Genomic DNA, 56444 nt, shown 5'->3' on the forward strand with positions numbered 1-56444 from the left:
GGGGGGGGGGGGGGGGGGGGGGGGCGTTGGGGGGGGGGGGGGGGGGGGGGGGGGGGGCCTTGGGGGGGGGGGGGGGGGGGGGGGGGGGGGCGGCCTCGGCTTCGCCTTCGGCCTTGTTGTTCCCACCCGCACCACCCGTGCTGCTTTCGTCGTCGGCTGCGGGTGGCCCCTGTGGGGCTTCCTCGCCGTCGGCGGCTGCGGCTGCGGGTACGGGGGCGGGGGCGGTGGGTGCGGGCTCGGGGGTGGCCTCGGCTGCCGCCTTCGGTTCGTCGACGTCCGTCGGCTCCGGCTTGGGCGCAGCTCCCGTGCTGGGCTTGGCTTCCGCCGTGGGTTCGGCTTCCCGTGTGGGTTCGGTCGCGGCCGCAGCTTCGGTCTCGACCGTCGGCTCCGGCTCGGCGGTAGCCGCCGTCTCGGATTCTGCTTCTGCCTTCGGCTCGGCCGACGTCGTGGGTTCGGCCTCGGCCTTCGGCGCGGCCACCGCCTTCGGCTCTGCCTCTGCCTCGGCCTCCGCCTCTGCCTCGGCCGTGGGCTCGGCTGCGGCCTCCGGCTCGGGCTCAGCCGTGGGCTTTACCTCTGCCTCGGCCTCTGCCTCTGCCTCTGCCTCGGCCTCCGCCTCTGCCTCGGCCGTGGGCTCGGCTGCGGCCTCTGCCTCGGCCTCTGCCTCCGCCTCGGCCTCTGCCTCCGCCTCGGCCTCGGCCTTCGCCTCCGCGGCGGGCTCTGCCTCTGCCTTGGCCTCCGTCGTGGGCTCGGCCTCCGCCGCAGGCTTTACCTCTGCCCCGGCCCCAACCCCGGCCTCTGCCCTGGCCTCCGTCGTCGCCTCGGCCTCCGCCGTAGGCTCCGCCTCCGCAGGCTCGGGCTCAGCCGTGGGCTTCGCCTCCGCATCCGCCTCCGTGGTCTCGCTCGGTGGAAGGGTTTGCTTGGGGACTGTGACGTTGTTGAAGGCTGCGGCGACCAGGTCGTGTTCGGAGGGGGTCGGGGGTTCCGCGGGGCGGGGGTCCGGGACCTGGGTCGAGGGGGTGGGGTCCGGGGAAGGGGACGGGACCGTGGGGTCCGGGGAAGGGGACGGGACCGTGGGGTCCGGTGTGGGCGAAGGGGTTTCCGTCGCACCCTCTGCTTCGGCCGTGCGCCCCTTTCGGGAGCGGCCGAACGCGTTCCGCAGGAGAGTGAGAATGCCCATGTGCGCAACCCTTCGCATGAGTTGTAGCCCGTCAATCCCTGGCCAGGACGGACACGTAAGGTTAGCCGCCCTGGTCGGTGATCTTGGGCAGGGGCGGGCATCGCGTGGCCCGCGGTGGCAACTGCCGTACATCCACCTTTGGTTCACCCGTCGTTCACCGCCAGGCCCCGCTCCCGCACATACGTGCTCCTAGCGTCCGATGCGCTGGATCCAAGGGGAAGCAAGGGGAAAGAACAAACATGCGCATTCCGCTGCCGCTGATCAGAACGTCGTCCGGGTCGCACGAGGGCGGCCGCTCCGCCCTCACCTGCCGGTTCCGCTGTGGTGACGCCTGTTTCCACGAGGTGCCCAACACCACCGCCAATCCTTACGTCGGCGATGTCATCGCCGGCGCCCTCAGCCGCCGTTCGATGATGCGGGCCGCCGCCGTCGTGACGGTCGCGACCGCTGCCGGTACGGCCGGTGCCGCGGCCGGGGCCCCGTCGGCGCAGGCCGCCGAGGCGGCGACGTACAAGCCGGGCAAGCCGGGCAATCCGGGCAAGCCGGGTGCCGGCAGTGGTGCGCGCGGTCTGCGCTTCCAGCCCGTCGCGCCCAACACCACCGACGCCGTGACCGTGCCCGAGGGCTACGGCCAGAACGTCGTCATCCGCTGGGGCGAGCCCATCCTGCGCGGCGCCCCCGCCTTCGACCCCGAGAACCAGACCGCGAAGGCGCAGGCCGGCCAGTTCGGCTACAACTGCGACTTCCTCGCGCTGCTCCCGTCCGGCGAGCGCGGCCGGCAGCTCCTCGTCGCGAACCACGAGTACACCGACGAGGTCCTGATGTTCCGCGACTACGACGCGGACAACCCCACCCGTGAGCAGGTCGAGATCGCCTGGGCCGCGCACGGCCTCGCTGTCGTCGTGGTCGAGGAGGACCGGAAGACCGGCAAGCTCACGGCCGTCAACCGGCACCACCTCAACCGTCGCATCACCGCCACCAGCGAGTTCCGGGTCACCGGCCCGGCCGCCGGTTCGGACCTGCTGAAGACCTCCGCCGACCCGTCCGGCACCAAGGTCCTCGGCACGCTGAACAACTGCTCCGGCGGCACCACCCCCTGGGGCACCACGCTGCACGGCGAGGAGAACTTCAACCAGTACTTCGCCAACGGCACCCGCGCCACCGACAAGCGCTACGGCCTGCCGGCCACCGGCTCCGAGCGCAAGTGGGAGCGTTTCGACAAGCGTTTCGACGTCGCCCAGGAGCCCAACGAGCCGCACCGCTTCGGCTACGTCGTCGAGCTCGACCCGCACGACCCGACCTCGACGCCGCGCAAGCACTCGCTGCTCGGCCGCTTCAAGCACGAGGGCGCGACCGTGCGGCTGACGGGCGACGGCCGCCCGGTCGTCTACTCCGGTGACGACGAGCGGTTCGACTACTTCTACAAGTTCGTCGGCAGCAAGCGGATGAAGAAGGGCTCCTCGCGCGCCGTCCGCGAGTACAACATGTCCCTCCTCGACGAGGGCACCCTCTACGTCGCCAAGCTCACCGGTGACTCCCCGGCGATCGAGATCGACGGCACCGGCAAGCTGCCCAGCGACGGCGAGTTCGACGGCAGTGGCGAGTGGGTTCCGCTGGTCACCGCCACCGCGAAGGGCGCCGTCTCGCACGTGGCCGGGATGACCGCCGAGGAGGTCTGCGTGTTCACGCGCCTCGCCGGTGACAAGGTCGGCGCGACCAAGATGGACCGGCCCGAGGACATCGAGCCCAACCCGCGCACCGGCAAGGTGTACGTCGCCCTCACCAACAACTCCCGTCGCGGTACGGCCGGCAACCCCGGTGTCGACGAGGCCAACCCGCGCATCGGCAACAAGCACGGGCAGATCCTGGAGCTCACCGAGCGCTGGAACCGGGCCGACGCGACGAAGTTCGCCTGGAGCCTGTTCCTGGTCGCCGGTGACCCGAACGACCCGGCGACCTACTTCGCGGGCTTCCCGAAGGACAAGGTCAGCCCGATCTCCTGCCCGGACAACGTGGCCTTCGACTCGTACGGCAACCTGTGGATCTCCACGGACGGCAACCAGCTCGGCTCGCACGACGGCCTGTTCGGTGTGGCTACCCGAGGGCCGCGGCGCGGTGAGCTGAAGCAGTTCCTCACGGTGCCGACCGGCGCGGAGACCTGTGGCCCGATCATCCAGGACCGCCGTGTGCTGGTCGCCGTGCAGCACCCGGGCGAGGTGGACGGCGCGGACGTCGCCAACCCCGCCAGCACCTGGCCCGACGGGCCGGGCACGTACGTCCGTCCGGCCGTCGTCTCCGTCTGGCGCAAGGACGGGTGCAACATCGGCGCCTGAGCGCTCCGCTGGAGTACGGCGACGGACCGTCAGCCGTCCGCGGCACCGCCGTGGCCGGTCGCGCAGTTCCCCGCACGCCCGCCCGGCCCGCTCAGGTTCCGTGCAGCGTGAGGTCCACCAGGAGCGCCCGGTGGTCGGTGCCGGCGAGGTCGAGGAAGCGGGCGGTCCGCGCGGAGAACTCCTCGGACACCAGCACGTGGTCGATCTGCGTGCCGAGCACCCGCGCGGTGCGGGCCGGCCAGGTCGGCGTGCGGGCGGCGCCGGTCAGCCGGGCCGCGTCGCGCAGACCCGCGTCGAGGACGCGGCGGAAGGCGGCGTGGTCCTGGGAGGCTCCCCCACTGCCTAAAGGGCGTGGGAGGTACCCCCAAGTCGCCGGCGAGGACGGTCGGCGTTCCCTCGTCGGCGGCGGCGAAGTCGCGCAGGGCGCCCAGCTCCCGGCGCCAGACGCCGACCTGACCGGGCAGCGGCGGCATGGGGTGCGCGAGCTGGAGCCGTACGGGGTGGCCGTCGACGTCGGCCACGGCGCCGGGCATGGCCGGCGTGCCGGGGACGCCGTCGGCGGGCCGGAGCGGGAAGCGGCTGAGGATCGCCGACCCCTCGGGGCCGCCCGCCGTCCGTGCCGCGCGGTGCGGGTAGTCGGCGCCGAGTTCCTTCCGCAGGCGGGCGGCGCAGACGTACTCGCACTCCGGTACGAACACCACGTGCGGTCTCTCGCGGCGGACGGCGGCGACGAGTTCGTCGGTGGCCTGGCCGAACTCGACGTTCGCGGTCAGCACCCGGAAGGAGGCGACGGCGGGCCCCTCGGGGGTGCCGGTGGTGCCGTACGGCTCGATGAACCAGGCCAGCAGCCCGAGCAATGCCACGCCCCACACCGTGCCGGACCACCACCGTGCGAACGCCGCGCACGCCAGCCCGAGACCGGCGGGCACCAGCAGCCACGGCAGGAACGCCAGCAACTGCGGTACGGGGGTGATCGCGTCGGTGTCGGCGACGCGGCAGCCGACGATCACGCTCACGCCCGCGAGGAGCAGCGCGGCGGACCAGCCGGACCAGCCGAGGAACCGCCGCCGGTCTGCTGCCGCCGTGTCCAACTCGTCGCTCCTCCTTCGCGCGCTTGCCCGTTCCTTCTTCGCGCGCCCTTGTCAAAGACGGGAGGGCGGTGGCGAAGGTTGCTGGTGGCGGTTGAGCAGCCAGGTGGTGAGGGCGACGGTCAGGCCGAGGGCGACCAGGGTCCAGGAGACCGTGCGCAGGGTGGTGGTGAGGGCGTCGTAGACGGCGCCCGCGGCGGGGCGGTGGATCTCCTCGGGCAGGTCGGTGAGGGTGAGGCGGCGGCCGACGGCGACGGCGAGGCCGAGGAAGGCGCCGCCGAGGGCCGTGCCCAGGGCGGTCGCCGTGACCGCGCGGCGGCGGCAGGTGGCCACGGCGATGCCGGTGACGCCGAGGACGGCGGCGGTGACGGGCAGCCAGAAACCGGCGACCTCCAGCAGGTGGAAGCCCGTGCGGAGCCCGGTGAGGTCGCCGGGCGGCAGGACGGCGACCTCGGCGTGCTCGACCGGGATGCGGTGGGCCAACGGCACGTTGTCGTACGCGAGTTGGGTCCTGACCTCGGCGGCGACGGGGGCGAGGTCGACCGTCACCGTGCTCGCGGAGTCGTCCCGTACCGCGCGCAGGACGGCGTCGTGGAGGGCCCGGTTGCCCGCGTCCCAGGCCGTGCGGAAGGCGTCGGTGCGGGTGAAGGAGCGCACGGCGTCGTGGACGAGGGGGCGGAGGGGCGGACCGATGTCCGCCTCGTGCACGATCCCGGCGCCGACCGTGTCCGCGACCGCGTCCCGTACGTCCGGGTCGGCGGCGAGCGGGGCCATCGCGGTGACGTACCGGCCGGTGTCGGCCAGCCCGTACGCCGCCCAGGCCGCCAGGGCGCCGAAGGGCAGCAGCAGGCAGGACAGGGCGATCAGGGCGGCCGAGACGGCGTTGCGCAGGCGGGAGGGCACGGTCACGGTTCCAGGCAAGTCGGCGGGGGCGGGGCCCGCCAGCGCTGCACGGCCGTATGGCCGTACGGGCGCGTCCCGGCACTCCTTGGCGGAACTGGGGATTCCGCTCTCCGGTGGAGGGTTCACCCGAACGGGTGTTTCCTGGTGCTGGGGAAAGGAGGCCGATCATGCGCACCACTCCGGCACTGCGGACCCTGGCCGTGGCCCTGCTCAGCTGCGGCTGTGTGGTCACCGCGGCAGCGGGTACAGCCGCGGCGGCCCCGCCCACGTACGCCGACGGAACCGGTGGCGGCGGTGGCGGCGGTGGCGGTCACGGCAGTCACGGCGGTCCGATCTGGGGGACTGTCGTCTCCCACACCAAGCTGAATCTCAGGCAGGCGCCCACCACGCACTCGCCCGTCGTGGGATGGCTGTCCCCGGGCAGCCAGGACCGGGTGGACTGCAAGGTCCGCGGGCAGAGCGTCAACGGCAATCCGTACTGGTACTGGCTCGTGGGCGCCGGGGCGTGGGCCAGCGCGGCGTTCGTGGACACCGGAGGGCACGGGCACGGGCACCGGGTGCCGACCTGCTCCGATCCGTGCCCGGAATGGAAGAACGGCTCCTGGAGCAACTGGGAGGACCCGTACTGGAACGACTCCTGGAGTGCCTCCGGGTCCGGTTCGTGGAGCGCGTCCGGTTCGTGGAGCTGGAGCGCGTCCGGATCGTCGTCCAGTGTCTGGAGCCTGCTGGGCGGCTGGTGAGGGGAAGGTGAGGGAGCGCGTGGGCCCCGGCGGGCGTTGTTGCCGGGGCCCACGCGTGTCGTCGGCCGACGGACGTCAGTGGGGCAGGGGGTGTCCCTCGGCGTCCTCGTGGGTGTAGTAGCGGTAGAACAGCACGGCGAAGACGCCCGCCGCGACCGCCAGGGACATCGCCGTCGAGCGCAGCACGCTCGGCCCCGCCTGGCTGTACAGGAAGCCGAACGCGCAGCCCGCGAAGGCCGCCCACAGAGTGGCGTGCAGTTCGCGCTTCAGGCGGGGGGCCAGGGTGCGTACGGCGACGTAGGCGACGGCGAAGGCCAGTGCCGTGACGAAGCCGAACAGGACGTTCCAGCCGGTGATGGCGTCGCCGTCGCGGCGGTTGGCTGCCGCCCAGTAGCCGTAGACGAGACCCAGGACGACCGGGGTCGCCATTGCCGCGGCGCGGTGGGTGCGTGCGCTGAAGACGTCGGGTGTGCGGGGTGCCCTGCGGCGGGCGCCGGGTGCGGGTGCCGCGTGAGCCATGGGACCACTCCTCTCTCCTCGCCCCCGGTTCCAGGGCACACCCGGGGAGGGCGGCTGGCAAGTCCGAGCGGGTTTTCGCCCCCGCCGCCCCTACCCGTCCCGTCCCTGGGGGCTCCGCCCCCAGACCCCCGGACCTTTGCCCACCCACCACCCGACTCGGTGGGTCGAGAGGGGGGCGGGTGGGGCGAGAAGAGGGTGGGTGGGTGAGGGGCGGTGGGGGGTGGGGGGCGGTGTGTGGGGTGTGGGTCAAGGAGTGGGGGAAGGTTCGGGGGTGGGGGGGGACCTTTTCACCCACTGGAAACGGGTGGTGGGTGGGCACAGGGCGGGGGTCCAGGGGGCGGAGCCCCCTGGGCGGGGGCGGAGTAGCGGCAACCTCTGTAGGCGGCGGCGAGAAGCACCCGCTGACGTGCGCGGCAGCGCCCCGCGTGGTTCGCTGAGGCGCATGAGGGCCGGGAACGGTGCTGGTGGCGGACGGGGCCATGACGTCACCCGCCGGCACCAGCTGCTCCGCGTCCACGGCCGCAGCGTCGCCTGGGTCCCCCCGCTGCTGCTCCTCGCCGGCATCGCCGTGGCCGACTTCAACACCACCGGCGAGTTCCGCATCGTCTCCTGGATCGTGCTCGTCCCCGGCATCGCCGCCGCGATCTGCGGAGTCCGGGGCACGGCCCTGTTCGCCGTGCTCGCGCTCGTCACGTACGTCGGCGTGGACAGCGCCTGGCCGCACCAGTACCAGACCGGCCTGCCCGACTTCATCCTGGTCGCCGTCGGCGGCGTCCTCGCCACCCTCGCCTGCGCCGTCCGCGTACGCGGCGAGCGCCGCATGCTGCACATGCGGGACGTCGCCGAGACCATCCGCCGTACCATGCTGCGCCCCCTGCCCCCTGGCTGGGGCGGCCTCGACCACGCCGCCGCCTATCTCACCGCCGACGTCGAGGCCCGCGTCGGCGGCGACTTCTACGACATCCAGCCCGGCCCGCACGGCACCCGCGTCCTCGTCGGGGACGTCCAGGGAAAGGGCCTCGGCGCGGTCGAGACGGCCGCCGCGCTGCTCGGCACGTTCCGCGAGTGCGCGTACCACGAGCCGGACCTGGCCACCGTCGCCGACCGGCTGGAGACCCGCATGTCCCGGCACGCGGGCCATGTCGCCGCCCTGGGCCGCCCGGACGGCGACCGCTTCGCCACCGCCGTACTGCTGGGCTTCCCCGCGCATGCCCCCGGCACGGTGGAGTCGGTCGTCTTCGGCCACGAACCGCCCCTGGTGGTGGGCCCGGCGGGGGTACGGCCGCTGCCGCCCGGCGACGGACTCCCCCTCGGCCTCGCCGAACTCGCCGGCAACCCCGGCCCGCCGCCCGTCCACCGCTCCCGTATCGCCCCCGGCGAGACCGTCCTGCTGACCACGGACGGCGTGACCGAGGCCCGGGACGCCACGGGTACGTTCTTTCCTTTGGCCGACGAGGTCGCCCGTGCCCTCGCCACCGACCCCCGGCTCGCCGAACCTCGCCTCTTGGTCGCCTTCGTTCGCGACGGCACCCTGCGTCATTGCGGCGGTGTGCTGGCCGACGACACGACCGTGTTCGCGGTGCGGCCGGTCCGCGAACAGGCGGGGTGAAAGGGACGTTTGCACTCCCCGGTGCCCCTTTGCAGCAGCAGCCGTTACCGTGCTGACGTACGTGATCGACGGGGGATGGGGAGGGACCGATGCCCGGAACCGTGCTGCTGCTCGCCGCCTCACCGGCGGGCAAGGGCTGTCTGGTGGACGCCGCTTCCGTGCTTCCCGTCCTCGCGGCGGTGCCGCCCGCGGTGCTGGCCGGTACCGACACCGCGAACGTCGTGGAGCTGGCCGACCCGCTGGAACCGCAGGCCGTGCTGACCCGGCTGAGAGCGGCCGCGGCGGCCCCGGGACCGCTCACCGTGTTCGTCACCGGCCAGCTCCAACTCGACCGCCGCCAGCGGCAGGTGCACCTGGCGCTGGCCCGGACCACACCGGCCACCGTGCGCTACACGGGGTTCCCGTGGCACTGGGTCCGGGAGGAACTGCGGCTGCGGGCACCGGGCACCACGGCGCTGGTGGTCGACCTGCACGCGGACGCCGAGACATGGGAGCAGCTGCGGACCCGGCCACTGGACGCGGGCGACAACGTCGCCGTTCACGGACGTATCGCACCGCCGCCGAACCGTCGTACGGTCGCGGTGCCGTCGTACATGAAGGCGGTGGCGACGATCCTGCGCAGCGGACGGCGTCCCGCCCTGGCGGAGTTGCACCAGCAGGCGCTGGCCCGGCTGGGCCCCGAGGAGCAGGCGGGCCTCGTGCTCGGGGTGCCCGGGGCCGCCGTCGTCGACCCGCACTCCGCCATCACCACCGCCGTGCAGTCCGGCCGGCACGGCGACGCCGACGCCCTGGCCGCCCGGCACGAGCAGACGGCCGTACGGGTGCACGGGCCGGGCTCCCCGGAGGCCCTGCACTGGGCCGAGGTCCGCGCGGACCTCGCGATGTTCGCGGGGGACGCGGCCCGTAGCTGCCGTGCCTGGCTGGCCGTCGCCGGGGCCCGGCTGAGCGCGGGGCAGTCGCCGGAGGACCCCGCTGTCGAGTCCGCCGTCGACCGCGCCCACCACCAGTGGGGCCGCATCACGGACCCGGCCCGCGCCCGTGAACTCGGGCCCGCGCTCGCCGACCTGCGCGCCCGCGTCCCGGGCCGCCGGCAGGGCGCCCTCGACCACGTACAGCAACACCTTCACCGGCTGGAAGCGCTCAGCTCATGAACGCCAGCGCCCCCGACACCAGCGCCCGCACGCCCGGGGCCAGGGCGGCGAGGTCGGGCGCGAAGTGCGGGCTGTGGTTGCTGGGCACGGCCTCGGCCTTCTCCATCAGACCCGCGCCCGGCGCCGCGGCCCACACGTCGTCCGGTGTGGTCGTCACGAACCAGTAGGAGTACGGCGCCTTGCCGTCCGCGAGGTGGGAGAAGTCCTCGCTGCCCATCGCCGGGCCCGGGTCGAACACCGCGTCCGCGCCGAGTACTTCGCGGTGTACGGCGGCGACGCGGTGGTCGGTGTCGGCGTCGTTCACCGTCACCGGGTACGCGGCGCCGAGCCGCACCTCCGGCTCGCGCGGGCAGCCCGCGGCCAGGCACTCGCCCTCGGCGATCCGGCGGATCGAGGCGAGCATCCGGTCCCGGACCGCCTCGGAGTGCGTACGGAGGTTGAGGGAGATGCGGGCGGTGGCCGGGATGACGTTCGGTGCGGTGCCCGCCTCGATCCGGCCGACGGTCAGCACGGCCTGCTCCCGGGCCGCCAGCTCCCGGCTGACGACGGTCTGCAACCGGGTCACCAGGAACGCGGCCGTCACCACCGGGTCGACGGTCGTCTCCGGCCGCGAGCCGTGCCCGCCCCGCCCGTGCACCACGATCTCGACGTCGGTCGTGGCCGACAGGATCAGCCCCGGCACATGCGCGATCCGTCCCACCGGACCGGGCGCCGCATGCTGGCCCAGCAGCACGTCCGGGCGCGGGAAACGGTCGTAGAGCCCGTCCGCGACCATCGCCGCCGCGCCACCGCCGGACTCCTCCGCGGGCTGCCCGACCACCAGCAGCGTCCCGGCCCAGGCGTCCCGCCCCGCGGCCAGCGCCTGTGCCGCCCCCACCAGCCAGGTGACATGCAGATCGTGCCCGCAGGCATGCATCATCCCGGGGGTCTGCGAGGCGTACGGCAGCCCGGTCTGCTCGGTGACCGGCAGCGCGTCCATGTCGGCCCGCAGCAGTACGGTCGGCCCGTCCCCGTTGCGCAGCGCCCCGACCACCCCGGTTCCGCCGATCCCCTCGGCCGTCTCGTACCCGGCGTCCCGGAGCCGCCCGGCCAGCCGACCCGCCGTCCGGTGCTCCTGGAAGGCCGGCTCGGGGTGCCGGTGGAGATCGCGGTAGAGGTCCTCCAGCGCGTCCAGCGGCAGGCCGGCGGTGAGGTCCAGTGCGGTGCGGGCGGCAGCAGACGTCATGCCGGTCAGCGTGTCACCGGCACGTCCCCCTCACCACCCCACGCATACGAACGGGGCGGCGTACTCCGACGGTGTGTCGGGGTACGCCGCCCAGGGGTGGGACGTGCGCTGTCACGGCGGTTACTTCGGGTCGTCGTTGAACCTGGCGGTCGACCAGCGGTAGCCGAGGACGGTGAGGCCGAGGCACCAGGCGAGGGCGAGCCAGCCGTTGTGGCCGATCTCGGTGCCGAGGAGGAGGCCGCGGAGGGTTTCGATGGCGGGGGTGAAGGGCTGGTACTCGGCGATCGGCTGGAACCAGCCGGGCATGGCGTCGATGGGGACGAAGGCGCTGGAGATGAGCGGGAGGAAGATCAGGGGGAGGGCGTTGTTGCTGGCGGCTTCGGCGTTGGGGCTGATCAGGCCCATGCCGACGGCGATCCAGGTGAGGGCGAGGGCGAAGAGGGTGAGCAGGGCGAAGGCCGCGAGCCACTCCAGGGCAGTGGCGTCCGTGGAGCGGAAGCCGATGGCGAGGCCGACCGCGCCGACCAGGATCACGCTGGCCAGGGACTGGAGCACGCTGCCGACGACATGGCCGACCAGGACCGACGGGCGGTGGATGGCCATCGTGCGGAAGCGGGCGATGATGCCCTCGCTCATGTCGTTGGAGACGGAGACCGCGGTGCCGATCGTGGTGGAGCCGATGGTCATCAGCAGTAGGCCGGGAACGAGGTAGGCGATGTAGTCGGCGCGGTCCCCGCCGCCGATTCCGGCGCTCATGGTGTCGCCGAAGATGTAGACGAACAGCAGCAACAGCATGATCGGCGTGAGCAGGAGGTTGAGGGTGAGGGAGGGGTAGCGGCGGGCGTGCAGGAGGTTGCGGCGCAGCATCGTGTTCGAGTCGCGCAGGGCGAGGGCGAGGGTGCTCATCGGGCGTTCTCCTTGGACTGGCCGGCGGGGGCGGTGAGGGCGAAGAAGACGTCGTCGAGGTCGGGGGTGTGCACGGTCAGTTCGTCCGCCTCGATGCCGGCCGCGTCGAGCCGGTCCAGGACGGTCCGCAGCTCGCGCTGGCTGCCGCCGGAGGGGACGTGCACGGTCAGCGACTCGTCGTCGTGGGTGGCCTCGCACAGGGCGGAGGCGGCGTCGCGGTAGGTGTGCGGGTGGGTGAAGCGGAGGCGGACGTGGCCGCCGGGGATCCGGCGCTTCAGCTCCTCCGCGGTGCCCTCGGCGGCGATCCTGCCGTCGTTCAGCACGGCGATGCGGTCGGCGAGTTCGTCGGCCTCCTCCAGGTACTGGGTGGTGAGGAAGACGGTGACGCCGTCGGTGACCAGTTCGCGGATGATCTGCCACATGTTGTGGCGGGAGCGGGGGTCGAGGCCGGTGGTGGGTTCGTCGAGGAAGATGATCCGGGGGCTGCCGACCAGGGTCATGGCGATGTCCAGGCGGCGCTTCATGCCGCCGGAGTAGGTGGCGGCGGGCTTCTTCGCGGCGCCCACCAGGTCGAAGCGCTCCAGGAGTTCGGCGGCGACCCGGCGGCCCTCCTGCCGGGGCAGGTGGTGCAGGTCGGCCATGAGGAGCATGTTCTCCTCGCCGGTGATCAGGCCGTCGACCGCGGAGAACTGCCCCGTCACACCGATCGCGGCCCGCACCGCCTGCGGGTCGGTGGCCAGGTCGTGCCCGCCGACGCGGAGGGTGCCCGCGTCGGCGGAGACGAGCGTGGAGAGGATCTTGACCGCGGTGGTCTTGCCCGCGCCGTTCGGGCCGAGCAGGGAGAAGATCGTGCCTTCCGGGACGGCCAGGTCGATCCCGTCGAGGACGACTTTGTCGCCGTAGGACTTGCGCAGGTGGTTCGCCGCGATGGCCAGGTTGCTCATGAGGGCTGCTCCTTCGGGTCCTTCGGGGAAGTCAGAGGCTGCGGGCGGTGATGTCGCCGAGGGTGGTCGTGGCGTGGATGGTCAGGCCGGCGTCGGCGCCGTCGGTGTTCTTCAGGGCGTTGCTGATACGGCCGTAGCCGGTGCCGGCGTCGAGGGCGGCGGAGACACCGCGGGCGGCGCCGACCGTGATGTCGCCCTGCTGGGTGCTGAGCGCGACCGTGCCGTGCAGCGCCTCGGAGATCTGGATGTCGCCGCGCTGGGTGCTGATCTCGGCGGGGCCGTTCAGCCGACCGACCCGGACGTCGCCGTCGAGGGCGGAGAGGCGGGCGGCGGCGGCCTCGTCGAGCTTGACCGTGCCGAGTCCGCCCTCGAAGGAGACCTCGCCGAGCCGTCCGACCCCGCGGAGTTCGGCGCCGGCCGCCTTCGCCGTGACGTGGGACCCGGCGGGCAGCTGGACGGTCACCTCGACGGATCCCGAGGGGCCGAGGAGCTGGTGCTTGGCGGCCGGGCCGGCGATCCGCAGCACGCCGTCGGCGTAGGCGACCTCGGTCTGCTCGGCGGCCTTCACGTCACGGCTCCTGGCGGGGTCCGCGGGCCGGATCTCGACCGCGGTGTCTGTCCGGTCGGAGGCGATGACCTGGATGCGCCCGGCGGTGATGTCGACGACGGCGGCGATCGTGGCGGGGGTGTCGAACGTCTGCATCGTTCTCTCCTGGTGTGCTCGTTGGCGTTTCCGACATGGGAAAAGCTACGTTGCGTTCAGGAGTTGGGCAACAAGTTCGTTGCCTCTGAACCCAATAAATGCAGGTCAAGGCGTAGAATTCGTTGCAACGGCTTGAAATTTAACGCAACAACCGCCACTGTTCGCGTTGCAATGAACGGCGATTGAACGCTACGCTGGCCCCATCGACCACGCACGAACAGGGAGATCGCGATGCCGGGAGGCAGGCTCACCCAGCAGGAACGCCAGCAGATCGCCGCGGGACTGGCCGACGGCCTCGCCTACGCGGAGATCGCCAGGCGCCTCGAACGCCCCACCTCGACCGTCACCCGCGAGGTGATGCGCAACGGCGGCCCCACCGCCTACCGCGCCGACCTGGCCCACCGCGCCACCGAGCGCCGCGCCCACCGGCGCCGGCAGGCCACCCCCCGGGGCGCGGAGGCGCCGGCGCGGCCCGACGGGCGGGACGCCGAGGCGGTGCGCGAGTACGAGGAGGCGTTCACGACCCTCCTCATGCAGCAGGGCCTGCCCAAGATGCAGTCGCAGGTGCTGACCGCCCTGTTCACCACCGACGCGGGCAGCCTCACCGCGGCCGAGCTGGTGCGGCGCCTCCAGGTCAGCCCGGCGTCCGTCTCCAAGGCGATCTCGTTCCTGGAGACGCAGGGCCTCGTCGCCCGGGAGCGTGCCGAGGGCCGCCGTGAGCGCTACTTCGTCAACGAGGGCGTCTGGTACGACTCGATGCTCGCCGCCGCCCGCTCCAACGCCCAGCTCGCCGAGACCGCACGGCAGGGCGTCGGCGTCCTCGGCCCCGGCACCCCGGCCGCCGTCCGCCTGGAGAACATCGCCCGCTTCATGGACTTCGTCGGCGAGAGCATCACCCGCGCCGCGGAACAGGCCCGCGGCATCCTCTACTCCAAGCCCGGACCGGCCTCCGACGGCACCGACTGAGCGAGTGCTCGCGCTACCGTCCGCTCTCCGCGACATGGGCGGTGGCCGGGGCCGGCTGGGGGTCCGCGGCGCGCGCCGGGCCCGCGTTGGCGGCCAGGACCAGGGCCGCGACGGCCACTACGGCGGCGGCGACGCCTCGGACGTAACGCTCGGTGGTGCTGGTGCGTTCGAGCACGGCGACCTCGCAACAGCGGTATTGACGCGATGTATTAAGCGTTCCTCGTAATCAGACTTAATCCGCGGTTTAACCTAGGGGCTGTCGGAGTCGAACGGCAAGAGGTACCAGGGGAGTTGGGCGATGTCGGAGCGCGACGACCCGGTCACCATCGGGCGCAGGGTGCAGCAGTTGCGGGCCGAACGCGGACTGACCCAGAAGCAGTTGGCGGAACCGGCGTACACCCCCGCCTACATCTCCACCCTGGAGGCCGGCCGGGTGCGCCCCTCCGACGAGGCGCTGCGGCACATCGCCCAGCGGCTCGGCATCGCCTACGACGAGCTGACCACCGGACGCCCGGCCCGCCTCGCCACCGAGCTGCGGCTGCAACTGACCGGCGCCCAGCGCACCCTGGCCACCGGCGCGACCGAGGCGGCGGCCGAGGCGTTCGCGGCGGTGCTCGTGCAGGCGGAGGGACACCAGCTCGCCGAGGAGCGGGCCGCCGCCCTGCTCGGCCTCGGCGAGTGCGGCATCGACACCGGCGACCTGGACACCGCCCGCCACCACTTCGAACAGGCCGAGGAGGCCCTCGCCGGCGCCCCCCTGCCGGCCCGCGTCCCCGCCCTGCGCGGCCGCGCCGTCACCCACTACCTGGCCGGTGAACTCCGGTACGCCGTCTACTTGCTGGAGTCCACCCTCGACGAGCTGAACCGCGGCGGACTGCACGACCCCGACGCGCTGCTGCTGCTCTACGCCAGCGTCATTGGCCCCTACATGGACATGGGCGCCCACGCGCGCGCCGCCCAGGCCGCCGAGTTCGCCCTCGCCCTCGCCCCGCAGGCGGGCGACCCGGCGCTGGTGGCGCGGATGCACCGCTCGGTGGCCCGCACCCTGCTCGCCGAGGGCCGCATCGCCGAGGCCGACGCCTCCCTCGCCAAGGCCGCCGAGCTCTACCGGCACCTCCAGATCCGCACCGAGCTGGCCAACTGCCACTGGATGCGCGGCTACGTCTGCGCCCAGAACGGCGAACTGGAGCGCGCCGAGGCCGAGTTGCGGCAGGCGCGGGAGATGCTCTGCGCCAAGCGGGCCGCCCTCTACACCAGTCAGGTCGCCGTCGAGCTGGCCGACGTACTGCACCGCCGCGGCCGCTCCGCGGAGGCCGCCGCCCTGCTGCACGAGGTGCTCAGCGAGCTCAGCTCCGAACGCGGCGCCCTGCACGCGGCCGCCGCCCACCGCCTGCTCGGCATCATCGCCGAGGACGCCCGCGACACCGAGGCCGCCGAGGAGCACTACGTACGCGCCCTGAGCCTGCTGGAGCGCGCGGGCGCCGCCGGTGACCTGGCCGACCTGTGCCGGCTGCTGGGCGATCTGCTGCGCCGGACCGGCCGGGTCGAGGCGGCGCTGGACGCGTACCGGACGGGCCTCGGCCACCGTACGGCGCCCGGCACCACCACCCTCGGGCCCGCACCCGCGCAGCCGCCTCTGTGAGATCCCGGGCCGGGGCCGTGCCAGGACGGGTTAGCCTGCGCGGGAGCACCGGGGCGCCGGAGCATCGGAACGAGCGGGACAGGTACGGCAGGCACGTGGAGAACCAACGGACAGTGGCCGACGGCCTGCGCCTCGGCGTGCGCGTGCTGGTGCACACGATCGTCGGCGGCACCGCGCTGCTCGCCGTCGTCACGGTCGTGTCGGTGCTCGGGCCGATCGTGGCGCTCGATCTGTACACGCCGCCGGTCGCCGCCTGGTGGACGGTGTTCACCGCCATCGCCGTCCAGGGCGTGCCGTTCCTGCTGCTCGGCACGGTGGTGTCGGCGGCGATCGGCGCGTTCGTGCCCGAGCGGGTGTTCACCAAGGTGCTGCCGCGCAACCAGGCCCTCGCCGTCCCCGTCGCCGGGGCGGCCGGGGTGGTGCTGCCGGGCTGCGAGTGCGCGTCCGTGCCGGTCGCCGACAGCCTGATGCGGCGCGGCGTGGCCCCCGCGGCCGCGCTTGCGTTCCTGCTGTCCGCCCCCGCGATCAACCCGGTGGTGCTGGTCGCCACCTCCGTCGCCTTCCCCGGACAGCCGGAGATGGTGCTGGGCCGGCTGGTCGCCTCGCTGGCCGCCGCGGTGGTGATGGGCTGGCTGTGGGTCCGCTTCGGCCGCACGGAATGGCTGCGCCCGCGCCCCCGCCACGTCCCGCACACCGGAGGCCTGCGCGCCTTCTCCGCCGGTCTCCAGCACGACTTCCTGCACGCGGGCGGCTTCCTCGTGGTGGGTGCCGCGGCGGCGGCCACCTTCAACATCGCCGTACCGCGCTCGGTCCTCGACGTCTTCACCGACTCGCCCTGGCTGTCGGTGCTGCTGCTGGCGCTGCTCGCCGTCGTGCTGTGCGTGTGCAGCGAGGCGGACGCGTTCGTCGCGGCGTCCCTGTCCGGTTTCTCGCCGACCGCACGGCTGGCGTTCATGGTGGTCGGCCCGATGGTCGACCTGAAGCTGATCGCGTTGCAGGCGGGCACCTTCGGGCGGGCCTTCGCCGTCCGGTTCGCCTCGACGACCTTCGTGGTCGCGGTGGCCAGCAGCGCGCTCGTGGGGTGGTGGCTGCTGTGAGGCGGTACGGACCGGCCGCGCTGCTGGTGCTCACCGGCGGCGCCGTGCTGCGGATCTCCCTCTTCGGCGACCTGTACCTGCGGTACGTGCAGCCCGGCCTGCGCCCCTACCTGATCGTGTCGGGCGTGGCGCTGGTGCTGCTGGGCGCGGTGTCGGCGCTGACCCGACGGCACGGGGGCTACGAGGCCTACGAGGACGACGGCCACGGTCACCACCACGGCCCCGCCGGTCCGCGCGTCGCCTGGCTGCTCACCCTCCCCGCCCTCGCCCTGCTGCTGTTCCCGCCGCCCGCCCTCGGCTCCTACAGCGCCGAGCGGGAGGCGGCCGAGCGGTCGGCGCGGGGCATCGGCACCTTCCCGGCGCTGCCGTCCGCCGACCCGGTCGAGCTGACCCTCGGCGAGTACACCTCCCGGGCCGTCTACGACAGCGAACGGTCGCTGACCGGGCGCACGGTCCGGCTGACCGGCTTCGTCACCCACGACGACGAGGGCGCCTGGTACGTCACCCGGCTCCTCGTCGCCTGCTGCGCCGCCGACGCGACCACCAGCAAGGTCGAGGTCCGGGGGGCGGACGCCCCGCCGGACGACACGTGGATCACGGTCACCGGCACCTGGCGGCCCGAGGGCGAGCCGGGCAGCGACGAGGCGTGGCCGCCGGTCCTGGAGGCGACGACCGTGGAACGGGTCGACCAACCGGCGAACCCGTATGAGAAGCGGTAGTGCTGTTCTGGAAGTGCCGTGATGTGTTGTCGTTCGGCTGCGGGCCGGTGGGGGCTTGTCGCGCAGTTCCCCGCGCCCCTTCGGGGCGCTCAGCCTGCGGGCACGGCGGGTTTCGGCAGGTGGGCCTCGGGTAGTCGGGCGGAGTCACCGTTGAGGACCGCCCTGGAGGTGCGTGAGGAGGCGGTTGTCGTGCCGCCGAGCGACGCAGGACACGGCCGTGACCACCACGGTCGGCTGGGCCCGCGTGAGCTGCCGCGTCGGCTGTGCGCCGTCGCGTCCGAGCTGCTCCCGGTCGCCGGCGCCAGCGTCTCGCTGCACAGCGACGGCCTGCCGATGCAGCTGGGGGCGAGCAGCGCCCAGGCCGCGTACGTGACGGAGCTCCAGGCCACGCTGGGCGAGGGCCCGGCGCAGAGCGTCGCGCGGAGCGGCGAACCGGTCCTCGCCTGCGATCTGACGGCCGGCCCGGACGTCGCACGCTGGCCGGTCTTCGCCGAACTGGCCATGGAGGCCGGGGTGCGCGCCGCGTACTCGCTCCCGCTGGGCGACGACACGGTGTGCCTGGGCACGCTCGACCTCTACCGCGACACCCCCGGCGGCCTCACCCCCGGGCAACTGCGCACCGCCCGCGCCCTGGCCGCGTCCATGACCGTGGCCCTCACGGCGATCTCCCACGAGGCGGCGGAGACCTCCGAGCCGGAGCACGGCGGCTGGCTCGCCTCCCTCGCCGCCGAACACGACCGCCTCTACCAGGCCATCGGCATGCTCATGGCCCAGCTCGGCGTGGCCGCCGACGAGGCCCTGGCCCGCCTCCGCGCCCACGCCTTCGCCCACGGCCGCACGGCGACGGAGGTGGCAGGCGACGTGATCGGCCACCGCATACGCCTGGAACGCGAGTAACGCCCAGGTCGTGCTGTCACACCTCCGCCCGGCCCTGCTTGCGCACCTCCGCCAGGCGGGCGGCGCCCAGTTCGGTGGCGGTCCAGGTGGCGTCGGTGGGGAGGTCGGCGAGGCTGCCGTTGGTGAGGAGGATGGTGTCCTCGCCCACGCGGACGGCGGCAAGCTCGAGGGTGAGCGTGGGAGCGTCGTCCGTGGCGGCGGTCAGGGTGACGCGCAGGCCCTGGCGGGCGTCGCCGACCTCGGGGAGTTCCGCCTCGGTGACCTCGACCTCCTCCCGGGTGCCGGTGCCGGTCACCGCCGTGAACCGCCCGCACTTCTGCGGCAGCGTCCCCAGCCAGGCCAGCGTGCGGTCCACCTCCGCGGGCGGGTGGACGACGACCTGGTAGCGGATCTGCGCCTCGTCCCAGTCGTCGTCGAGGCCGGTCACCGCGCCCGTACGGGCGTCTCCGCCGAAGAACTCCTCCGCGTACAGGGAGTCCAGCAGCCGTCGGCAGTCGGGGTCGTCGGTGCTCGCCTTCAGCATGCCGTCCCGCCAGGTCGCGGCCCCCTGTGTCTCCGACCACGGCTCCCCCAGATCGGCCGCGGTGATCAGGGCCGCCCGCGCCTGCGCCTCGGTGAGCGCGGGGGCGGCCGTCGGGGACGGGGGAGCGCTGCTCGGCGTGGGCGTCGGTGACGCCACCGGAGACTTCACCGGCGCCGAGGCCTCCGGCCGCCCGCCCGCGGAACAGGCGGACGCGGTCAGCAGCGCGCCCAGCGCGAGGGCCGACGCGGTCAGGACGCGGGCCGGGGGAAGGGGCATCGGTGGGCCTCCTGGGGCAACCGTGATCGAAGTACGTGCTCCCAAGGCACCACCACCCGGTCCCACCCACCAGCGCGCCGGTCCGTCCGGGTGAGGGAGGGCCCCGAAAAACGCCTTGCGTCCGCAGCCGGGTCCGTTGCTACGGTCGGGGCATGCAGCGCGCTCCCCTGTCTCTCACGACGACGCCGGACCCCGTCCCGGCGCGCTGACAGCTGACCTGTTCCGAAGCCCCGGGTGAGTGCCCGGGGCTTCGCGCCGTCCGCCCCCGGTTTCTCGCCCCCGAGCGAGAGAGCCCACCATGGACGCCCTTGCCGCCACCGCACCCGACCACCGCCGACTCGGCCGCGAACTCGACCTGTTCGACACCGACCCCCTGATGGGCGCGGGCCTGCCGTACTGGCTGCCGGCCGGCGCCGTCGTACGGCACGAGCTGGAGGAGTACGTCCGCGAGACCGAGCGCGCCGCCGGGTACCGGCACGTGTACTCGCCCGTCCTCGGCAAACGCGAGCTGTACGAGATCTCCGGTCACTGGTCCCACTACAGCGAGGACATGTTCCCGCCGATGGAGCTGGGCGCCGAGGAGGTCGTCCTGCGCCCCAGCCTCTGCCCCCACCACGCCCTCATCTACCGTTCCCGCTCCCACAGCTACCGCGAACTGCCCCTCCGCATGGCAGAGTTGGGCGGCATGTACCGCTCCGAGCTGTCCGGCGTACTCGGCGGCCTCACCCGGGTGCGCGCCATCCAGCTCAACGACGCGCACGTCTTCTGCACCCTGGAGCAGGTGGCCGAGGAGGCCCGCTCCGCCCTGGAACTGATCCGCCGGGCCTACGCCGATCTCGGCATCCGCGCCGCCAGGTACCGGCTCTCCCTGCCGGGAGAGGGCGGCAAGTACGTGCCCGACCCGGAGCTCTGGCGCCGCGCGACCGCCCTGCTGCGGGAGGTGCTGGAGGGCTTCGCGTACGACGAGGAGGAGGGCGAGGCCGCCTTCTACGGTCCCAAGATCGACGTACAGATCACCGACCCCGCCGGTCGCGAGTCCACCCTCTCCACCGTCCAGATCGACTTCCACCAGCCCGAACGCTTCGACCTGCACTACATCGGCGCCGACGGCGCGAAGCACCGACCGGTCATGGTCCACCGCAGCGTCATCGGCAGCGTGGAACGGGCGGTCGCCCACCTCGTCGAGGCCCACCGCGGCGCCTTCCCGGTCTGGCTCGCGCCCGTACAGCTCGCGGTGTTCCCGGTGTCGGACGCCCAGGTCCAGCAGGCCGAGGCGGTCGTACGGCGGGCCCGGGCGCGGGGCCTGCGGACCGAACTCGCCGGTCCCGGTGACGGCAGCCTGGGGGCCCGGATCCGGGCGGCGCGGCTCGTGCCGTACCAGGCGGTGATCGGGGAGCGGGAGGCCGACGGCGACCTGGTGGCCGTACGGCTGCGGGACGGGCGCAGGACGGGAGCCGTGCCGGTGGAGGAGCTGCTCGGCCGGATCGCGGGCCGGGCGGCCGATCGCGCGTCGGAACTCTGGGGGCCTGCGTAGGGTCGGGTCCGTATCCGCCCCACGCGACGAGAGGATCCACCGTGACGACCGGTCAGTCCATTCCGGTGATCATCGACTGCGACACGGGTGTCGACGACGCCCTGGCCCTGCTGTTCGCCGTACGGCACCCCGGTCTCGACGTGCGTGCGGTGACCTGCGTGGCCGGGAACACGGACGTCGACGGTGTCGTCCGCAACACCCTGACCGTGCTGGAGCACGCCGGGGCGGGGGACATCCCCGTCGCGCGGGGCGCCGAGCGGCCGCTGATCGAGCCGGTGCGCACGGCCGACCACGTGCACGGGCGGGACGGCCTGGGCGACCTCGGTCTCCCCGCGCCGACGCGGGTCCCGGTGGACGTGGACGCGGTGACGCTGCTGCGCCGGGAGATCCTGGCCTCGCCGCGGCCGGTGACGCTGATCCCCATGGCCCCTCTGACGAACATCGCCCTGCTGCTGCGTACGCACCCCGAAGTGGTCCGGAACATCGAGCGGATCGTCTTCATGGGCGGCGCGGTGGCCGCCGGGAACGCCACCCCGGTCGCCGAGTTCAACGTCTGGCACGACCCGGAGGCCGCCGCGATCCTGCTCACCGCCGGGGTGCCGATCACGATGTACGGCCTCGACGTCTTCACACAGGTCCGGGTCGGGGCGGCCGACGTCCAGCGGCTGCGCGCGAGTGCGGAACCGAGTCTCCGTCTGGCCGGTGACCTCCTCGCCCACCGCGACCCGGCCACCTCCGGCGACCCCACCCCCACGGGCGCCCTGGGCGACGCGGGTGCCGTCTGCGCGGTCGTCGACCCCGGCGGCCTGACCACGGAACTCCTGCCGGTCGAGGTGAGCCTGGCCTCCGGTCCCACCCGCGGCCAGACGGTCGTCGACCGCCGCCCCCACCCCGGGGAGTCCGAGATCCACGAGGGCGAACGCGAACAGACCTTGGTGGACGTGGCGTTGGGCGTGGACGCGGAGCGCTACGTGAAGCTGTGGCTGTCGACGGTGGAGGGACCGTAACGCCCCCGTCCCTCAACGGAATAGGCAGATGTGGGCCGGTTGTCCGCCTGTTCTACGGCGTTTTCCCGGCCCACATCCGCCACTTGCCGTTCCCGGGACCTACGAACGGGCCGAGCGCCTGCGCTTGGTCGCCAGCACGATCGCGCCGCCGCCCGCGAGGAGCGCCGCCGCGCCGATGGTGATCGGGAGGGTGTTGCCGTCGGCGCCCGTCTCGGCGAGGTCACCACCGCCGCCGCCGTTCGGGGTCGGCGCCGGTGGCGTGGTGGACTCCGGGGCGGACGGGGTCGGGGTGGGGCTGTCCGTGGACGAGCTGGGCTCCGGCTCCTCCGGGGTCTCCGACGGGGGCTCCGACGGCGGGGCGGGCTCCGTCGGGGTCGGGGGCGGCGTCGTGGGCGCCGGCGGCTCCTCGGGCTTGGGCTCGCAGTACTTCGTACCGCCGTTCCAGGCCGCGATCAGCTTGTCCTTGATGACCGGACGGTCCGGGCCCTTGGGCAGCTCACCGTGCTCGAAGCCGTCGTTGGCGTCGAGGTTGCCGTCGTACTTCACGGCGCCCCGGTAGAGGTCGATCTGCGCGTAGCAGCCCGCGTCCGGCACCGCGATGTCGAGGGAGTCGGTCTTGCCCGGCTTGACCGTGACCGTGTCGAAGTCGACGAAGACCTGCTCGCCGGAGGTGGCGAAGGTCGGACCGTGGGCGAGGTAGGAGGCGAGCGAGGCGGTGCAGGTGGTGGCGTTGCCCGCCGTGCGGACCTGGATGTGCACCTTGCCGTCGTCGGTCGGCTTCAGGTTCTGGTCGTCGACCTTGACCGAGTCGAAGAAGTCGGTGCCGTTCAGCGAGAACTGGCAGCGGTCGGTGGCGGTCTCGGTGCCCGCGCCCGTACCGGGCTTGTAGTGGCCGCCGGAGTTCCAGCCGTGACCGCCCGGACCGCCGGTGGCGAAGGCGCCGGAGGCTCCGGCGACACTGGCGGCGCACAGGGCGAGCGACACGGCGCCCGTCCCCAGCACACGTCGGGCGATGACACGTCTCGCTATGGACATGCGGTTCCCCATCTTGATGCGAGCAGAGCCCGGGTGACGGCAGGCGGGCAGCGCGCCACGACGGCGGGGCCGTGCCGTTCCGGGGGGTGGTCGAAGGAACACTGGGCCCATTGGTCACATGCGCCACAGCGTGAGGCCCATGGTGGTCCTGGCTGTTGCCCCTGTCAACCAGCGGGAACGCGCCGGGAGTTCACAGAAACTCACCATTCCGCCACACAGGGAATCTTCTACTCCGCTAGTGGCGGCCGCACGGTCGCACGGCCACGCGTCGGTGCGGTCTCGCCGACCCCGCCGACCCGACCCCCGGCCTGGGCGCATCGGGGTGTTAGGCCGTACAGCCGAGCCGCGCGCGTCACGGGGCGTCACTCCGGGGGACACCCCGTGAGAATCGAACGCAGTGATGTCGTGCCGTCGACGTGTGCGAGGAGCTCTGCCGACCATGAGCAGGTCCGGGAAGTCCACCGCCCGCTACGGGATCGCCTGCGCGCTGCTCGCCGCGCTGGCGGTGACGCCGGGAACGGCCTCGGCGCACGGGGGACGTGAGCTGTGGGGTGCCGTTACGGTCGCGCCCGGGCGGGAGGGGATCGTCGAGGTCGCCGGATACAGCGGGGACCGCCTCGGCCCCGGGTCGGTGCTGACGCTCACGGCGCCGGACCGCGCCCGGGTCACCGGGACGCCGCTCGACGGCGGTGGCTACGAGGGGGCGGTCGCTCCCGGCGGGCGCAGTGCCACGTACACGTTCACCGGCGCCTCGGAGGGGGCGCCGTGGGAGGACCGTACGTTCCCGTTCGTGCTGGCGGTGCCCGTGGACGCGGTGCCGGGGACGCGGCTGGCCGGCTGCGCGATGGAGCTGACGGACGCGAACGGGGCCCCGAAGGACCGCGGTGCCTGTGCGGTGACCGTGGGCCTGCCCGCGCCCACGCTGTCGCGGCCCCTCTCGGGGGTGCCGTTGGGCGGGCTGCCCGAGGTGGGCGGGACCGCCTATCCCGGCACTCAGGTCACCGTCAGGGACGCGGCGGAGAACGAGGTCTGTACGGCGACCGCCTCCGCAGCCGACGGCGCCTGGTCCTGCGTACCCGACCGGCCGCTCGCCCCGGGCCCGGGGCTGCTCCAGGCGACCGCGACGCTGAACGGCGTGAGCGCGGTGAGCGAGCAGATCGCGGTGACGGTGGAGGGGACGCCGGCTCCTGACGGCGCGGGGGAGGCGCTGCCGGGGCGCGACGGGATCAACGGCGGGGCGTGATGCGGGACTTCGGTCAGTACCGGACCGCCCGTTCCACCTCCGCCTGCACCTCGCCGCCGAGGTCGCGGTTGCTGCGGGCCGTGGCCTTCTTCGACTCCCCGGCGGGGACGTCGGAGACGGTGACGAGGACCGTGTCCCGGCGGTTGCCGTCCGGGTCGGTGAAGTCGACCTGCACGGTGAAGGACTTGGTGGAGTCTTCGGTGTTCTCGGCGGTGATCTCGGCCGTGACACGGCCGTCGGACGTGGATGTGTCGCCCACCGTCACGTCGTCCTTGGCGTCGACGCCGTTCTTGATCTCGTCGAACTTGCGGTCCGCCTCGGACGCGAGGGACTCCGCCGCGGACTCGGCCCTGCTGGCGACGCTCTTCGGGGTGTCGTCGTCGGAGCAGCCGGTCAGAACGGCCGACCCGGCCAGTACGGCGGCGGCGACGACGGCCAGTGAGCGGTTCCGGTAGCCGGGCATGGCGCCTCCAGATGTCTGCGTACGGCACGGGTTCCTCCATTGAAGATCCGCACACCTCCACCCGCACGCCGACCAGTCACTCGTTCGGCCCCCTCCCGTGGTGGGCGCCCCGGCCCGCGCGGAGGGTGGTCGCAACGACGCACGACAGGCACGACAGGAAGCGGGGCACGCCATGACCCAGCAACCGCACGCCACACAGCCGCCGACCGGCGAACAGCAGCCCTCCCGGGCGTGGGACGAGACTCACCGCACGGCCCCTGCCGCCACCGCCCCCGACACCGGCTGGCAGACCGGCGGCCTGGTCTTCGCCGGTGTCCTGATGCTCGTCAACGGTGTGGTGGCTGTCCTCCAGGGCATCTCCGCGCTCGCCGCCGACGATGTGTACGACGTCGTCGGCGACTACGTCTACAAGATCAACCTCACCGGCTGGGGCGTCATCCTGCTCTGCCTGGGCACGCTGGCCGCGGCGGTCGGCGCGGGCATCCTCAAGGGCGCCTGGTGGGCACGGATGGCCGGTATCTTCCTGGCCTCCCTCGGCATGGTCTTCCACTTCCTCTTCCTGCCGTACCAGCCCGTCTGGTCCGTCCTCATGGTCGCGATCGACTTCTTCGTCATCTGGGCCCTGGCGACGGCGCCGGGCGAGGTCAAGCCGACCGACCGAGCCGACTGAGGTCGCCGTCCCGTCCGGCGGATTTCCGTGCGCCGTTCACGCACGGCAGTCGGTTGACTACCCTTTGTCGGGTGGTGGACGTCTACTGGGGCGGCGGCGGGGGCGGCATGGGATTCGGCTTCGGGCAGCGGCGTGGTGGGCAACTTCCGGTGGAGCTGACGAGTTTCGTCGGGCGGGCGGACGAACTCGATCTGATCCGGGCGGCGTTGGGGCGGTCGCGGCTGGTGACGCTGGTCGGTCCGGGGGGTGTCGGCAAGAGCCGAACGGCGTTGCGGGCGGCGGGACTTGCCGCGGAGCGGTTCGCGGACGGGGTGCGGCTGGTGGAGCTGTCCGCCCTGCACGACCCGGAGTTGATCCCGGCGACCCTGGCCGGGGTGCTGGAGCTGCCCGAGCAGTCCGGGATGAGCCCGCTGGACGCGGTCGTGGAACACCTGCGCGACCGGCGGCTGCTGGTCGTCCTCGACACCTGCGAGCACCTCGTCGACGCGTGCGCGATGCTCTGCGACATCCTGCTGCGCGAGGCGGCCGGGCTGAGCGTGCTGGCCACCAGCCGCCAGCCGCTGGACGTGCCCGGCGAGCACTGCGTACCGATTCCGCCGCTGCCCGCCGAGGACGCCGTCGACCTGTTCGTGCAGCGGGCCGCCGCGGTGACCGGCAACGGCACCCTCACCCCCGCCGACCGCGAGCGCACGCTCGCCCTGGCCGACCGGCTCGACGGCATCCCGCTCGCCCTGGAGCTGGCCGCCGTACGGCTGCGCGCGGTGCCGCTCACGGAGCTGGTCGCCCGCCTCGACCGCCGCTTCGAGGTGCTCACAGGCGGCAGGCGCACCGCGCTCAGCCGGCACCAGACCCTGCGCACGGCGATCGGCTGGTCGCACGAACTGTGCACGCCGCAGGAGCGGTTGCTGTGGGCGCGGCTCTCGGTCTTCGCGGGGCCCTTCCGGCTGTCCACCGCCGAACAGGTCTGCGCAGACGCCGAGTTGACCCCCGAGCAGGTCGTCGAGGCACTGATCGGGCTGGTCGACAAGTCCGTCGTGCAGCGCATCGGCGAGGACGGCGGCCGCTACCGGCTGCTGGACACCATCCGCGAGTACGGCGCCGACATGCTCACCCGCACCGGCGGCGCCGACGCCGTACGCCGTCGCCATTTCGCCTTCTACGAGGAGCTGGCCGGACGGTTCTGGGACGAGTTCGTCAGCCCCGCCCAGGTCCGGCTGCACCGGGCGGTCGGCGAGAACATCGCCGACATACGGGCCGCCCTGGAGTACGGTCTGGCCGCCGAGGACCTGGCGGCGGACGCGCTGTGGCTGGCCTCGCGGCTCATGCCGCACTGGCGGGCGGCGGGCACCCTGTCCGAGGGCCGGTACTGGATCGACAAGGGCCTGGACCGCACCCCGCAGGACTGCCCCGAACGGGCCTGGGGGCTGTTCATGACCGGCGAGAGCGGAGTGTGGACCGGCGACCTGGAGACAGCGCTGGAACGCTTCCCGCAGGCCCTCGAGGTGGCCCGGCGGGCCGGTGAGGGCCGGGTGGAGCTGTTCGCCGAGGCCTACCTGGGCGCCCTGTCGGCGCTCGGCGGGGACGTGGAGGCGGGCTTGGCCGCCTTCGAGGAGTCCCGCGCCCGCATCCTCGCCACCGGTGATCTCCTCGGTATCGGCGTCGTCCACTACGAGGGCGCCCTGCTGCGGGCCGTGCTCGGCGACACCGACGGCGCCGTCGACCTGTGCCGCGCCGGGCTCGCCCACCTGGAGGGCACCGGCGACCGCCAGCTGTACGGCTCCACCCTCGCCGCGCAGGGCGTCGTCCTGGCGCTCACCGGGCGGTACGAGGAGTCGGCGGATCTGCTGCGCCGCGGCCTGGAGGCCGCCAGCGAGATCGGCGAGGTCCTGGTGGCCGCCCTCGCCTGCCTGGGCCTGGCCTGGCACGCGGCCCGGCAGGAGCGGTACGTGCGGGCCTGCTGGCTGCTGGGCTACGCCGAGCACGCGCGGCGGCTGAGCGGTGACCCGGTGACGCTGCTGCCACGGCTGCTGGAGGAGCAGGAGGCGGTGCGCGAGGAGGTCCGCGCCGCGCTGGGCGCCGAGGAGTTCGAGCGCTGGCGGGAGCGGGGCGCCCGGATGTCGGGACGCCAGGTCCTGGACGCCGTACGGGCGGATACCGACGAACTGCCGGGCGAACCGGAGGAGCGGCGGTCGCGGGCGGCGGCCGGGGGGCGGGCGCTCACCGACGTACTGACCCGGCGCGAGTGCGAGGTCGCCGCGCTGGTGGCGCGCGGGCTGTCCAACCGGGAGATCGCCGAACGCCTGGTCATCTCCAAGCGCACGGTCGACGCGCACGTCGAGCACATCCTCGCCAAGCTCGGCATCACCTCGCGCACGGAGATCCCGGCGGTGCGTACGTAGGTATCCGGGGGCCGGGGGATTAGGTGTACCGATCTTCACCGGAATGTGCCGGAGCACCCCCCGGGGCACGCCAAGCTGGAGGTGCCGCCGGGGGGCGGAGGTGCGGGTCGCCGGCAGTGCTGGTCAACCCCACGGCTGTCATGGCAAAGGCGCCCGGCACACACCTCCCCGGCGGCGACACCCCCGAGCGGGGCTGCCCCTGGTCGGCGGGGCAGCCCCGTAGGGCCATCGCCGCTGATCGCCGCTAGACGTGGCCGAGGCCGCCGCTGCCGAAGGACCCGCTGGATCCGGGCAGCCAGCGCCTTCGGCGCTGGTCCTTCCCCGTTCTGCTTCCGGAGTGGTGGAGCTGGTAGGGCATGAGCCGCTCGCGGCCCTCGGCGTGCGGGACCTCGTCCGGCTCGCGCATCTCCCTGATCTCGTGGACCGCACCGCCCGCGGGCAGCTTCGGCTGCTCCTCCGGGCTGGGGTGCGGCAGCTCCCGGTCCATGACCCGCATGCCGAACCGCACGGCCCACACCAGGGCGCCGGCGATGAACAGGCCACCTGTGAAGGCGGCGATCACGTTGAGTACCTCACTCGACGTGGCCGCTTGAGCCGCTGCTACAAACGTCGTCGTACTCATGTCCCAATTATCTCAGAATCGCCAGAATAAGCGCCTCCTGCGGCGGGTGCGGCGACCTCTCTCAGCGGGAGGGGTGGGGCTGCCTCTCCTCCGCCAGGGCCACGGTCGCCCCGACCGCCGCCCCGAGGAGGGCGGCGATCAGGGTGGCGTGGCGCAGGGGCGGCGGGGTGGCTCGGGGTTACGGCTGGATCGGCATGGTCCAGCAGTTGGAGCGGGCGGGCTCGCCCTTCAGGCGGTCGGTCAGCCAGGAGACGGCGGCGCTCTGGTCGGCGAGGAGGGGGGTGGCGTGGTTGAGGAGGCCGCTGCCGGTGGGAGGCAGGAGGACGGCGTCGTACGTGACGTTCGCGCCCTTGGCGCACCAGTCGACGGCGAGGCGGCGGGACTGGGCGTGCGGGACGAGGTTGTCGCTGACGCTGGTCGCCACGCGGACCGGTCCGGACGGCTTGAGCCTGCCGATGCGCTGGGCGTCCAGGAACGAGGTCAGGGCGGGTGTCGCGGCGATGATGTCGCTGACGGTCCGGCCGTCGGTGGTCCACGCGGTGCTCTTGGCCCTGTTGTACTTGAAGATCGCGTCGCCGACGCACATGGTCGACAGGTCGGCGAGCGCGGCCTTGCCGGTGGCGTTGAGGTGGGCGTCGGCGATGGGCTTCAGGGACGGGTCGGACTGCAGGAAGCCGTTGATCGACCAGCCCAGGGCGCCCGCCAGGTCGCTGCCGTCGATGGCCCGGGTGACCTCGGTCAGGTCGGCGGGGGGTGCTCCGGCGTACGTTCCGGCGAGGTTGACGTCGGGGGCGTAGGACGGCTGGAGTTCGGCGGCGGCGGCGCTGGCCCCGCCGCCCTGGCTGTAGCCGAAGAGGCCGACGCGGGAGGCGGCGGTGATCGTGGCCCCCTCCACCGAGCGGGCGGCACGGGCGGCGTCGAGCAGGGCGTGCGCCTCGTCGACGCGGTTGACGTAGGTGTGCAGCCGGTCGGTCGCGCCGAGGCCCGCGTAGTCGGTGACGACGACCGCGGCGCCCTTGCCGAGGAGCCGGTAGACGGCCAGGTCCTCGTAACCGACGGAGACGGTCTCGCCGTTGAACCGGAACGGGTGCTCCAGGCCGAGCGAGGCGGCGCACTGGTCGCCCTGCCCCAGGGTGCCGGGCGCGAGCACGACCAGTGGGCGGGGGCCGCCGCCCTTCCAGGCCGCGGTCGGCTCGATGTAGGCGCCGGTGACGGCGACGGGCTTGCCGTTCGAGTCCGTCGACTTGTACATCAGCCGGGTCGCCCTGCCCGGGAGCGGCCCGTTCAGGCTGGGCAGGCTGAGGGCGAGCCTGAGCGGCTCGGTGCGTACGAGCGTGCCGTCGGCGGCGGGCAGGGTGGCGGGCGGGTTGTAGAAGGCCGGGATGGTGACGCCTCGGGACACCACCTCGTCGGCCGCCGTGGCGGCGGTGCCGGTGACGGCCTGGGTGGCCAGGCAGGCGGCAGCGGCGACCGCTGCGGCCAGGAGCCGTCTGCGTACGGGCATGGCGAACCTCCTGTGGAGCGGCGGGCAGGAAGGTGCTCGGGCGCGCTGTGTCGTCCCGACAGCGCGCCTGCGCCACAAGGGATGTGGCTCGCCAGGGACCGTACCTACCGGGGGGTTACCCGGGGTACTGGCCGGTAGGTTACGGTTCGGTAATTTGACTCAGTGTCTAATGAGGGGCGCTTCGCCCGGCTTGATCCGTCACACACCGCGCATACGGGCCCGCCTCCGGGAGGCCCGCGCGAGGACCCCGACCAGCAGCGCGAGATCGGCCGCGCCCGCCGGGTCGTCGGCGTACCGGGTGGTCTGCAACGGGCCCACCTCGTCCAGTACGACACCCTCCCGGGCCAGCACGAAGGTGAGGGCGAGCAGGGCGGAACGGGCGTTGCCGTCGGCGAAGGGGTGGAAGAACGCCACGTCCAGATAGGTCCGCGCGGCCCGCGACGCGAGCGGTATGCCCGGTTCCGCGCTGCTCTCCAGGCAGCGGGCGAAGTCCGAGGCGGTCTCCGCCGTCAGCCCGTACCGCTCCCGCCCGCCCTTCGCGTAGGCGTCCCCCGTCCGGAACGGCACCGCCCCCGTCCCCAGGACCATGCCCTGCCAGCGGGCCAGCGTGGTGAACGTCAGCGGCCTGCGCGCGGCGGCATCGACGCGTACGAGGGCGTAGGCGTCCCGCAGCCGCCCGGCCCGCTCCGGATCCCGCCGCCGCACCGGCCCCTCGCACCAGGCCACGAACCCGTCCACGACCGGCGCCATGTCCCTGGCCCGGGCCCGGGACATGGCCCCGACGCCAACTCCGGCCCCGACGCCGGCCTCGGCCCCCGCCCCGACGCCGGGCTCGGCCCCCGCCCCGACGCCGGGCTCGGCCCCCGCCCCGACGCCGGGCTCGGCTCCGGCTCCGGCCTCAACTCCGGCCCCGACGCCGGCCCCGGCCCCCGCCCCGACGCCGGCCCCGGCTCCGGCCTCAACGCCGGCTCCGGCCCCGGCCTCAACGCCGGCCCCGGCCCCGGCCTCAACGCCGGCCCCGGCCCCGGCCCCGACCCCCGCCCACCCGACCCGCTCCCTGACCTCGCACCAGACGGCCAGCGAGTCCTCCGCCTCAACCGTGGTCATGCGGCGCCTCCGTGGCCGGTGAGTTCTCCGCTTCAACTGCGGTCATGCAGTTCCTCCAAGTCGCTGTGTTCCCGGTGGTCGCGGTACGGCAGCCGTCCCGTCAGCGCGACCGCCAGCCGCTCGCCCACGGTGTCGACGACGGCGGGCTTCGGGGTGGTCCAGCTGGCGAAGCGACCGCCGACGGCGTCCAGGACCGCCGCCGCGGCCTCGGTGTCGTTCATGCCGGTCGACATGAGGAACCAAAACAGCGTCACCTTGCACAGCCCGTACCACCCGCACTCCGCGTTCGTACGGTCCACGACCAGGGTCACCAGCCGCACCGCGGCCCGCTCGACGTGCCAACTGCGTGCCTCGGCGTCGGCGTCCGGCGGGGGCGCCAACTCGGCGAAGCGGTCCGCGAGTTCCTCCAGCCACTCCCGCCACTCCAGCAGCGCCGCCACGGCCCGCGCGGTGGTCTCGTCCGGCGTGGTGACGGAGTGCGGGGCACAGCACCAGCTCCAGACGATCCCACCGCCGCCGCCCTCGCCCACGCCCCACCGCCAGTGCCGGGCCCACAGCCCGTACCGCCCGACGAAGAGGGCGTTCAGCAGTGCCTCGCTGCGGTACTGGACCTCCCGCGGCTCCTGGCCCGGGTACCGGACCGGCAGGACTTCCTTGGCCAGCAGGAGGACTTGGGCCTTCTCGTCCTCGTCCCACTCGAAGGAATTCCGGGCCGGGTCGACCTGGTCCCAGGTCAGTATGTAATCGAGCCAGTTCTGCACCGGCCCATTCTTCCGTCGCGTCGACCGGCTCCGCCTCCGATTTAAGCGACAGGCCATGGGGATGAGGGGATGGCCGGCGCCTAGTCCCCGAGGCGGATTCGCCGCCCCCCGCGTACTGCGTTCTCAGTACGGGAGAGTGTCGGCAGCCGGACGACGACAGGACGGGGGTGGCGCGGAGAGCCTTGGGGGACGTTCGGTATCCGGCCGACCTTCCCGTGGAGACCTCCTGCCGTGGCTGATTTCCTTTATCGACTGGGCCGTCTGGCCTTCCGACGACGCTGGTACGTCGCCCTGGTCTGGGCGGCCGTCCTGGCCGCCGTGGGACTGGGGGCGGCCAAGGCGCCGGGCGCCGCCGACGAGGAGTTCTCGATGCCCGGCATCGAGTCGCAGAAGGCGTTCGACCTGCTGGAGGAGCGGTTCCCGGGGACCACCGCCGACGGCGCGACCGCACGCGTCGTGTTCGTCGCACCCGGCGGCGAGAAGGTCACCGCGGCCGAGAACAAGGCGGCCGTGGAGGCGGCGGTCGCCGAGCTCGGCGACGGCTCGCAGGTCGCGAGCGCCAGCGACCCCTTCACCTCGGGCGCGGTCAGCCAGGACGGCACGACGGCCTACGCGACCGTCACCTACCAGGTCACCCCGACCGACCTCACCGACGCCAGCCGTACGCACCTGGAGGACGCCCTCCACCAGGCGCAGGAGTCCGGGCTGACCGTCGAGGCCGGCGGCGACGCCGTCAGCGAGGAGGGCGGCGCGGGCGGCGCGGCCGAGGTGATCGGCGTCGCCATAGCCGCCGTCGTCCTGCTGGTGACCTTCGGCTCGCTGGCCGCCGCCGGGCTGCCGCTGCTCACCGCGCTCATCGGCGTCGGCGTGAGCATGGCCACGATCCTGGCGCTGGCCAGCACGCTCGGCCTGTCCACCACCACCGGCACGCTGGCCATGATGCTGGGCCTCGCGGTCGGCATCGACTACGCGCTGTTCGTCGTCTCGCGCTACCGCGAGGAACGGGCCAGAGGGCTGGCCCCCCACGACGCCGTCGCCCTCGCCACCGGCACGGCCGGCTCGGCGGTCGTCTTCGCCGGCCTGACCGTCGTCATCGCGCTGGCCGGTCTGTCGGTGGTCGGCATCCCGATGCTCACCAAGATGGGCCTGGCCGCCGCGGGCGCGGTCGTGGTCGCCGTACTGATCGCGCTGACGCTGGTCCCGGCCCTGCTCGGCTTCTGGCCGAACGCCGTGCTCTCGCGCAAGGCCCGCCGCACCGGCCGTACCGAGGACACCGCCCAGGACAACGGCGGCACCCGCTGGGCCCGGTTCGTGCTGCGCCGCCCCCTGCCCGTGCTGCTGCTCGGCGTGGTGGGGCTCGGGGCGCTCGCTGTGCCGATGACGGACCTCCAGCTGGGCATGCCCGGCGACGAGGCGAAGTCCACCTCCACCACCGAGCGGCGGGCCTACGACGCGCTCGCCGAGGGCTTCGGGCCCGGCTTCAACGGACCGCTGACCGTCGTCGTGGACGCGCAGGGCGCCGGGGACCCGCAGACCGCCGTGGAGGGCGTCGCCAAGGAGATCGGGGGGACGGACGGGGTCGTCTCCGTCTCGCCCGCCCGCTTCAACGAGGCCGGTGACACCGCCGTCCTCGCCGTCGTGCCGGCCACCGCGCCGACCGACGAGAAGACCAAGGAGCTGGTGTCGACGATCCGCGGCGAGCGGCCCGCCGTCGAGTCCGGCACCGGGGCGACCTTCGAGGTCACCGGCACCACCGCGCTCAACATCGACATCTCCGACAAGGTGCAGTCCGCGCTGGTGCCGTACCTGGTCGTCGTGGTCGGCCTCGCCGTGATCCTGCTGCTGGTGGTCTTCCGGTCCGTCCTCGTCCCGCTCAAGGCGGCCCTCGGCTTCCTCCTGTCGGTGCTCGCGGCCCTCGGCGCGGTCGTCGTGGTCTTCCAGCAGGGCCACGGCGCGGAGCTGTTCGGCGTCGACCAGACCGGCCCGATCATGAGCCTGATGCCGATCTTCCTGGTGGGCATCGTCTTCGGACTCGCCATGGACTACGAGGTCTTCCTCGTCTCCCGGATGCGCGAGGCCTACGTCCACGGCGAGAGCCCCGCCCAGGCGGTGACCTCCGGCTTCCGCCACAGCGCCCGGGTCGTGGTCGCCGCCGCGCTGATCATGATCGCGGTGTTCGCCGGGTTCATCGGCGAGAGCGACTCGATGATCAAGATGATCGGCTTCGGGCTCGCCTCCGCGGTCCTCCTCGACGCCTTCGTCGTCCGCATGGCGATCGTCCCCGCGGTCCTCGCCCTCCTTGGCGACCGGGCCTGGTGGCTGCCGGCGTGGCTGGACCGGATCCTGCCCCGGGTCGACGTCGAGGGCGAGGGCCTCTCCCGCCCGGCGCCGACGCACGACGCGCCCGCCGAGAAGGAGGTGGCGCGGGCCTGAGCCGACGGCAGGGGCCGCCCGCGCGCAGGACCCGGGCGGCCCCTCGCCGACCCGTCGTCCACCATGGACAGCAGCCCCCGACCGAGAGAACACGATGAGCAGAAGCCTGGAGCGGTACGCCGACCGCTTCGAGGAGTACGCGGAGCGCTATCCGCGGGTCGTCGACGTGATGACCGTGGTGGCGCTGATCGGCTGCGCGGTGCTCGGTACGCAGCTCAGCATGCCCGGCGCCGAGCTGCCGGATCCGGGCAAGTTCGCCGAGGTCCTGCTGGGCCTGACCTGCCTGGTCCTGCTGAAGTACCGCACCTGGCCGCGTACGGTCGTCGCGGTCACCGCGCTGGTCACGGTGACCGCCGTCCTCCGCGGCTACCTGCTCACCCCGCTGCTGCTGGCCCCGCTGCTCGCCGCGATGTACTGGATGGCCGCCCTGTGCGAGCGCAGGACCGTCCGGATCTGGGGCGGCGTCATCGTCGTGGCGATGGTGACCGCCAACGTGATCGCCGACTCCATGGACGGCCTCTCCCTGGTCCTGCGGGTCATCGGCCCCGTCTTCTGGCTGGCGCTGCCGCTGGCGGCGGGCAGCATGTCCCGGCTGCGCCGCGCCTACCTGGAGGCCGTGCAGGCCCGCGCCGAGCACGCCGAGCGCACCCGCGAGGAAGAGGCCCGGCTGCGCGTCGCCGAGGAGCGGATGCGGATCGCCCGCGAGCTGCACGACGTCGTGGCCCACCATCTGGCCCTGGCCAACGCCCAGGCCGGTACCGCCGCCCACCTGGCCCGCAGCAACCCCGAGCAGACGCGGAAGATCCTCGACGACCTCACCGGCACCACCTCCTCCGCGCTGCGCGAGCTGAAGGCCACCCTGGGACTGCTGCGGCAGGACGACGTCCCCGACAGCGAACGGCTGGAGCCCGCCCCCGGCCTCGCCCGTCTCCCCGACCTGCTCTCGGTGTGCGCCTCGGCCGGGCTCGACGTCACCGTCACCACGGAGGGCGTGCCGCGGCCGCTGTCGCCCGGGGTGGACCTGACCGCGTTCCGGATCGTGCAGGAGGCACTCACCAACGTCTCCAAGCACGCCACCGCCCGCACCGCCCACGTCCGGTTCACCTACGCCGACTCCCGGCTGATCGTCACCGTCAGCAACGAGGGCCCGGCCGCCGCCCCCGAGGCGCCCCGGACCGGCGGCTTCGGGCTGGTGGGCATGCGCGAACGCGCCCAGTCCATCGGCGGCGAGCTGTGCGCGGGGCCGCGCCCCGAGGGCGGCTTCGAGGTCACCACCGCGCTGCCGCTCCAGCCGCCCGCCACCGCCGTGGAAAGGGAGACGCCGTGACCGTACGGGTGCTGCTCGCCGACGACCAGGCCCTGCTGCGGGCCACCTTCCGGATCCTGATCGACTCCTGCGAGGACATGCGGGTCGTCGCCGAGGCCTCCGACGGGCGCGAGGCCCTGGAACTGGCCCGCGCCCACCGCCCGGACGTCGTCATCATGGACATCCGCATGCCGGGCACGGACGGCCTGGCCGGTACGTCCGCGATCTGCGCCGACCCGGAGCTGGCCGCGACCCGGGTGCTGATCCTCACCACCTTCGAGACCGAGGACTACGTCGCCCAGGCGCTGCGGGCCGGGGCGAGCGGCTTCCTCGGCAAGGACGTCACCGCCGACACGCTGCTCGCCGGCATCCGCACGGTGGCCTCCGGCGACGCGCTCCTGTCCCCCTCGGCGACCCGCTCCCTGATCACCCGCTTCCTCACCGGCCCCGCCCCCGGCACCCACCTCGCGCCCCCGGGCGCCCTGGCCGAACTCACCGTCCGCGAACGCGAGGTGATGGCCCTGGCCGCCGAGGGCAACTCCAACGCCGAGATCGCGGACATCCTCACCCTCAGCCCGCTGACCGTACGCACCCACATCCACCGCGCCATGACCAAGCTCCACGCCCGCGACCGGGCCCAACTCGTCGTCATCGCCTACCAGACGGGCCTGGTGCAGGCGGGTCCGCAGGGCGCGTGAGCCACCCGGCGGCACGCGGACGTGGCGCGGCGGCCCGGGGCCACCGCGCCACGAACGCCCGTCAGCCCGCCGTGCAGGAGACCGTCGGCCAGGTGTAGTTGCCGTTGTGCTGGATGGTCACCCCCCAGTTGTTGCCGTTGCCGTTGGGTTTCGCGGTCAGGACCTGGGCGCTGGGATAGCTGGCGCTGATGTTCCAGGTGGAGAGGATCTTCGCGGGGGAGGGCACGTTCATCGTCACGGTCCAGTTGCTGGAGCCGGAGACGGAGACGTTGAGGTTGTAGCGGTCGCTCCACTGCTGTCCGGCGGACAGGGTCGCCGTGCAGCCGGTGTTGCCGCCACCGCCACCGCCGCCGCCCGAACCGGTGCCGCCCACGATGATGTTGGAGCTGCCGCTGCTCTGGTAGCCCTCGGTCGCCATGATCATGTAGTAGTTGAAGCTGCCGAGCGGCATCCCGGCGCGGGCCCAGGCGTCGAAGTGGTTGCCGGTGGTGATGGTCCCGCCGGTCCGCTTCTGCTGCCGCACGCTCCAGTACTGGTCGAAGGTCTTGTTGCCCTCGACGGACGGGGCGTTGTACCGCGTGGTCTTGTAGATGTCGTAGGTGCCGCCGTCGGTGGTGACGGTGCCCTTGAAGGTTCCGGTGGGACGGTAGGTGCCCCAGTTGTCGACGATGTAGTACTCGACGAGCGGGTTGGCCGTCCAGCCGTAGAGCGTCAGGTAGGCGTTGCCGGACGGGTTGAAGGTGCCGGAGTAGGTCACGGTCCGGCGCGAGCCGTTGGCCCAGCCCTTGCCGGCGACGAAGTTGCCGGTGTTGCGCCACTGGGTGCTGTAGTTGCCGCCGGCGGCCAGGTTCATGGAGACGGTGCCCGGGGCGTCCGTCCAGAACGAGTAGTAGTAACCGTCGGTGTCCGTCCCGGTCCGGTTCCTGTCGACGACCGTGTCGGCGTGGGCGGTCCCCGCCTGCGTCAGCGCGGCCACGGCGATCAGCAGCATGGTGCAGATGCTGCTGATCAGCAGTCTGGGTTTCATGCGCGTGCTTCCTCCTCGTCCAGAGAGGTCGAGCTCCGTGAGCGCGAGTGTTGGCCTGGGCACGTCAAGTGTCAATGGTTTCGGTCGATGTTTCGAAATGTTCGGCGAGTCGGAGAGCAGGTAGCCAGGGCTCTTCAGAGGCCGGCGGAAGAGTGGCGCGCTTCAGTCTTGCTGTCTTGCGCTTCGAAACTTTCGACGATTTACCGGATCATTCCGGCCGTGCAGCGACGTCCTTACCGAGCCTTAAAGTGTGCTGATCAACAAGACGGGCCAGGGGAGGGCTTTTGATGTCCGGTTTTCGGGGTGTTCGCGGGCGAAGACGCGCCGCCGCGGCGCTGGGCGGTGCGGGGCTGACCGCGTCGCTGCTGCTCGCGCCCACGTCGACGGTGTCCGCCGAGGAGCGGCCCGGCACGGTGGGGGCGGCGCCGCGCAGCGCGCCGAGCGCAGAGTTGGGCAACGGCGGTCGGGTCGACCTCGTCGACGGGCGTGACGTCCGCATGACGGCGGACGGCACGGAGGGCCGCTACTCGGTCGCCTCGGTGGACGGCACGGTGTCCGTGCGGCCGGCCGGGAAGTCCGCGGCGGACCGCAGGGCCGCGCGCCTCGCGCTGCCGGCGGGCGACGCCGGGAAGAGGACGTACACCGCCGGGAACACGGCGTACGCCACCTCGTCGACGTACTCGGTGAAGCTCACCATCACCAACGCCGACGTCGTGACCAAGAGCTTCTACGTGTGGGACCGCAAGACCTGGGCGTCCTACCCGGTCGACAGCGGCGCCTCCTACAACCCCTCCTCGACCGTGAAGCTGCCGCCGGGCGACTACTTCGCGGTCGCGCTGCACCAGGACTGGCAGCGGCCGGGCTACCTGCTCACCCGCACCTTCTCCGTCGGTACGGCCGGCAAGACGGTCACCTTCGACGAGCGCGCGGCCAAGGAGACCGCGGTCCGCACGGACGACACCACCGCGACCCGGGAATCCGCCGCGGTGTGGATCAGCGTCCCGGGTGGTGACCTCGCGGGCTTCGCGGGGGCGGGCCCCGACAAGGTGTACGTCACGCCGTTCTCGGTGCCGGGCGTCTCGCTGCGCCTGCACGAGGTGCTCACCCGGAAGGGCTCCTCGGCGAACGTGCCGAGCCCGTACCGCTACGACCTCACGCACAGCTTCACCGGCACCGTCCCGGCCACGCCCGTCAAGACGGTGAAAAGGTCGACGCTGGCGAAGACCGTCACGAAGGTGGCCGCCCCGGGCACCCGCACGACGGCCTACCTGCAGAGCGTCCCCTCCTTCGGCGAGTGGACGGGCGTGTACATCGGCGCCTCCGCCCCGGTGGCCGCCTCGCTCACCGAGTACATGACCCCGGGCGTGACCTACAGCCGCCTGCTGAACCACGGCCCCGGCGACGCAACCCTGGACCTGCCCGACCGCACCCTGTCCGCCGGCACGAACGCGGGCGAGACCGTGGGCGCGGCCCCGCTGCAGCCGGTGCGCCGGGAGTGGGGCGGTTCGCAGCGCAACGCCGGGAAGATCTGGCTGTACGAGCCGCACGTCTTCGGCGACACGGCCGGCCACCGGGGCCTGGACGGCCGCGCGACGTACTCGTACCGGCTCGCCTCCGCCGCCGGTGTCACCTACGCCCAGGCCGACGGCCTCGACGCCTACGACACGCTGTCGTCGGCCGCCCTGCCCAGCGGCTCCACGGTGTACACCCTCGACCAGACCGTCCACCGCCGGGTCCCGTACTCCCGCCTCGGCACGGACGTCCACAGCCTGTGGACGTTCCGCTCGGCGTACGCCTCGGGCAGGGAACTCCCGCTGATCGACACCCGGTTGAACGTCCCCGGCCTCAACGGCTACGGCCGCGCCGCCGCCGGCGCGCTGCGGATCGAGGCGAGCGCCACCACCCGCGACACCGAGGCGTCCGAGGCCAACACCAAGGTCACCGGGCTCGCCTACACCACCGACGACGGCAGGACCTGGACGGACCTGGACGTCGCCGCCGACGGCTCGGCCACCCTCGACGTCCCGGCCACCGCCTCCTACGTCGGCCTCCGTGTCACCGCCTCCGACGACCTGGGCGGCAGCCTGCGCCGCACCCTCGGCCGCGCGTTCGCGGGCCCGGCGGCACAGGGCGACGAGAAGGCCGGCGCGACCCGTGTCTCCGGCATCGTGGTCAACGGCGGCAAGCCGGTGAAGCTGACCGACCAGCCCCTGCAGGACTTCACCGCGGAGTTCACCGCCACCGACCCCTCGGGCATCGCGAGCGGCGACATGTACCTGTACAAGGGCGCGTACGGCAGCCCCAGCGCCGTCCTCTACGGCACCTGGCCCGCCTCCTGCACCAAGGTCACCGAGACGACCTCCACCTGCCGGGCGCAGTTCGCCTACATCCATCCGCGCTGGAGCCTCGGCCGGAACTCCTTCGCCGGCACCTGGAAGCTGGCCGCCTGGGCGGAGTCGGCGGACGGTACGGGCCTGGTCGACCTGCACGCCGCCAAGTCGGTCCCCGTGCTGCGGGACGCGAGGCTGACGGCCAACGCCGGCCCCGAGCCGGTGACCAAGGGCAAGACCCTCACCATCACCGGCAAGCTCTCCCGCGGCGACTGGGAGACCCTCGGCGGCTACCGCGGCTACTCCGGCCAGTCGGTGAAGCTCCAGTTCCGCAAGAAGGGGGCGACTGCGTACACGACCGTGAAGACGGTCACCACCTCCAGCACCGGAAAGCTGACCGCCACGGTGAAGGCCTCGACGGACGGCTACTGGCGCTACGCCTTCCCGGGCACCACCACCACGGCGAAGGCCACGGCCGGCGGCGACTACGTCGACGTACGGTGATCTGACGGCACTTGGCCCCCCTCGCCCGAGCGCGGCGAGGGGGGCCAACTGCTGTCCGAGTGACCCAGATCACGGTGCTCGGGTGCAGCGTGGGGGGCCACTCAGTGCCTTTCCCCCGGTGTAGGCAACTGGCGAGAGCGGGGACGGGGCGGGATGGAGCAGGCTGGGGCGGGTGAGTTCGACGCGTTCGTGACGGCCCGGTGGGCGGTGCTGCTGCACCTCGCCCGGCTGCTCGTGGGCGGCGACCGGCACCGGGCCGAGGACCTGGTGCAGGAGTCCCTGGTCAAGCTCTGGTTCGTGTGGCCCAAGGTCGCGGAGGACGCGCCGGAGGCGTACGTCCGCAAGGTGATGGTGCGCGCCGCCGCCCGCTCGGGCCGACGGCTCTGGTGGGGTGAGCGTCCCGTCGAACGGCTGCCGGAGGTGCCGCAGCTCGGCGACGTCTCCGCGGACGTGGCGGAGCGCTCCCGGCTGGAGGCGGCCCTGGCCCAGCTCTCGCCCCGGCAGCGGGTGGCGGTCGTCCTGCGCTACTACCAGGACCTCCCCGAAGGGCAGGTGGCGGAGGTGCTCGGGTGCCCGGTGGGCACGGCCCGCTCGCACGCCGCCCGGGGTGTGGCGCGGCTGCGGCAGCTCCTGGCCGATGTCATCGAGCCGGCGCGGTGAAGGAGGACCTCATGGATCACTTCGAGCGGCAGCTGGCGCGGATGATGCACGACACCGAGGAATCCGCGCCCTTCGAGCCCAGACACCGCGAGCGCCTGCGGACGGCGGTGCGTGCCCGTCAGCGCGCCCGAGCCGTGCAGAAGGCCGTCGGCTCGGTGCTGGTCGTCGCCGGTCTCGGCATCGGTGTGTTCCTGCTGCCGGGCGACGCCACCCACGTAGAGCCGACCGGGCCCCGGCCGCGGCCCGAGATGAGTCCCGCGCCCACCGGGCCCTCCCCGTCCCCGACGTCGCACCCGTCCCCGACCACGACGCCGGACACGTCTCCGAGCGCCCCGCCCAGCACGTCCTTCCCGGCCACCGAGGCGCCCGTGCCCCCGACCACGGACGGGAGTACGGCCACGGCCTCCCCGCCTCCGCCCGAGAGCACGGCCACCACCACAGCGCCGCCCACGCGCTCGCCGTCGGCGACCGCGCAGGGGGAGCCCTCGACCGACGCGTCCTCGTTCCCCACGTTCCCCGAGCCCTCGGGGTCCTTCGAGTAACGGACCCGACCCGCACGGCGTCGCGCCGCTTCGGCATGCCCCGCGCCAGAGCACAGACAAGGACAAACCATGAGAAATCAGGGATCGCTGGACCTGGACTGCCTGCCGCGACGCGCCCCCGTGCCGACCCGCCACCCGGAGCCCGTCCTGGACGTCGTCGTCCCGGTGTTCAACGAGGAGACGGACCTGGAGCCCAGCGTGCGGCGGCTCCACGCCCATCTGCGCGAGACGTTCCCGTACCCGTTCCGGATCACCGTCGCCGACAACGCCAGCACGGACGGCACCCCGCGCATCGCCGCCCGCCTGGCCGACGAACTCCCCGAGGCGCGGTGGCTGCGGCTGGACGAGAAGGGCCGCGGCCGGGCGCTGCGGGCCGCCTGGTCCCAGTCGCGGGCGCCGGTGCTGGCGTACGTGGACGTCGACCTGTCCACGGAACTGGCCGCGCTGCTGCCGCTGGTCGCCCCGCTGATATCCGGGCACTCCGACATCGCCATCGGCACCCGGCTCGCCCCCGGCGCCCGGGTGGTGCGCGGCCCCAAACGGGAGATCACCTCCCGCTGCTACAACGCCCTGCTGCGCTCCACCCTCGCCGTGGGCTTCTCCGACGCGCAGTGCGGGTTCAAGGCGGTGCGGCGCGACGTGGCCGAGCGGCTGCTGCCGCTGGTGCGGGACTCCGGGTGGTTCTTCGACACCGAGCTGCTGGTGATCGCCGAACGCGCCGGGCTGCGCATCCACGAGGTGCCGGTCGACTGGGTGGACGACCCCGACAGCCGCGTCGACATCCTCGCCACCGCGCTGGCCGACCTGCGGGGCATCGCCCGGATCGGCGGTGCGCTGGCCCGCGGCACCCTGCCGCCGGCAGGCCTGCGCCGCGGCGGCTGCGCCGAACCGCCGGGCGGGCTCGTCACCCAGCTCCTGCGGTTCGCCGTGGTGGGCGCGCTGAGCACGCTCGGCCACCTGCTGCTCTTCGCGGCACTGCGCCCCGCGACGGGCGCCCAGGCCGCCAACGCGCTCGCGCTGCTGGTCTGCGCCGTCGCCAACACCGCCGGGAACCGGCGGCTGACCTTCGGGCTGCGCGGGCGCGGCGGTGCGCTGCGCCACCAGGGGCGGGGCCTCGTGGTCTTCCTGGTCGGACTGGCGCTCACCGGCGGGGCCCTCGCCGTCCTGCACCGGGCGGTGCCCGCCGCCTCGCACGGCACCGAACTCGCCGTACTGCTCGCCGCGAACCTGGCCGCGACGCTGCTGCGGTTCCTGCTCTTCCGGGCGTGGGTGTTCCGCGTATGACGACGACGCTCGCCCCAAACGCGAGCCTGCCCGTCGAGGCGCCGCCCGCCCGATGGCGGCGCGCCGCCGAGTACTACGGCCCCGTACTCGCCCTGTACAGCACGCTGAAGCTCCTCGGGTTCGGCGTCTTCATGTACCTGCTGCACTCCGCCGGGGACTACCGCGACAAGCATCCGCGGTTCGGCGGCGGCGAACGTCCGTGGGACGTCCTGGCCACCTGGGACGGCTGGTGGTACCAGCAGATCGCCGAGCACGGCTACCACCCCGAGCTGGTGCCGGTGCCCGGAGCCACCGGCCTGATCACCCTCGAAGGGAACTCGGCGGCGTTCTTCCCGCTCTACCCGGCCGCGATGCGCCTGGTCTCCGAGGTGACGGGCCTGGGCCTGTACGGCGCCGGCCTGCTGGTCTCCGTCCTCGCGTCCTTCGCCGCGGCCCTCGGCATCCACGCCGTCACCGCCAGGCTGGGAGGCCGGCGGGCCGGACTGGCGGCGGCCGGACTGTGGGCCGTGTGGCCGGGCTCCGGCGTGGAGTGGGCGGTCTACTCCGACTCCCTCTACGTGGCGCTGGCCGCCTGGTCCTGCCACGCCGTCATGACCCGCCGCTGGCTCACCGCCGGCCTCCTGACCTGCGCGGCCGGGCTCAACCGGCCCACGGCGGTGGCGCTGATCGGCGCCGTGGCCGTGGCGGCCCTGCTCGCGGTCCACCGCCGTCAGGACGGCATCGCGCGCCCGGTGACCGCCATCGCCGTCGCCCCCCTCGGCCTGCTCGCCTACCTGGGCTGGACGGGCCACCGCATGGGCGACTACGGCGGCTACTTCAAGCTCCAGTCCGGCGCCTGGGCCCACGAGTGGGACTACGGCCGCCACACCGTCGACGTCCTCACCTCGGTGCCAGTGGGCCACTCCGACTACCTCTTCGTCTGGCCCTACGCCGACCTCATCGCGACGGGCGTGGTCCTGCTGGCCCTGGCCCTGCTGCCGTTGCTGGTCCGACTACGCCCACCGCTGGTCCTGCTGGTCTACACCGCCCTGACCCTCGTCCTGGTCCTGGGCAGCCAGCAGATCTTCGCCAACGTCTCCCGCTACCTGCTCCCGCTCTTCCCGCTCTTCATCCCGCCGGCCCTCGCCCTGCGCCGCCTGAGCCCGGCGCACCTGTACCTGCTGCTCGGGCTCGCGGCACTGGCGTCCGGTTCCTATGCGGGGTACGCGCTGTTCGAGCTGGGGGTTCCGTAGAGGGCGTCAGGAGTGGGGGCGTCAGGAGCGGGGGCGGGGGCGGCGTCCGCCTCGGCGGCGGCCGGAGGAGCGGGGGCCCTGGGGGCGTTCGACGGGTGCGGAGGCCGCCGGGGCGGGGAGGGTGACGGGGGTGCCGGAGGGGGTGCGGGCGCCGGTGATGCGGGTCAGTTCGGGCTCGCCGGAGCGGGTCCGGGTGGTGCGTGCGGTGATGCCGGCGTCGTTCAGCAGGCGGGTCATCGCGCGCCGCTGGTGGGGCAGGACGAGGGTGACGACGGTGCCGGACGCGCCCGCGCGTGCGGTACGGCCGCCGCGGTGCAGGTAGTCCTTGTGGTCGGCGGGCGGGTCGACGTTGACGACGAGGTCGAGCGCGTCGACGTGGATGCCGCGGGCCGCGACGTTGGTGGCGACCAGGGCCGTGACGTGGCCGTCCTTGAACTGGGCGAGGGTCCGGGTGCGCTGGTTCTGGGACTTGCCGCCGTGCAGGGACGCCGCGCGCACTCCGACCGCCAGCAGCTTCTTCGCCAGCCGGTCCGCCGCGTGCTTGGTGTCCAGGAACATGATCACCCGCCCGTCACGGGCGGCGATCTCGGTCGTGGTGGCGTGCTTGTCGTCGTCCTCGACGTGCAGCACATGGTGGTCCATGGCGGTGACCGCGCCCGCCGGCGGGTCGACCGAGTGCACGACCGGGTCGTGCAGGTACCGCCGCACCAGCCGGTCGACGTCACGGTCCAGGGTGGCGGAGAACAGCAGCCGTTGTCCGTCCGGCCGCACCTGGTCGAGCAGTGCCGTGACCTGCGGCATGAAGCCCATGTCGGCCATCTGGTCGGCCTCGTCGAGGACGCTGACGGCGACCCGGTCCAGGGCGCAGTCGCCCCGCTCGACGAGGTCCCTCAGCCGCCCCGGCGTCGCCACGACGACCTCGGCACCGGCCCGCAGCGCGCTCGCCTGGCGGCCGATCGACAGCCCGCCGACGACGGTGGTCAGCCGCAGGCGCAGGGCTCGGGCGTAGGGGGTGAGCGCGTCGGTGACCTGCTGGGCCAGTTCCCGGGTGGGCACCAGGACGAGGGCCAGCGGCTGCCGGGGCTCGGCGCGCTGCCCGTGGGTGCGCGCGAGCAGGGCGAGGCCGAAGGCGAGGGTCTTGCCGGAGCCGGTACGGCCGCGGCCGAGGACGTCACGTCCGGACAGGGAGTCCGGCAGCGTCGCCGCCTGGATGGGGAAGGGCGCCGTCACGCCCTGGGCGCGCAGCGCGGCCGTGAGCGGTTCGGGCAGGTCGAGTTCGGCGAAGGTCTCGGCGGGCGGCAGGGCCGGGGTGCCCGTGACGGGCGGTGCGAAGTCCTCGCGGGGGGCGGCGGGGGCGCCGGTACGGCGGGGCCGCTTGCCGCCGGTCGCGTCGGCCGGGCGGCGCGGACGGCGCGGACGGTCTGTGCCGGTGCCACTGCCGTTTCTACGGTCCGGGCGGCCCGTGCCGGTGCCGTTGCCGTTCCTGCGGTTCATACGAAAACCCTTCCTCGATGCGGCACGTATCGAGGAATTCCCGTCGGCGGTCCGGAGCCGCGACGGAATTCGCAAGACTGAGCCTGCGGTTGGCCGACGGTTTAAAACACAACGAACGGGGCCCGCGCCCGAAAGCGCGGGCCCCGTCACGTGGAACGCGAGGCGTTGACGTCAGGCGGGAACGATGTTCTCGGCCTGCGGGCCCTTCTGACCCTGCGTGACGTCGAAGTTCACCTTCTGGCCCTCCTGAAGCTCACGGAAACCGGAGGTGGCGATGTTCGAGTAGTGGGCGAACACGTCGGGACCGCCGCCGTCCTGCTCGATGAAGCCAAAACCCTTTTCCGAGTTGAACCACTTCACGGTGCCAGTAGCCATGCTGTATCTCCCTTGGGGCAGTGACCGGGGCCGCACCTTGCAGACCCGGAGTCGCCGCGATGATCGCCCCTCCGGAAATATCCGGAAAGCTCCCGGAAACAAAATCTCTGGGTGTCTTCGGTAACCAAAACTGCAACTCATTCCACGGTACCACAAAGGTAATATCTGTGGCGGCCGTGACAGCATGTGCGCACGTGCCGGTGATCGACAACGAGCAAATGTGGCTGAAATTGAGACAAATAACACCACAGTCCCGTGGGCGAATAGACCGCAGACTCTGGGCCGTAGCGGGCGTCGTGACCCTCGGCTTCCTCGTGGCGTTGGAGATCGCCGCACGTAGCTACGGCCTGCCCGGGCCGCTCACCAACCAGGCGCGCGAGCTGGTGTTCCCCCCGAAGTCGGGCGGCATGCTCTACGCCGGCCTGGCGCTGATGCTGGTGGTGCTCACCTGGCGGCAACGGGTCGTCGCGGTCGCCGCCGCGATCGGCATCGACCTCGCCTTCGCGGTGGTCCGCTGGGCGGTCGGCGCCGAGGTGACCCAGGGGCACCCCTTCGGCAACGGCGCGCTGTGGGTGATCCTGGGCTGCGCGGTCATCGCGGTGACCCGGCGCACCGGCCCGGAACGGACCCTGCTGCTGAAGGGCGTCGGCCTGAGCCTGCTGCTGCTGGCCGGACGCAAGACCGGTGACATCTGGCTGCTGATCACCTCCAAGACCCGCCCCATGGTGCTCGACCAGTACATGGCCACCGCCGACCACGCCCTCGGCGACCCGTCCTGGGTGGTGGGCAGGATCGTCGAGGCCACCGGCCCGATCGGCTTCAACTTCCTCGACACCGTCTACGGCCAGCTCGCGGTGGCCGCGGTCGTCGTCGCGCTCTACCAGCTGCGCAACGTGGCCGTCGAGCGCCGCTTCCCGGCCCACCACCTGGTCCGCACGTTCCTGGTGATCGGCCTCCTCGGCCCCGGCATCTACATGATCTACCCGGTGGTCGGCCCCCTCTTCGCCTACGGCACCGGCGCCGAGCACTGGGCGTCGATCAGCCTGTGGTCGCCCAAGATGGAGCCCAGCGCGCAGTGGGCGGTGGCCCACCTGTGGCCGGACACGCCGGTGCCGCCCGGCACGCCGCAGGCCATGCCGTTCGACGAGTACACCCCGCGCAACTGCATGCCCAGCCTGCACACGGCCTGGGCCACCGCGATCTTCCTCCACACCCGCAGCGGCCCCCGCCCGCTGCGCTACGCCGGCACCTTCTGGCTGGTCGCCACCCTCGCCGCCACCCTCGGCTTCGGCTACCACTACGGCGTCGACCTCATCGCCGGTGTGGTCTTCACCCTCACGATCGAGGCGGCCCTGCGCTCCTACGACCGCGGCTGGGACCGCCCCGGCCTCCGCCTCACCGCCTACGGCGCCGCGGTCTTCACAGCCCTCCTGGCCTCGTACCGCTACCTCCCCGAGGAAATGGCCGCCCACCCCTGGGCAGCCGGCCCGCTCCTCCTCCTGGCCATGGCCTCGGTGATCTACGGCTATCTGCGGATCACCACCCAGTGGGAACAGCTCCCCGTGCCGGCCCAGAGGACCGCTCCCCGAGCCGAACAGCAGAGCCTGACGGAGAAGGAGAAGATCTGAGAGGCGGGGAGGATCAGCCCCGCAGAGCCACGTGGTACGCGGAGCCCCACAGCACCGCGGCCGAGGCCAGACCCACCACGACGCGCACGCTCTCGTCGGAGCGGCCGACCGCGTGGAGGACCAGCCCGACGACCGCGACGACGGTCAGCAGTACCGCCGTCCAGCGGTACTGCCACTGGTCGTAGAGGCGCGCCAGCGGGAAGAAGTGCAGCCCGACGACGAGCGCGACGCCCGCGGGGCCGTGGACGGCACGGTCGGCGCCTGATCGGCCCTCCCCGGTCACAGCCACCGCACCCGCCGCGCCGCCCGGGTCACGAACGTCGCGTAGCCGACGCCGACCGCGAGGGAGGCGAACAGGGCGGTGAGCGGGAAGTCGTTCTGGAGGTACGGGTAGACCTGGTAGTGCGTCAGGTAGATGTAGAGGGAGCTGCTCGCCAGGAGGCCCGCGAGGGCGTTGACGGGGCCGACGCTGGGCAGGGCCGGGACCCAGATCAGCAGGCCCAGGCCGACGATGACGAGCGTCGTGCGCAGGGGCTGGTCGTGGAACAGGCCGGGCACGGTGAGCAGCAGCACGGCCGTGAGCAGGGCCCGTTGCCGTACGGTGGTCGCCCGCGCGGCGGCCCAGCCCAGCGCGAACAGCCAGAAGACGACCGAAGGGCTCAGCTGGGGGCGCTGGGACGCCAGCCCCAGCAGGTCGTAGCGGCCGACCAGGCCGAGGGCCATGAGCGCCAGCGGCACCCCGAACACGTACCGCCGCTCCAGCCGGTCCAGCAGCGGTACGGCCATCAGGGCGGCGAGGACGACGAGGAAGTAGACCAGGGCCTCCACGAACCAGTAGGCCCAGTCGAAGCGGTCGTTGCCCTGGGAGATCAGGCTGTTGAGGAGTACGGCGTTGGCCGGGTCGTAGAAGTCGGTCAGCAGGACCGCCCCGGTGATCCACACCATGCTCGGCAGCGCGATGCGGGCGATGCTGCGCCACAGGCGCCGTACGCGGTCGCGGCGTGCGGCGTCGGTCAGCTGGAAGCGGGCGAAGTTGTAGCCGGCGATGCCGAGGAGGATGTGGGCGAAGCCCTTGATGTCGAAGATCTGGATGTGGGAGCCGACGATGAGGACGATCCCGGCCGCGCGCAGGGCGATGCCGGTCTCCAGGGTGCGTCGGGTCCGCCAGGAGCGCAGTGCACCGGCCACGCCTCGTCGAGGCTCCTCCGTCGGGGCAGCCGCCTGCGTACGCAGTTCGCGGATGGTCCGCGTGTGCCAGTCCGCGGGCAGGCGGCCCAGCGCCTCCTCCAGACGCAGGGACATCTCCACGTAGCAGAGGGAGTCGCCGCCGAGGCTGACGAAGCTGCTGTCCTCGGTGACGTCGGTGCGGCCGAGGATCTCGGTGTAGAGCAGGAGGAGGTCCTCGTCGGTGCCGGGCGGCTCCGGCTGTGCGGAGGGTTCGGGGCGGGTCAGCCGTCGTACGGCCTCGTAGTCGGGCTTGCCCGAGGCCAGGCGGGGCAGTTCGGCGAGCACCCGGACCCGTAGCGCGCGGACCGGGAGCCCGCATCGGTCCGCGACCAGGCGCCGGATGCCGGCCTCGTCCTCGGTGCCTTCGAGCGCGGCCACCGCCAGCGCCTCGCCGTCGCCCGCGCAGAACGCGGGGACTCCGTGCTCGGCGAGCAGGTTCTCCACCTGCTGCGGGTCGATGCGCAGTCCGAGGATCTTCGCGAAGCGGCTGCGGCGGCCCACGATCTCGTAGAGCCCGTCGGGGGCGCGCCGGGCGAGGTCGCCGGTGTGCAGTTCGTCCACCGTGCGGCCGAGGGCGAGGTCGGCCGGGCTCTCGGCGTAGCCGAGCATCACGTTCGGGCCCGAGTAGACCAGCTCGCCCACGTCCGGGCCGTGGCCGTCGACCGGCTTCAGCCGGAAGGAGCCGCCGGGTATCGGCACGCCGATGGCCTCCGGGCGCTCGGCGGCGAGGTGCGCGGGGAGGTAGGCCATGCGGGCGGTGGCCTCGGTCTGGCCGTACATCACGAAGAACTGCCAGCCGGAGCGGAGGCCCAACCGGGCGTAGTGCGCGGCCCGTTCCGGGGCGAGGCGGCCTCCGGCCTGGGTGACGCGGCGCAGGTGCGGCAGCTCCATCCGCTCGAAGCCGATCCGGTCGAGCAGGTCGAAGGTGTACGGCACCCCGGCGAGCGAGGTGCCGCGCGCGGCCCGGAACTCCTCCCAGAACGCGGCCTCGGACACCGACCGCTCGGTGAGGACCAGACCGGCGCCGCGCACCAGGTGGCTGTGGATGACGGAGAGCCCGTAGCAGTAGTGCATGGGCAGCGTGGTGGCCGCGCGGTCGGTGTCGTCGATGCCGAGGTACGTGGCGATGGACTCGGCGTTCGCCTGGAGGTTGGCGTGGGAGAGCCGCACCAGCTTGGGCGAGCCGGTCGAGCCGGAGGTGCTCAGCAGCAGGGCGAGGTCCGGGTGGAGGGTGTGGGCGCTGCCGGGGTGGCGTTCGTCGAGGTGCCAGCTTCCGTCCGCGCGCGGGCGGGCGACGACGTCGGGGGCGTAGGCCTCGGTCAGCGAGCGGACGGTGCTCTCGCTGTCGCCGGGGACGAGTAGGACGGGGTGGCCGGCGGAGAGGGCGGCGAGGTGGGTGACGAGCGCGTCGGCGCGGTTGGCGCCGGCCAGCAGCACCAGTCGCCGGGTCGGTCCGAGGCGGGCGGCGGTGGCGGTCACCCGGTCGGCCAGTTCGCGGTAGGTCAGTTCGCCGTCCGGGGTGACGAGGGCGACGCGGTCGCCGTGGGCGGCGAGGTCACGCGCGAACGGGACGGTTTTCGGCCACGGCCGGGAAACGTCGGGTGCGGGAGCGGCGGGTGCCGGGACGGATCCGGTGAGATCGATCACGGGGGCACGCCCTTTCTGCGGCAACGCCCGCTGCCAGCTCGGTAACCCTTGACGGTTAGGTGAGCTTTACCTTATTTATAACATGGTCATAATCAAGCCACAGGAAAGTCACAGATCGCTCCGCCCCTCGCTCCGCACCGGCTGACCGGCGGCGTGACGGCGAGCTCCGTAGGAAGGCACACACCATGCGACGCCCCTCGGTTCGCCGGATCACAGCACTGGTCGCGGCCGGTCTGCTGCTCCCCGCCCTCGCGGCGTGCGGCTCCGGATCCGACTCCGACGACACGGCCGGCGGGGCCGCGGACGGCGACTCCACCCTCGTCATCTACTCCGGCCGCAACGAGAAGCTCGTCAAGCCGCTGCTGGAAGACCTGGAGAAGGCCGTCGGCGCCAAGGTCGAGGTGCGCTACGGCGACAGCGCCGAGCTGGCCGCGCAGATCCTGGAGGAGGGCGAGCGCACCAAGGCCGGACTGTTCTTCTCGCAGGACGCCGGCGCGCTGGGCGCCCTGTCCAAGGAAGGCATGCTCCAGAAGCTGCCCTCCGCCACCCTCGACAAGGTCGACGGCGCCTACCGCGGCTCCGACGGCGACTGGGTCGGCCTCTCCGGGCGCGTCCGCGTGATCGCCTACAACCCGGACAAGGTCGCCGAGGACAAGGTCCCGGACAGCGTCTTCGACGTCGTCGAGCCGGAGTGGAAGGGCAAGGTCGGCTTCGCGCCCACCAACGCCTCCTTCCAGGCGTTCGTCACCGGCATGCGCGTCCTGAAGGGCGACGACGCCACCCGCGAGTGGCTCAAGGACCTGAAGGACAACGGCGCCAAGACCTACGCCAACAACCTCGCCACCCTCGACGGCGTCGAGGCCGGGGAGGTCTCCCTGGGCCTGGTCAACCACTACTACTGGTACGAGCGCGTCGCCGAGAAGGGCGAGGACAAGGTCAACTCCCGGCTGCACTTCCTGCCCGGCGACGACCCCGGCGCGCTGATCAACGTCGCCGGCGCCGGCGTCCTCAAGGACAGCGGGCAGAGCGCCACCGCCCAGAAGGCCGTGGACTACCTGCTGTCGAAGGACGCGCAGACCTACTTCGCCGACAGGACGAAGGAGTACCCGCTGGCCGCGGGCGTCACCAGCACCGTCGAGGACCTGCCGCCCCTCGACTCGCTCGAATCCCCCGACATCGACCTCGGCCGGCTGGAGTCCCTCCAGGAGACGCTGGCCATGCTCCAGGACGTCGGACTGGTCTGACCTGCCATGCCCACATCGCCGTCCACCTCGCGCCCGGCCGGAGCCCCGGCACCGGCCGGGGACGAGCACACCCGCGAGGCGGACGGGGGCGCGGCCGCACGCCCGCCCCGTGCGCCCCGTACGCCGGTCAGGGCCTGGCGTACGGCCGCCAAGACCCGTCGCAGGCCCGACCGCAGGCCGCCCCTGATCCTGCTGGTGCCCGCCTGCGTCGCCGCCCTGTTCGCCCTGCTGCCCCTCGGCTACCTCGCCGTCCGGGCCCTGGAACGCGGCCCGGCCTTCGCCTGGGACGTCGTCGCCGACGAGCGGACCCTTGACCTCCTCGGCCGCAGCCTCGGCCTGACCGCGGTGGTCGTGGCGGCCTCGCTCGTCCTGGGCGTCTCCCTGGCCTGGCTGACCGTGCGGACCGCCCTGCCCGGCGCCCGCGCCTGGTCGGTGCTGGCCACGCTGCCGCTCGCCGTGCCGAGCTACGTGGCCGCCTTCGCCTGGCTGTCGGCCGAACCGGGCCTGGCCGGCTTCGGCGGCGCCGCCCTCGCCCTCACCCTGGTCAGCTTCCCCTACGTCCACCTGCCGGTCGCCGCCGCGCTGCGCGGCATCGACCCGGCGCAGGAGGAGGCCGCGCGCTCCCTCGGCCACGGCCCGCTCGCCACGTTCGTCCGCGTCACGCTCCCGCAACTGCGACCGGCCGCCGCGGGCGGCGCCCTGCTCGTCGCGCTGTACGTGCTCTCCGACTTCGGCGCGGTCTCCCTGATGCGCTACGACACCTTCACCCGCGCCATCCACACCTCCTACCGCGCCTCCTTCGACCGCACCCCGGCCGCCGCCCTCAGCGTCGTCCTGGTGGTCATGACGGTCGCCCTGGTCGCCGCCGAGGTCCGCACCCGGGGCCGCGCCGGGCACGTCAGAACCGGCACCGGCACCGCCCGCCCGGCGGTTCCGGCCGCCCTCGGCCGGTGGCGCCCCCTCGCCCTCCTGTGGTGCACCGCGATCACCGCCGCCGCCGTCGCCTTCCCGCTGGGCACCCTCGGCTACTGGCTGGCCGTCGGCTCCTCGGCCACCTGGGACCTGGGCGCACTCGCCGAGACCGCGTGGGCCACCTTCGGGGTCGCGGCGGCGGGTGCGGGCCTCACCACCCTCCTCGCCCTGCCGGTCGGCGTGATCGCCGCCCGGCACCGGGGCTGCGGCGCCAAGCTCCTGGAACAGGCCGCGTACGCGGGGCACGCGCTGCCCGGCATCACCGTCGCCCTCGCGCTGGTCTTCTTCGCCGTGCGCTACGCCTACCCGCTCTACCAGGAACTCCCGCTGCTGGTCTGCGCCTACGCGGTCCTCTTCCTGCCGGTCGCGGTGGCCGCCACCCGCGCGGCCGTCCTCCAGGCGCCGCCGGCCCTGGACGACGTGGCCCGCTCGCTCGGCCGACGGCCGTGGCAGGTACTGCGCGAGGTCACGGTCCCGCTGGCCGCACCCGGCGTGGCCGCCGGGGCCGCGCTCACCTTCGTGGTCTGCATGAAGGAACTCCCCGCGACCCTGCTGCTCCGCCCCACCGGCATGGACACCCTCGCCACCCGGCTGTGGACCGAGACCGGCGCCGGCTCCTTCGCGGCCGCCGCCCCCTACGCCGCCGCGCTGATCCTGCTGGCCGCCGTCCCCTCGTACCTCCTAGGCAGGCACCGGACATGAACGAACTGCACGTCGAAGGACTCACCAAGTCCTACGGAGCCGGCGAGCCGGTCCTACGAGGCCTGGAACTCACCGTCCCGGCGGGCGCGTTGGCCGCCGTGCTCGGCCCCTCCGGCTGTGGCAAGACCACCATGCTGAGGATCGTGGCCGGGTTCCTGCGCGCGGATGCGGGCACGGTCCGGCTCGGCGACCGCCTGCTCACCGGCCCCGGCGTCCACCTCCCGCCGGAGCGCCGCCGCATCGGCATCGTGCCCCAGGAGGGCGCCCTCTTCCCGCACTTGAGCGTGGCCCGCAACGTAGCCTTCGGCCTGAAGGGCCTCGATCGTTCCGAACGACGCCTGCGGGTCGCGGAGTTGCTGGACCTGGTAGGCCTCGCCGGCTACGGCGACCGCATGCCCCACGAACTCTCCGGCGGCCAGCAACAGCGCATCGCCCTCGCCCGCGCGCTCGCCCCCCGCCCCCAACTCGTGCTGCTCGACGAGCCCTTCAACGCCCTCGACAGCGCCCTGCGCACGGGCGTGCGCTCCGACGTACGCGCCGCACTGCGGGCCACCGGCGCCACGGCCATCCTCGTCACCCACGACCAGCAGGAGGCCCTCTCCATCGCCGACCTCGTCGCCGTCGTCCGCGACGGCCGGGTAGCCCAGTGCGCCTCCCCGCAGGACCTCTACCGCCACCCCGCCGACCCCTGGATCGCCGACTTCGTGGGCGACGCCGTCACCCTCCCCGGCACCGTCACCCCCGACGGCACGGCCCGCACCCCCCTCGGCCCGGTCCCCCTCGCGCCGACCGACCTCCGCACCGGCACGGTCCTCCTCCGCCCGGAACAACTCCGCCTGACGGACGTGGATTGCGAAGGCGCCGTCCGCGGCACGGTCACCGACGTCTGCTACTACGGCCACGACGCCATGATCACCGTAGCCGTCGAGGGCCACCCGACCCCGGTGGACATCCGCGTCGCGGGGCCTCTCGCGGTCCGCCCGGGGGACGAGACGGGCATCCGTGTGGAGGGGGAGGCGGCGCTGCACGGGTAGGGGGCGGGGCTTCGGCGTCTCTAACTCTTCGGCGTAGAAGAGCAGTTGGCGCGGTACAGCGTGGGAGCGGTCGGTGATCCGCTCGCTGGTCATGTCGGCGGCGGCCTGCTCGGGTTGGTTCGCGTCTGTCAAGTTCACTTGGACCACCAGTAGCCACACTCGCGGCTAGGGTCGCTCGCATGGCTGACTACGTGCAGGTGTCGACGGCGACGGAGACGCGTGAGCAGGCGGTGGAGCTGGCCCGGTCGGTGGTCTCGGACCGACTCGCGGCAGGGGCGCAGATCGTTGGTCCGGTCGTCTCTGTCTTCTGGCACGAGGGTGAGTTCGGGACCGGTGAGGAGTGGCAACTCCTGTTGAAGACTCGGACGGACAGGTACGCCGAACTGGAGTCGCTTCTCCTCAGGAATCACCCGTGGAAGAACCCCGAGGTGTCGGCTGTGCCGATCGTGGCTGGATCGGAGGCGTACCTCCGTTGGGTGAGCGCGACAGTGAATCCGGCGGACTCCGACTGAACCGCACAGCGATCAGGCTCGGGCCCTCTCAAGAACCTCCGAGACCGCCGGAACGGCGTGGTACGCGCCTAGCCGGTCCAGGACGGGGACAAGCCGTTGTCGGGGCCGGACGGAGGCAACACCGGCACAAAGGTCAAGCGCGCGGCCCGTGACGACGGCGGCTTGCTCAACCTCTCCGGCCGTCATGTACGACTCAGCGAGCCACGACAGATACAGGCTCTTGTCCCGTGCGTGAGTGTCGTCGTACTGGGCCAGGGCGGTCTCAAGAGCGGGAATCGCGCGCAACGGGCGCCGAAGCTCTGTCCAGCACCGGCCGGTCATGATCCGTAGCTCGTTCTCGTCGACCCACGCAACCCAATCGGGTTGCGGCTCATCGTTGGGCTCGGAGAGGGCGGCGTCGGCGGCCTGCAGGGCTCGCTCGGTCTCATCGGCGAGTCCGGCGACGGCGTATGCCCACGCCAGCCGTTCGTACAGCAGCGCACGAACTCCGGGGGGTGCGTCAGAGCCTGCCGTCTCGCAGGACCGAGCAGCGGTCTCCGTCCCGGCCTGATGGTCACCGTTGACCTTCTGGTAGGCGAGGAAGGCAAGTGCGTTGCCCGCTAGCGCAGTGTCTCCGGCGTCCGCAGCCGCCGCGTAGCTCTCCTCGTACAGCCCGGCTGCGTCATCGTGCATCCCGCCATCGAACGCGGCCCAACCAGCTTGCTGCGCCTGCTCGGAGAGCACGGAGAGCAGGGCCCGGCCCGTCTCCTCGGTGTAAGTGGCTTCACGGACGAGAGCCTTCGTGGCCTGGTACTCCCCGAGATAGACCCGGTACGTGTCCCCGCCCCCCAAGATGTCGTCAAGGCGGCGTAGGCGGGCCGTGCGCTCCCGTAGCTGCTGGGGGACACCACTTCCAACCCGACGGCCCGCCAAGGGGTGGATGAGGTCGGGCAGCCCCACGGCGAGCCCAACTCCAGCCGTTACCTTGAAGAACTTCCTCCGCTGCACGTCATCTCCGTCTGCGTCGATGGCCTGTGCAGGCGCTGGAAGCACCCGGCGCAACGAGAAAGGCGTCTCCCATTGGCGCGGGGCGAGACCGAGCATGCGCCCGGGGATGCGCAGTGCATCCGCGATTCGCGTGATCTTTTCGAACGTGGTCACGCTGCCATGCCCACGCGCCAGAGCCCCCACGCGTTCGGGCTTGATGTCGCACTCGGCCGCGATCTTCGAGTAACTGATCCCAGCCTCACTTCGAGCCAGGGCGAACACTGTGCCGAAGTCGTGGGCCGCGATTGCGGCCCTCATGTCCGCGCGTTCAAGGACCGCGCGAGGGAGCGCGGTTGGCGGTTCATAAGTGGTCATGAGATGCCCCGCTGCGCCTGCTGGTGACAGTGTGTCGCACTGGCGTCACAGTCAGCCTACCCATGATGGGGGTACCCACGGTGGGGAAGTCAGCAGCCCTGCAGCGGTGGAACGTTGAAACGTTCAGACCCCCGCGACCGTGCGACCGGTCCGGGGGCGTGGCCACCAGCTACAGAGGAGCTGATGACAGTGGGCATTATCCACACGATCCTGGGATGGGTCGTAGGTGTGTTCGCGCCCGGTACCAGCAGGCGCCGGGCGGGTGCGCGCCCGGTCTCTGAGACACGCGAAGAGGGGCCCGAGACGCCTGACGTCCTCCCGCAGCTTCCCGCCCACCGGTCCCCCTACGGCCTGCACGCCCCCCTCGACGGGTACGCGGTGGTCATGGTCCGGCCCTACGTCCTGGCGGCGGAGCGGGAGCGGTCGCGGCGGGGTGCGGAGCAGTGGCGGCGACGCCTGGCGCTGGTCCTCGCGGCTGACTTCGGTATC

General features: G+C 72.9%; 48 protein-coding genes and 1 pseudogene (1 of these 49 running past the window's edge). 28 read left to right on the forward strand and 21 right to left on the reverse strand.

Translation table 11 applies throughout. The annotated features are described in order from the left end of the window. Window positions 1-1416 precede the first annotated feature (1416 nt). A complete protein-coding gene (locus tag ICC28_RS26375) occupies window positions 1417-3510 on the forward strand; it encodes a PhoX family protein (RefSeq protein ID WP_188291212.1) in 2094 nt (697 codons plus the stop codon). Window positions 3511-3601: 91 nt separating this feature from the next. Here the strand turns inward: ICC28_RS26375 and ICC28_RS26380 are convergent. Both ICC28_RS26380 and ICC28_RS26385 read right to left on the reverse strand, forming a co-directional pair. Further along, window positions 3602-4601: pseudogene (locus ICC28_RS26380) on the reverse strand (endonuclease/exonuclease/phosphatase family protein). A 51-nt stretch (window positions 4602-4652) separates the two neighbouring features. Continuing rightward, window positions 4653-5501: a hypothetical protein gene (locus ICC28_RS26385; protein WP_188291368.1), complete on the reverse strand. Its 849-nt coding sequence runs from the start codon at window positions 5499-5501 to the stop codon at window positions 4653-4655. A 167-nt stretch (window positions 5502-5668) separates the two neighbouring features. Between ICC28_RS26385 and ICC28_RS26390 the strand changes: the two genes are divergently transcribed. Next, on the forward strand, window positions 5669-6241 hold the full coding sequence (locus ICC28_RS26390) for an SH3 domain-containing protein (RefSeq protein ID WP_188291213.1): 573 nt from the start codon (window positions 5669-5671) through the stop codon (window positions 6239-6241). Window positions 6242-6316: 75 nt separating this feature from the next. Here the strand turns inward: ICC28_RS26390 and ICC28_RS26395 are convergent, their stop codons facing one another. Further along, the gene (locus tag ICC28_RS26395; protein ID WP_188291214.1) at window positions 6317-6760 is read right to left on the reverse strand and encodes a hypothetical protein; all 444 of its coding nucleotides are present in this window, start codon (window positions 6758-6760) and stop codon (window positions 6317-6319) included. A gap of 442 nt (window positions 6761-7202) precedes the next feature. Here ICC28_RS26395 and ICC28_RS26400 point away from each other — a divergent pair, with 442 nt between their 5' ends. Both ICC28_RS26400 and ICC28_RS26405 read left to right on the forward strand, forming a co-directional pair. After that, window positions 7203-8369: a PP2C family protein-serine/threonine phosphatase gene (locus tag ICC28_RS26400; RefSeq protein ID WP_188291215.1), complete on the forward strand. Its 1167-nt coding sequence runs from the start codon at window positions 7203-7205 to the stop codon at window positions 8367-8369. Window positions 8370-8458: 89 nt separating this feature from the next. Beyond that, the gene (locus ICC28_RS26405; protein WP_188291216.1) at window positions 8459-9520 is read left to right on the forward strand and encodes a hypothetical protein; all 1062 of its coding nucleotides are present in this window, start codon (window positions 8459-8461) and stop codon (window positions 9518-9520) included. Here the strand turns inward: ICC28_RS26405 and ICC28_RS26410 are convergent. The 4 genes from ICC28_RS26410 to ICC28_RS26425 form a co-directional block, all read right to left on the reverse strand. Continuing rightward, window positions 9510-10745, reverse strand: a complete 1236-nt coding sequence (locus tag ICC28_RS26410; protein WP_188291217.1) for an amidohydrolase — start codon at window positions 10743-10745, stop codon at window positions 9510-9512. The genes ICC28_RS26405 and ICC28_RS26410 overlap by 11 nt on opposite strands. Window positions 10746-10865: 120 nt before the next feature. After that, entirely contained in the window at window positions 10866-11651 is a 786-nt protein-coding gene (locus ICC28_RS26415; RefSeq protein WP_188291218.1) for an ABC transporter permease, read from the reverse strand. Continuing rightward, a complete protein-coding gene (locus ICC28_RS26420; protein WP_188291219.1) occupies window positions 11648-12595 on the reverse strand; it encodes an ATP-binding cassette domain-containing protein in 948 nt (315 codons plus the stop codon). The genes ICC28_RS26415 and ICC28_RS26420 overlap by 4 nt, the downstream gene beginning before the upstream one ends. 31 nt (window positions 12596-12626) lie before the next feature. Next, window positions 12627-13298 carry a DUF4097 family beta strand repeat-containing protein gene (locus ICC28_RS26425; RefSeq protein ID WP_188291220.1) on the reverse strand — a complete coding sequence of 224 codons (672 nt, stop codon included), beginning with the start codon at window positions 13296-13298 and terminating at the stop codon, window positions 12627-12629. 231 nt (window positions 13299-13529) lie between these two features. On the opposite strand from ICC28_RS26425, the gene ICC28_RS26430 reads away from it, so the two are divergent. Beyond that, window positions 13530-14264, forward strand: a complete 735-nt coding sequence (locus ICC28_RS26430; RefSeq protein WP_188291221.1) for a GbsR/MarR family transcriptional regulator — start codon at window positions 13530-13532, stop codon at window positions 14262-14264. A gap of 13 nt (window positions 14265-14277) precedes the next feature. Here the strand turns inward: ICC28_RS26430 and ICC28_RS26435 are convergent, their stop codons facing one another. After that, window positions 14278-14439, reverse strand: a complete 162-nt coding sequence (locus ICC28_RS26435; RefSeq protein ID WP_188291222.1) for a hypothetical protein — start codon at window positions 14437-14439, stop codon at window positions 14278-14280. Window positions 14440-14562: 123 nt separating this feature from the next. Here ICC28_RS26435 and ICC28_RS26440 point away from each other — a divergent pair, with 123 nt between their 5' ends. The 4 genes from ICC28_RS26440 to ICC28_RS26455 all read left to right on the forward strand — a co-directional run bounded on the left by ICC28_RS26440 (window position 14563) and on the right by ICC28_RS26455 (window position 18619). After that, window positions 14563-15906, forward strand: coding sequence for a helix-turn-helix domain-containing protein (locus tag ICC28_RS26440; protein WP_188291223.1), 1344 nt, complete (start codon window positions 14563-14565; stop codon window positions 15904-15906). Between the two features lie 95 nt (window positions 15907-16001). Beyond that, window positions 16002-17003: a permease gene (locus tag ICC28_RS26445; RefSeq protein WP_188291224.1), complete on the forward strand. Its 1002-nt coding sequence runs from the start codon at window positions 16002-16004 to the stop codon at window positions 17001-17003. After that, window positions 17000-17722 carry a TIGR03943 family putative permease subunit gene (locus tag ICC28_RS26450; RefSeq protein ID WP_188291225.1) on the forward strand — a complete coding sequence of 241 codons (723 nt, stop codon included), beginning with the start codon at window positions 17000-17002 and terminating at the stop codon, window positions 17720-17722. Before ICC28_RS26445 ends, ICC28_RS26450 begins: the two co-directional genes overlap by 4 nt. A gap of 189 nt (window positions 17723-17911) precedes the next feature. Further along, window positions 17912-18619 carry a GAF and ANTAR domain-containing protein gene (locus ICC28_RS26455; protein ID WP_411158631.1) on the forward strand — a complete coding sequence of 236 codons (708 nt, stop codon included), beginning with the start codon at window positions 17912-17914 and terminating at the stop codon, window positions 18617-18619. Window positions 18620-18635: 16 nt separating this feature from the next. Here ICC28_RS26455 and ICC28_RS26460 read toward each other — a convergent pair whose 3' ends face one another. Beyond that, the gene (locus tag ICC28_RS26460) at window positions 18636-19418 is read right to left on the reverse strand and encodes a hypothetical protein (RefSeq protein WP_188291226.1); all 783 of its coding nucleotides are present in this window, start codon (window positions 19416-19418) and stop codon (window positions 18636-18638) included. A gap of 298 nt (window positions 19419-19716) precedes the next feature. On the opposite strand from ICC28_RS26460, the gene thrS reads away from it, so the two are divergent. After that, window positions 19717-20952 carry a threonine--tRNA ligase gene (gene thrS, locus ICC28_RS26465; RefSeq protein ID WP_188291227.1) on the forward strand — a complete coding sequence of 412 codons (1236 nt, stop codon included), beginning with the start codon at window positions 19717-19719 and terminating at the stop codon, window positions 20950-20952. A 41-nt stretch (window positions 20953-20993) separates the two neighbouring features. Next, window positions 20994-21959 (forward strand): nucleoside hydrolase, encoded by a 966-nt coding sequence (locus ICC28_RS26470; protein WP_188291228.1) that lies wholly within the window; start codon window positions 20994-20996, stop codon window positions 21957-21959. Between the two features lie 99 nt (window positions 21960-22058). On the opposite strand, the gene ICC28_RS26475 is transcribed toward ICC28_RS26470, so the two are convergent. Then, complete coding sequence (locus ICC28_RS26475) at window positions 22059-22994, reverse strand: LAETG motif-containing sortase-dependent surface protein (protein ID WP_188291229.1); 936 nt, start codon at window positions 22992-22994, stop codon at window positions 22059-22061. A gap of 439 nt (window positions 22995-23433) precedes the next feature. On the opposite strand from ICC28_RS26475, the gene ICC28_RS26480 reads away from it, so the two are divergent. After that, window positions 23434-24237 carry a carboxypeptidase regulatory-like domain-containing protein gene (locus ICC28_RS26480; protein WP_188291230.1) on the forward strand — a complete coding sequence of 268 codons (804 nt, stop codon included), beginning with the start codon at window positions 23434-23436 and terminating at the stop codon, window positions 24235-24237. Between the two features lie 13 nt (window positions 24238-24250). Here ICC28_RS26480 and ICC28_RS26485 read toward each other — a convergent pair whose 3' ends face one another. After that, window positions 24251-24700: an FxLYD domain-containing protein gene (locus tag ICC28_RS26485; protein WP_188291231.1), complete on the reverse strand. Its 450-nt coding sequence runs from the start codon at window positions 24698-24700 to the stop codon at window positions 24251-24253. A gap of 172 nt (window positions 24701-24872) precedes the next feature. Between ICC28_RS26485 and ICC28_RS26490 the strand changes: the two genes are divergently transcribed. Further along, the gene (locus tag ICC28_RS26490; protein ID WP_188291232.1) at window positions 24873-25370 is read left to right on the forward strand and encodes a hypothetical protein; all 498 of its coding nucleotides are present in this window, start codon (window positions 24873-24875) and stop codon (window positions 25368-25370) included. 107 nt (window positions 25371-25477) lie between these two features. Next, window positions 25478-27769: a helix-turn-helix transcriptional regulator gene (locus tag ICC28_RS26495; RefSeq protein WP_188291370.1), complete on the forward strand. Its 2292-nt coding sequence runs from the start codon at window positions 25478-25480 to the stop codon at window positions 27767-27769. Window positions 27770-28013: 244 nt separating this feature from the next. Here ICC28_RS26495 and ICC28_RS26500 read toward each other — a convergent pair whose 3' ends face one another. The 4 genes from ICC28_RS26500 to ICC28_RS26515 all read right to left on the reverse strand — a co-directional run bounded on the left by ICC28_RS26500 (window position 28014) and on the right by ICC28_RS26515 (window position 31763). Beyond that, entirely contained in the window at window positions 28014-28391 is a 378-nt protein-coding gene (locus ICC28_RS26500; RefSeq protein ID WP_188291233.1) for a DUF6479 family protein, read from the reverse strand. A 178-nt stretch (window positions 28392-28569) separates the two neighbouring features. Continuing rightward, a complete protein-coding gene (locus tag ICC28_RS26505) occupies window positions 28570-29895 on the reverse strand; it encodes a lipase family protein (protein WP_188291234.1) in 1326 nt (441 codons plus the stop codon). A 198-nt stretch (window positions 29896-30093) separates the two neighbouring features. Further along, a complete protein-coding gene (locus ICC28_RS41145) occupies window positions 30094-31002 on the reverse strand; it encodes a Fic family protein (protein ID WP_262928499.1) in 909 nt (302 codons plus the stop codon). Between the two features lie 32 nt (window positions 31003-31034). After that, entirely contained in the window at window positions 31035-31763 is a 729-nt protein-coding gene (locus tag ICC28_RS26515; protein WP_188291235.1) for a hypothetical protein, read from the reverse strand. Window positions 31764-31994: 231 nt separating this feature from the next. Between ICC28_RS26515 and ICC28_RS26520 the strand changes: the two genes are divergently transcribed. The 3 genes from ICC28_RS26520 (at window position 31995) to ICC28_RS26530 (ending at window position 36200) form a co-directional block, all read left to right on the forward strand. Next, window positions 31995-34196 carry an MMPL family transporter gene (locus ICC28_RS26520; RefSeq protein ID WP_188291236.1) on the forward strand — a complete coding sequence of 734 codons (2202 nt, stop codon included), beginning with the start codon at window positions 31995-31997 and terminating at the stop codon, window positions 34194-34196. A gap of 94 nt (window positions 34197-34290) precedes the next feature. Then, on the forward strand, window positions 34291-35523 hold the full coding sequence (locus tag ICC28_RS26525; RefSeq protein ID WP_188291237.1) for a sensor histidine kinase: 1233 nt from the start codon (window positions 34291-34293) through the stop codon (window positions 35521-35523). Next, window positions 35520-36200 carry a response regulator transcription factor gene (locus ICC28_RS26530; protein WP_188291238.1) on the forward strand — a complete coding sequence of 227 codons (681 nt, stop codon included), beginning with the start codon at window positions 35520-35522 and terminating at the stop codon, window positions 36198-36200. The genes ICC28_RS26525 and ICC28_RS26530 overlap by 4 nt, the downstream gene beginning before the upstream one ends. Before the next feature lie 61 nt (window positions 36201-36261). On the opposite strand, the gene ICC28_RS26535 is transcribed toward ICC28_RS26530, so the two are convergent. Beyond that, window positions 36262-37227 carry a glycoside hydrolase family 11 protein gene (locus ICC28_RS26535; RefSeq protein WP_223189537.1) on the reverse strand — a complete coding sequence of 322 codons (966 nt, stop codon included), beginning with the start codon at window positions 37225-37227 and terminating at the stop codon, window positions 36262-36264. Window positions 37228-37514: 287 nt separating this feature from the next. Between ICC28_RS26535 and ICC28_RS26540 the strand changes: the two genes are divergently transcribed. From ICC28_RS26540 to ICC28_RS26560, 5 genes are all read left to right on the forward strand, one after another. Further along, on the forward strand, window positions 37515-40061 hold the full coding sequence (locus ICC28_RS26540) for a hypothetical protein (RefSeq protein ID WP_188291239.1): 2547 nt from the start codon (window positions 37515-37517) through the stop codon (window positions 40059-40061). Between the two features lie 153 nt (window positions 40062-40214). Beyond that, a complete protein-coding gene (locus tag ICC28_RS26545) occupies window positions 40215-40721 on the forward strand; it encodes a SigE family RNA polymerase sigma factor (protein WP_188291240.1) in 507 nt (168 codons plus the stop codon). A gap of 11 nt (window positions 40722-40732) precedes the next feature. Continuing rightward, entirely contained in the window at window positions 40733-41263 is a 531-nt protein-coding gene (locus ICC28_RS26550; RefSeq protein WP_188291241.1) for a hypothetical protein, read from the forward strand. A 69-nt stretch (window positions 41264-41332) separates the two neighbouring features. Continuing rightward, entirely contained in the window at window positions 41333-42547 is a 1215-nt protein-coding gene (locus ICC28_RS26555; RefSeq protein WP_188291242.1) for a glycosyltransferase, read from the forward strand. Then, window positions 42544-43779, forward strand: a complete 1236-nt coding sequence (locus tag ICC28_RS26560; protein ID WP_188291243.1) for a hypothetical protein — start codon at window positions 42544-42546, stop codon at window positions 43777-43779. Before ICC28_RS26555 ends, ICC28_RS26560 begins: the two co-directional genes overlap by 4 nt. A gap of 21 nt (window positions 43780-43800) precedes the next feature. On the opposite strand, the gene ICC28_RS26565 is transcribed toward ICC28_RS26560, so the two are convergent. Both ICC28_RS26565 and ICC28_RS26570 read right to left on the reverse strand, forming a co-directional pair. Beyond that, complete coding sequence (locus tag ICC28_RS26565) at window positions 43801-45273, reverse strand: DEAD/DEAH box helicase (RefSeq protein ID WP_188291244.1); 1473 nt, start codon at window positions 45271-45273, stop codon at window positions 43801-43803. Window positions 45274-45444: 171 nt separating this feature from the next. Next, window positions 45445-45648 carry a cold-shock protein gene (locus ICC28_RS26570; RefSeq protein ID WP_188291245.1) on the reverse strand — a complete coding sequence of 68 codons (204 nt, stop codon included), beginning with the start codon at window positions 45646-45648 and terminating at the stop codon, window positions 45445-45447. Between the two features lie 296 nt (window positions 45649-45944). On the opposite strand from ICC28_RS26570, the gene ICC28_RS26575 reads away from it, so the two are divergent. Further along, window positions 45945-47276 carry a phosphatase PAP2 family protein gene (locus ICC28_RS26575; RefSeq protein WP_411158628.1) on the forward strand — a complete coding sequence of 444 codons (1332 nt, stop codon included), beginning with the start codon at window positions 45945-45947 and terminating at the stop codon, window positions 47274-47276. Between the two features lie 13 nt (window positions 47277-47289). Here ICC28_RS26575 and ICC28_RS26580 read toward each other — a convergent pair whose 3' ends face one another. Both ICC28_RS26580 and ICC28_RS26585 read right to left on the reverse strand, forming a co-directional pair. Then, on the reverse strand, window positions 47290-47565 hold the full coding sequence (locus ICC28_RS26580) for a hypothetical protein (RefSeq protein ID WP_223189539.1): 276 nt from the start codon (window positions 47563-47565) through the stop codon (window positions 47290-47292). After that, window positions 47556-50150 (reverse strand): AMP-binding protein, encoded by a 2595-nt coding sequence (locus ICC28_RS26585; RefSeq protein ID WP_317454107.1) that lies wholly within the window; start codon window positions 50148-50150, stop codon window positions 47556-47558. The genes ICC28_RS26580 and ICC28_RS26585 overlap by 10 nt, the downstream gene beginning before the upstream one ends. 185 nt (window positions 50151-50335) lie before the next feature. On the opposite strand from ICC28_RS26585, the gene ICC28_RS26590 reads away from it, so the two are divergent. The 4 genes from ICC28_RS26590 to cutA all read left to right on the forward strand — a co-directional run bounded on the left by ICC28_RS26590 (window position 50336) and on the right by cutA (window position 54614). Continuing rightward, a complete protein-coding gene (locus ICC28_RS26590) occupies window positions 50336-51394 on the forward strand; it encodes an iron ABC transporter substrate-binding protein (protein WP_188291246.1) in 1059 nt (352 codons plus the stop codon). A gap of 6 nt (window positions 51395-51400) precedes the next feature. Then, complete coding sequence (locus tag ICC28_RS26595) at window positions 51401-53068, forward strand: ABC transporter permease (protein ID WP_188291247.1); 1668 nt, start codon at window positions 51401-51403, stop codon at window positions 53066-53068. Next, window positions 53065-54102 carry an ABC transporter ATP-binding protein gene (locus ICC28_RS26600; RefSeq protein ID WP_188291248.1) on the forward strand — a complete coding sequence of 346 codons (1038 nt, stop codon included), beginning with the start codon at window positions 53065-53067 and terminating at the stop codon, window positions 54100-54102. Before ICC28_RS26595 ends, ICC28_RS26600 begins: the two co-directional genes overlap by 4 nt. 179 nt (window positions 54103-54281) lie before the next feature. Continuing rightward, entirely contained in the window at window positions 54282-54614 is a 333-nt protein-coding gene (gene cutA, locus ICC28_RS26605; RefSeq protein ID WP_188291249.1) for a divalent-cation tolerance protein CutA, read from the forward strand. A gap of 12 nt (window positions 54615-54626) precedes the next feature. Here the strand turns inward: cutA and ICC28_RS26610 are convergent, their stop codons facing one another. Next, window positions 54627-55955 carry a helix-turn-helix domain-containing protein gene (locus ICC28_RS26610; RefSeq protein WP_188291250.1) on the reverse strand — a complete coding sequence of 443 codons (1329 nt, stop codon included), beginning with the start codon at window positions 55953-55955 and terminating at the stop codon, window positions 54627-54629. Between the two features lie 183 nt (window positions 55956-56138). Between ICC28_RS26610 and ICC28_RS26615 the strand changes: the two genes are divergently transcribed. Then, on the forward strand, window positions 56139-56444 hold the 5' portion of the coding sequence (locus tag ICC28_RS26615) for a hypothetical protein (RefSeq protein WP_188291251.1). 45 nt of this gene lie beyond the right edge of the window; 306 of the gene's 351 nt are visible here — the first part of the coding sequence; the start codon lies at window positions 56139-56141; its stop codon lies beyond the right edge, outside the window.

Origin of the sequence: Streptomyces sp. TRM68416 (genome assembly GCF_014596915.1) — a bacterium.
In the GTDB taxonomy this organism is placed as follows: domain Bacteria; phylum Actinomycetota; class Actinomycetes; order Streptomycetales; family Streptomycetaceae; genus Streptomyces.

What these genes read in the sequence shown, in the direction of transcription:
- ICC28_RS26555 (WP_188291242.1), top strand. Translation starts at nt 41,333, where the DNA reads ATGAGAAATCAGGGATCGCTGGACCTGGACTGCCTGCCGCGACGCGCC.
- ICC28_RS26375 (WP_188291212.1), top strand. Translation starts at nt 1,417, where the DNA reads ATGCGCATTCCGCTGCCGCTGATCAGAACGTCGTCCGGGTCGCACGAG.
- ICC28_RS26535 (WP_223189537.1), bottom strand. Translation starts at nt 37,227, where the DNA reads ATGAAACCCAGACTGCTGATCAGCAGCATCTGCACCATGCTGCTGATC.
- ICC28_RS26525 (WP_188291237.1), top strand. Translation starts at nt 34,291, where the DNA reads ATGAGCAGAAGCCTGGAGCGGTACGCCGACCGCTTCGAGGAGTACGCG.
- ICC28_RS26610 (WP_188291250.1), bottom strand. Translation starts at nt 55,955, where the DNA reads ATGACCACTTATGAACCGCCAACCGCGCTCCCTCGCGCGGTCCTTGAA.
- ICC28_RS41145 (WP_262928499.1), bottom strand. Translation starts at nt 31,002, where the DNA reads ATGACCACGGTTGAGGCGGAGGACTCGCTGGCCGTCTGGTGCGAGGTC.
- ICC28_RS26390 (WP_188291213.1), top strand. Translation starts at nt 5,669, where the DNA reads ATGCGCACCACTCCGGCACTGCGGACCCTGGCCGTGGCCCTGCTCAGC.
- ICC28_RS26480 (WP_188291230.1), top strand. Translation starts at nt 23,434, where the DNA reads ATGAGCAGGTCCGGGAAGTCCACCGCCCGCTACGGGATCGCCTGCGCG.
- ICC28_RS26545 (WP_188291240.1), top strand. Translation starts at nt 40,215, where the DNA reads ATGGAGCAGGCTGGGGCGGGTGAGTTCGACGCGTTCGTGACGGCCCGG.
- ICC28_RS26550 (WP_188291241.1), top strand. Translation starts at nt 40,733, where the DNA reads ATGGATCACTTCGAGCGGCAGCTGGCGCGGATGATGCACGACACCGAG.
- ICC28_RS26500 (WP_188291233.1), bottom strand. Translation starts at nt 28,391, where the DNA reads ATGAGTACGACGACGTTTGTAGCAGCGGCTCAAGCGGCCACGTCGAGT.
- thrS (WP_188291227.1), top strand. Translation starts at nt 19,717, where the DNA reads ATGGACGCCCTTGCCGCCACCGCACCCGACCACCGCCGACTCGGCCGC.
- ICC28_RS26600 (WP_188291248.1), top strand. Translation starts at nt 53,065, where the DNA reads ATGAACGAACTGCACGTCGAAGGACTCACCAAGTCCTACGGAGCCGGC.
- ICC28_RS26505 (WP_188291234.1), bottom strand. Translation starts at nt 29,895, where the DNA reads ATGCCCGTACGCAGACGGCTCCTGGCCGCAGCGGTCGCCGCTGCCGCC.
- ICC28_RS26400 (WP_188291215.1), top strand. Translation starts at nt 7,203, where the DNA reads ATGAGGGCCGGGAACGGTGCTGGTGGCGGACGGGGCCATGACGTCACC.
- ICC28_RS26490 (WP_188291232.1), top strand. Translation starts at nt 24,873, where the DNA reads ATGACCCAGCAACCGCACGCCACACAGCCGCCGACCGGCGAACAGCAG.
- ICC28_RS26410 (WP_188291217.1), bottom strand. Translation starts at nt 10,745, where the DNA reads ATGACGTCTGCTGCCGCCCGCACCGCACTGGACCTCACCGCCGGCCTG.
- cutA (WP_188291249.1), top strand. Translation starts at nt 54,282, where the DNA reads ATGGCTGACTACGTGCAGGTGTCGACGGCGACGGAGACGCGTGAGCAG.
- ICC28_RS26495 (WP_188291370.1), top strand. Translation starts at nt 25,478, where the DNA reads ATGGGATTCGGCTTCGGGCAGCGGCGTGGTGGGCAACTTCCGGTGGAG.
- ICC28_RS26430 (WP_188291221.1), top strand. Translation starts at nt 13,530, where the DNA reads ATGCCGGGAGGCAGGCTCACCCAGCAGGAACGCCAGCAGATCGCCGCG.
- ICC28_RS26415 (WP_188291218.1), bottom strand. Translation starts at nt 11,651, where the DNA reads ATGAGCACCCTCGCCCTCGCCCTGCGCGACTCGAACACGATGCTGCGC.
- ICC28_RS26565 (WP_188291244.1), bottom strand. Translation starts at nt 45,273, where the DNA reads ATGAACCGCAGGAACGGCAACGGCACCGGCACGGGCCGCCCGGACCGT.
- ICC28_RS26540 (WP_188291239.1), top strand. Translation starts at nt 37,515, where the DNA reads ATGTCCGGTTTTCGGGGTGTTCGCGGGCGAAGACGCGCCGCCGCGGCG.
- ICC28_RS26560 (WP_188291243.1), top strand. Translation starts at nt 42,544, where the DNA reads ATGACGACGACGCTCGCCCCAAACGCGAGCCTGCCCGTCGAGGCGCCG.
- ICC28_RS26420 (WP_188291219.1), bottom strand. Translation starts at nt 12,595, where the DNA reads ATGAGCAACCTGGCCATCGCGGCGAACCACCTGCGCAAGTCCTACGGC.
- ICC28_RS26475 (WP_188291229.1), bottom strand. Translation starts at nt 22,994, where the DNA reads ATGTCCATAGCGAGACGTGTCATCGCCCGACGTGTGCTGGGGACGGGC.
- ICC28_RS26405 (WP_188291216.1), top strand. Translation starts at nt 8,459, where the DNA reads ATGCCCGGAACCGTGCTGCTGCTCGCCGCCTCACCGGCGGGCAAGGGC.
- ICC28_RS26590 (WP_188291246.1), top strand. Translation starts at nt 50,336, where the DNA reads ATGCGACGCCCCTCGGTTCGCCGGATCACAGCACTGGTCGCGGCCGGT.
- ICC28_RS26570 (WP_188291245.1), bottom strand. Translation starts at nt 45,648, where the DNA reads ATGGCTACTGGCACCGTGAAGTGGTTCAACTCGGAAAAGGGTTTTGGC.
- ICC28_RS26425 (WP_188291220.1), bottom strand. Translation starts at nt 13,298, where the DNA reads ATGCAGACGTTCGACACCCCCGCCACGATCGCCGCCGTCGTCGACATC.
- ICC28_RS26440 (WP_188291223.1), top strand. Translation starts at nt 14,563, where the DNA reads ATGTCGGAGCGCGACGACCCGGTCACCATCGGGCGCAGGGTGCAGCAG.
- ICC28_RS26485 (WP_188291231.1), bottom strand. Translation starts at nt 24,700, where the DNA reads ATGCCCGGCTACCGGAACCGCTCACTGGCCGTCGTCGCCGCCGCCGTA.
- ICC28_RS26395 (WP_188291214.1), bottom strand. Translation starts at nt 6,760, where the DNA reads ATGGCTCACGCGGCACCCGCACCCGGCGCCCGCCGCAGGGCACCCCGC.
- ICC28_RS26460 (WP_188291226.1), bottom strand. Translation starts at nt 19,418, where the DNA reads ATGCCCCTTCCCCCGGCCCGCGTCCTGACCGCGTCGGCCCTCGCGCTG.
- ICC28_RS26595 (WP_188291247.1), top strand. Translation starts at nt 51,401, where the DNA reads ATGCCCACATCGCCGTCCACCTCGCGCCCGGCCGGAGCCCCGGCACCG.